The organism is Planomonospora corallina (genome assembly GCF_042650625.1).
GTDB lineage: Bacteria > Actinomycetota > Actinomycetes > Streptosporangiales > Streptosporangiaceae > Planomonospora_B > Planomonospora_B corallina.
The window spans coordinates 245,817-302,716 of the sequence record NZ_JBHSBM010000040.1; the positions used below are offsets into that span (position 1 = coordinate 245,817).

49 protein-coding genes (1 of these 49 only partly in view) are annotated in these 56,900 nt (G+C 74.0%); 33 read left to right on the top strand and 16 right to left on the bottom strand.

All coding sequences use genetic code 11. From position 1 onward, the window contains the following. Positions 1-114 precede the first annotated feature (114 nt). Positions 115-1,251, top strand: coding sequence for an acyltransferase family protein (locus ACFOWE_RS27940; protein WP_377292979.1), 1,137 nt, complete (start codon positions 115-117; stop codon positions 1,249-1,251). An 85-nt stretch (positions 1,252-1,336) separates the two neighbouring features. Then, entirely contained in the window at positions 1,337-2,854 is a 1,518-nt protein-coding gene (gene dop, locus ACFOWE_RS27945) for a depupylase/deamidase Dop (RefSeq protein ID WP_377292981.1), read from the top strand. A gap of 134 nt (positions 2,855-2,988) precedes the next feature. Here dop and ACFOWE_RS27950 read toward each other — a convergent pair whose 3' ends face one another. The 3 genes from ACFOWE_RS27950 to ACFOWE_RS27960 form a co-directional block, all read right to left on the bottom strand. Beyond that, positions 2,989-3,888 (bottom strand): serine/threonine-protein kinase, encoded by a 900-nt coding sequence (locus ACFOWE_RS27950; protein WP_377292983.1) that lies wholly within the window; start codon positions 3,886-3,888, stop codon positions 2,989-2,991. A 192-nt stretch (positions 3,889-4,080) separates the two neighbouring features. After that, a complete protein-coding gene (locus tag ACFOWE_RS27955; RefSeq protein ID WP_377292985.1) occupies positions 4,081-4,875 on the bottom strand; it encodes a serine/threonine-protein kinase in 795 nt (264 codons plus the stop codon). Between the two features lie 153 nt (positions 4,876-5,028). After that, positions 5,029-5,433, bottom strand: a complete 405-nt coding sequence (locus ACFOWE_RS27960; RefSeq protein WP_377292987.1) for a hypothetical protein — start codon at positions 5,431-5,433, stop codon at positions 5,029-5,031. A gap of 215 nt (positions 5,434-5,648) precedes the next feature. Here ACFOWE_RS27960 and ACFOWE_RS27965 point away from each other — a divergent pair, with 215 nt between their 5' ends. After that, complete coding sequence (locus tag ACFOWE_RS27965; RefSeq protein WP_377292989.1) at positions 5,649-5,858, top strand: ubiquitin-like protein Pup; 210 nt, start codon at positions 5,649-5,651, stop codon at positions 5,856-5,858. 108 nt (positions 5,859-5,966) lie between these two features. Here ACFOWE_RS27965 and ACFOWE_RS27970 read toward each other — a convergent pair whose 3' ends face one another. Beyond that, a complete protein-coding gene (locus tag ACFOWE_RS27970) occupies positions 5,967-8,912 on the bottom strand; it encodes a glycoside hydrolase family 38 N-terminal domain-containing protein (RefSeq protein ID WP_377292991.1) in 2,946 nt (981 codons plus the stop codon). Between the two features lie 280 nt (positions 8,913-9,192). Here ACFOWE_RS27970 and prcB point away from each other — a divergent pair, with 280 nt between their 5' ends. The 8 genes from prcB to ACFOWE_RS28010 all read left to right on the top strand — a co-directional run bounded on the left by prcB (position 9,193) and on the right by ACFOWE_RS28010 (position 16,829). After that, positions 9,193-10,041, top strand: a complete 849-nt coding sequence (gene prcB / locus ACFOWE_RS27975) for a proteasome subunit beta (RefSeq protein WP_377292996.1) — start codon at positions 9,193-9,195, stop codon at positions 10,039-10,041. 41 nt (positions 10,042-10,082) lie between these two features. Next, positions 10,083-10,919: a proteasome subunit alpha gene (gene prcA, locus ACFOWE_RS27980; protein WP_377292998.1), complete on the top strand. Its 837-nt coding sequence runs from the start codon at positions 10,083-10,085 to the stop codon at positions 10,917-10,919. Positions 10,920-11,029: 110 nt separating this feature from the next. Next, positions 11,030-11,566 (top strand): hypothetical protein, encoded by a 537-nt coding sequence (locus ACFOWE_RS27985; RefSeq protein ID WP_377293000.1) that lies wholly within the window; start codon positions 11,030-11,032, stop codon positions 11,564-11,566. 249 nt (positions 11,567-11,815) lie between these two features. Further along, positions 11,816-13,174: a Pup--protein ligase gene (gene pafA, locus ACFOWE_RS27990; RefSeq protein ID WP_377293002.1), complete on the top strand. Its 1,359-nt coding sequence runs from the start codon at positions 11,816-11,818 to the stop codon at positions 13,172-13,174. A 99-nt stretch (positions 13,175-13,273) separates the two neighbouring features. Then, complete coding sequence (locus ACFOWE_RS27995) at positions 13,274-14,239, top strand: FKBP-type peptidyl-prolyl cis-trans isomerase (protein ID WP_377293004.1); 966 nt, start codon at positions 13,274-13,276, stop codon at positions 14,237-14,239. Between the two features lie 180 nt (positions 14,240-14,419). Next, positions 14,420-15,322, top strand: coding sequence for an FKBP-type peptidyl-prolyl cis-trans isomerase (locus ACFOWE_RS28000; RefSeq protein ID WP_377293006.1), 903 nt, complete (start codon positions 14,420-14,422; stop codon positions 15,320-15,322). 200 nt (positions 15,323-15,522) lie between these two features. After that, positions 15,523-16,263 carry a helix-turn-helix transcriptional regulator gene (locus ACFOWE_RS28005; RefSeq protein WP_377293008.1) on the top strand — a complete coding sequence of 247 codons (741 nt, stop codon included), beginning with the start codon at positions 15,523-15,525 and terminating at the stop codon, positions 16,261-16,263. A 32-nt stretch (positions 16,264-16,295) separates the two neighbouring features. After that, a complete protein-coding gene (locus ACFOWE_RS28010; RefSeq protein ID WP_377293010.1) occupies positions 16,296-16,829 on the top strand; it encodes a DUF3291 domain-containing protein in 534 nt (177 codons plus the stop codon). Here the strand turns inward: ACFOWE_RS28010 and ACFOWE_RS28015 are convergent. Further along, positions 16,721-17,842 (bottom strand): DUF3866 family protein, encoded by a 1,122-nt coding sequence (locus ACFOWE_RS28015; RefSeq protein ID WP_377293012.1) that lies wholly within the window; start codon positions 17,840-17,842, stop codon positions 16,721-16,723. The genes ACFOWE_RS28010 and ACFOWE_RS28015 overlap by 109 nt on opposite strands. A gap of 40 nt (positions 17,843-17,882) precedes the next feature. Between ACFOWE_RS28015 and ACFOWE_RS28020 the strand changes: the two genes are divergently transcribed. The 6 genes from ACFOWE_RS28020 to ACFOWE_RS28045 all read left to right on the top strand — a co-directional run bounded on the left by ACFOWE_RS28020 (position 17,883) and on the right by ACFOWE_RS28045 (position 22,580). Continuing rightward, positions 17,883-18,842, top strand: coding sequence for a helix-turn-helix transcriptional regulator (locus tag ACFOWE_RS28020; protein ID WP_377293014.1), 960 nt, complete (start codon positions 17,883-17,885; stop codon positions 18,840-18,842). 130 nt (positions 18,843-18,972) lie between these two features. Next, positions 18,973-19,935, top strand: coding sequence for a helix-turn-helix transcriptional regulator (locus tag ACFOWE_RS28025; protein WP_377293016.1), 963 nt, complete (start codon positions 18,973-18,975; stop codon positions 19,933-19,935). A 172-nt stretch (positions 19,936-20,107) separates the two neighbouring features. Next, positions 20,108-20,296 (top strand): hypothetical protein, encoded by a 189-nt coding sequence (locus ACFOWE_RS28030; RefSeq protein ID WP_377293018.1) that lies wholly within the window; start codon positions 20,108-20,110, stop codon positions 20,294-20,296. Positions 20,297-20,361: 65 nt separating this feature from the next. After that, positions 20,362-20,679 carry a Sec-independent protein translocase subunit TatA gene (gene tatA / locus ACFOWE_RS28035; protein ID WP_377293020.1) on the top strand — a complete coding sequence of 106 codons (318 nt, stop codon included), beginning with the start codon at positions 20,362-20,364 and terminating at the stop codon, positions 20,677-20,679. A gap of 90 nt (positions 20,680-20,769) precedes the next feature. After that, on the top strand, positions 20,770-21,681 hold the full coding sequence (gene tatC, locus ACFOWE_RS28040) for a twin-arginine translocase subunit TatC (protein ID WP_377293022.1): 912 nt from the start codon (positions 20,770-20,772) through the stop codon (positions 21,679-21,681). Between the two features lie 17 nt (positions 21,682-21,698). Next, on the top strand, positions 21,699-22,580 hold the full coding sequence (locus tag ACFOWE_RS28045) for a diacylglycerol kinase (protein WP_377293024.1): 882 nt from the start codon (positions 21,699-21,701) through the stop codon (positions 22,578-22,580). Here ACFOWE_RS28045 and ACFOWE_RS28050 read toward each other — a convergent pair. After that, positions 22,496-23,491, bottom strand: coding sequence for a PaaX family transcriptional regulator C-terminal domain-containing protein (locus ACFOWE_RS28050; RefSeq protein ID WP_377293026.1), 996 nt, complete (start codon positions 23,489-23,491; stop codon positions 22,496-22,498). The two genes, ACFOWE_RS28045 and ACFOWE_RS28050, sit on opposite strands and share 85 nt — an antisense overlap. Positions 23,492-23,569: 78 nt before the next feature. Here ACFOWE_RS28050 and ACFOWE_RS28055 point away from each other — a divergent pair, with 78 nt between their 5' ends. From ACFOWE_RS28055 to ACFOWE_RS28075, 5 genes are all read left to right on the top strand, one after another. Beyond that, a complete protein-coding gene (locus ACFOWE_RS28055) occupies positions 23,570-24,643 on the top strand; it encodes an alpha/beta hydrolase family protein (RefSeq protein WP_377293028.1) in 1,074 nt (357 codons plus the stop codon). Between the two features lie 128 nt (positions 24,644-24,771). After that, positions 24,772-25,431, top strand: a complete 660-nt coding sequence (locus ACFOWE_RS28060) for a GNAT family N-acetyltransferase (RefSeq protein ID WP_377293030.1) — start codon at positions 24,772-24,774, stop codon at positions 25,429-25,431. 10 nt (positions 25,432-25,441) lie between these two features. Beyond that, positions 25,442-28,168 (top strand): DEAD/DEAH box helicase, encoded by a 2,727-nt coding sequence (locus tag ACFOWE_RS28065; protein ID WP_377293032.1) that lies wholly within the window; start codon positions 25,442-25,444, stop codon positions 28,166-28,168. Between the two features lie 165 nt (positions 28,169-28,333). Beyond that, positions 28,334-28,501 (top strand): hypothetical protein, encoded by a 168-nt coding sequence (locus ACFOWE_RS28070; RefSeq protein ID WP_377293034.1) that lies wholly within the window; start codon positions 28,334-28,336, stop codon positions 28,499-28,501. Between the two features lie 259 nt (positions 28,502-28,760). After that, complete coding sequence (locus ACFOWE_RS28075; protein WP_377293036.1) at positions 28,761-29,414, top strand: O-methyltransferase; 654 nt, start codon at positions 28,761-28,763, stop codon at positions 29,412-29,414. Positions 29,415-29,438: 24 nt separating this feature from the next. On the opposite strand, the gene ACFOWE_RS28080 is transcribed toward ACFOWE_RS28075, so the two are convergent. After that, on the bottom strand, positions 29,439-30,869 hold the full coding sequence (locus tag ACFOWE_RS28080; protein ID WP_377293038.1) for an RNB domain-containing ribonuclease: 1,431 nt from the start codon (positions 30,867-30,869) through the stop codon (positions 29,439-29,441). 458 nt (positions 30,870-31,327) lie between these two features. Further along, the gene (locus tag ACFOWE_RS28085; RefSeq protein ID WP_377293040.1) at positions 31,328-31,687 is read right to left on the bottom strand and encodes an STAS domain-containing protein; all 360 of its coding nucleotides are present in this window, start codon (positions 31,685-31,687) and stop codon (positions 31,328-31,330) included. A 338-nt stretch (positions 31,688-32,025) separates the two neighbouring features. On the opposite strand from ACFOWE_RS28085, the gene ACFOWE_RS28090 reads away from it, so the two are divergent. Next, positions 32,026-36,192, top strand: coding sequence for a SpoIIE family protein phosphatase (locus ACFOWE_RS28090; RefSeq protein ID WP_377293042.1), 4,167 nt, complete (start codon positions 32,026-32,028; stop codon positions 36,190-36,192). Then, positions 36,189-36,518, top strand: a complete 330-nt coding sequence (locus ACFOWE_RS28095; RefSeq protein WP_377293044.1) for an STAS domain-containing protein — start codon at positions 36,189-36,191, stop codon at positions 36,516-36,518. Before ACFOWE_RS28090 ends, ACFOWE_RS28095 begins: the two co-directional genes overlap by 4 nt. 31 nt (positions 36,519-36,549) lie before the next feature. Here ACFOWE_RS28095 and ACFOWE_RS28100 read toward each other — a convergent pair whose 3' ends face one another. Next, positions 36,550-37,503 carry a 5'-3' exonuclease gene (locus tag ACFOWE_RS28100; RefSeq protein ID WP_377293046.1) on the bottom strand — a complete coding sequence of 318 codons (954 nt, stop codon included), beginning with the start codon at positions 37,501-37,503 and terminating at the stop codon, positions 36,550-36,552. Positions 37,504-37,706: 203 nt separating this feature from the next. Here ACFOWE_RS28100 and ACFOWE_RS28105 point away from each other — a divergent pair, with 203 nt between their 5' ends. Then, positions 37,707-38,831, top strand: coding sequence for a M24 family metallopeptidase (locus ACFOWE_RS28105; protein ID WP_377293048.1), 1,125 nt, complete (start codon positions 37,707-37,709; stop codon positions 38,829-38,831). A gap of 110 nt (positions 38,832-38,941) precedes the next feature. Continuing rightward, positions 38,942-40,087, top strand: a complete 1,146-nt coding sequence (locus ACFOWE_RS28110; protein WP_377293050.1) for an acyl-CoA dehydrogenase family protein — start codon at positions 38,942-38,944, stop codon at positions 40,085-40,087. 134 nt (positions 40,088-40,221) lie between these two features. Here the strand turns inward: ACFOWE_RS28110 and ACFOWE_RS28115 are convergent, their stop codons facing one another. Continuing rightward, on the bottom strand, positions 40,222-40,701 hold the full coding sequence (locus ACFOWE_RS28115) for a hypothetical protein (RefSeq protein WP_377293052.1): 480 nt from the start codon (positions 40,699-40,701) through the stop codon (positions 40,222-40,224). Positions 40,702-40,952: 251 nt separating this feature from the next. On the opposite strand from ACFOWE_RS28115, the gene ACFOWE_RS28120 reads away from it, so the two are divergent. Further along, a complete protein-coding gene (locus ACFOWE_RS28120) occupies positions 40,953-41,420 on the top strand; it encodes an Lrp/AsnC family transcriptional regulator (protein ID WP_377293054.1) in 468 nt (155 codons plus the stop codon). An 84-nt stretch (positions 41,421-41,504) separates the two neighbouring features. On the opposite strand, the gene ACFOWE_RS28125 is transcribed toward ACFOWE_RS28120, so the two are convergent. The 5 genes from ACFOWE_RS28125 to ACFOWE_RS28145 form a co-directional block, all read right to left on the bottom strand. Next, positions 41,505-43,859: a putative bifunctional diguanylate cyclase/phosphodiesterase gene (locus ACFOWE_RS28125; protein ID WP_377293056.1), complete on the bottom strand. Its 2,355-nt coding sequence runs from the start codon at positions 43,857-43,859 to the stop codon at positions 41,505-41,507. Between the two features lie 166 nt (positions 43,860-44,025). Beyond that, positions 44,026-45,198, bottom strand: coding sequence for an alpha-hydroxy-acid oxidizing protein (locus ACFOWE_RS28130; RefSeq protein ID WP_377293058.1), 1,173 nt, complete (start codon positions 45,196-45,198; stop codon positions 44,026-44,028). An 80-nt stretch (positions 45,199-45,278) separates the two neighbouring features. Continuing rightward, the gene (locus ACFOWE_RS28135; protein ID WP_377293060.1) at positions 45,279-48,101 is read right to left on the bottom strand and encodes a putative bifunctional diguanylate cyclase/phosphodiesterase; all 2,823 of its coding nucleotides are present in this window, start codon (positions 48,099-48,101) and stop codon (positions 45,279-45,281) included. Positions 48,102-48,230: 129 nt separating this feature from the next. Beyond that, entirely contained in the window at positions 48,231-48,806 is a 576-nt protein-coding gene (locus ACFOWE_RS28140) for a hypothetical protein (protein WP_377293062.1), read from the bottom strand. Positions 48,807-48,908: 102 nt separating this feature from the next. Beyond that, positions 48,909-50,171 carry a 6-phospho-beta-glucosidase gene (locus ACFOWE_RS28145; RefSeq protein WP_377293064.1) on the bottom strand — a complete coding sequence of 421 codons (1,263 nt, stop codon included), beginning with the start codon at positions 50,169-50,171 and terminating at the stop codon, positions 48,909-48,911. 454 nt (positions 50,172-50,625) lie between these two features. Here ACFOWE_RS28145 and ACFOWE_RS28150 point away from each other — a divergent pair, with 454 nt between their 5' ends. The 4 genes from ACFOWE_RS28150 to ACFOWE_RS28165 all read left to right on the top strand — a co-directional run bounded on the left by ACFOWE_RS28150 (position 50,626) and on the right by ACFOWE_RS28165 (position 53,855). Further along, positions 50,626-52,800: a HelD family protein gene (locus ACFOWE_RS28150; protein WP_377293066.1), complete on the top strand. Its 2,175-nt coding sequence runs from the start codon at positions 50,626-50,628 to the stop codon at positions 52,798-52,800. Between the two features lie 332 nt (positions 52,801-53,132). After that, a complete protein-coding gene (locus ACFOWE_RS28155) occupies positions 53,133-53,288 on the top strand; it encodes a YciI family protein (protein ID WP_377293068.1) in 156 nt (51 codons plus the stop codon). Further along, complete coding sequence (locus ACFOWE_RS28160) at positions 53,285-53,584, top strand: sigma factor (RefSeq protein ID WP_377293070.1); 300 nt, start codon at positions 53,285-53,287, stop codon at positions 53,582-53,584. The genes ACFOWE_RS28155 and ACFOWE_RS28160 overlap by 4 nt, the downstream gene beginning before the upstream one ends. Before the next feature lie 70 nt (positions 53,585-53,654). Then, on the top strand, positions 53,655-53,855 hold the full coding sequence (locus ACFOWE_RS28165; protein WP_377293179.1) for a hypothetical protein: 201 nt from the start codon (positions 53,655-53,657) through the stop codon (positions 53,853-53,855). On the opposite strand, the gene ACFOWE_RS28170 is transcribed toward ACFOWE_RS28165, so the two are convergent. Continuing rightward, positions 53,837-54,223, bottom strand: a complete 387-nt coding sequence (locus ACFOWE_RS28170) for a tautomerase family protein (protein WP_377293072.1) — start codon at positions 54,221-54,223, stop codon at positions 53,837-53,839. The genes ACFOWE_RS28165 and ACFOWE_RS28170 overlap by 19 nt on opposite strands. Positions 54,224-54,819: 596 nt before the next feature. Here ACFOWE_RS28170 and lnt point away from each other — a divergent pair. Both lnt and ACFOWE_RS28180 read left to right on the top strand, forming a co-directional pair. Then, positions 54,820-56,481, top strand: coding sequence for an apolipoprotein N-acyltransferase (gene lnt / locus ACFOWE_RS28175; RefSeq protein WP_377293074.1), 1,662 nt, complete (start codon positions 54,820-54,822; stop codon positions 56,479-56,481). Then, positions 56,481-56,900, top strand: the 5' portion of a protein-coding gene (locus tag ACFOWE_RS28180; RefSeq protein ID WP_377293076.1) for a polyprenol monophosphomannose synthase. 327 nt of this gene lie beyond the right edge of the window; only the first 420 of its 747 coding nucleotides appear in the window; the start codon lies at positions 56,481-56,483; the stop codon falls past the right edge of the window. Before lnt ends, ACFOWE_RS28180 begins: the two co-directional genes overlap by 1 nt.

A 56,900-nucleotide genomic window follows, 5' to 3' on the forward strand; every position in this document is an offset into this window, starting at 1 on the left:
GTCCGGAGGCTCACGTTTCCCAATCGTCACACAAGTGAACGGCCGTCCCTGGGAACCCAGCTGATCGATTCACCGTCAAAGTGGCGTGCATGAACATTCCGGGCAGGTCGCCCCTTGACCGGCGCGGAGTCCCGGGGAGCGGCACGGGGAAGCGGCCGCCTCGCCGAACTGGACCTCCTGCGTTTCGTGGCCGCCCTGGCGGTGCTCGCCTTCCACTACTTCATCGCCTTCCGCTCGGTCTGGGGCGAGGCGCCCGCCGAGCTCTTCCCGGCGATCTCCACCGTCTCCGGGCTCGGCATCCTCGGCGTCGAGCTGTTCTTCATGATCAGCGGATTCGTCATCCTGATGAGCGTCTGGGGACGCGGCCTGGGCGCGTTCGCCCTGTCCCGCGTCGTGCGGCTCTACCCGGCCTACTGGGTCAGCGTCGGCGTCACCGCCGCCCTGTACGGCCTGACGGAGGCCGAGGCGCTGGACCCCAAGCTGGACGCGGCGGGGTACGTGGCGAACCTGACCATGCTCCAGCGCCTGTTCGAGGTCACCGACGCCACCGGCGTCTACTGGTCGCTCTGGGTCGAGCTCCGCTTCTACCTGCTGATCTCGGTGCTGGTGATCTTCGGCGCGACGCTCGGCCGCTGCCTGGCCTTCATGGGCGTCTGGCTGGCCGCCGCGGCCTTCTTCGCCGGGAGCGACGACCACTGGGTGGAGCTGATCGTGATGCCCAAGTACGCCGCCTACTTCATCGGCGGCATGTCCTTCTACCTGATGACCCGGTACGGGCCCCGCTTCGTCCTGTGGTGCGTGGCAGGCCTCAGCGCGGGGCTCGCCGTCAGCGCCGCCCTGGACCGGGTGCACGGCCGCATCGACCTGGTCGGCTACCAGGCGATGCCGGTGCCCGACTGGGCCGTGATCGCCACCGTGGTGGCCTTCTACGTGCTGATGGCCCTGGTCGCCCTCGGCTGGCTCGGCTGGCTGCGCTGGCGCGGCCTGGTCGTCCTGGGCGCCCTCACCTACCCGCTCTACCTGTTCCACACCGCCGGGGCCGTCCTGATCGTCCCCGCGCTCCGGGACTCGCTGCCGCCCTGGCTGACCGCCGCCGTCACGGTCCTGGCCGTCGCGGCCCTGTCGTACGCGGTCCACCGGATCGTCGAGCGGCCGGTCCAGGAGTTCGTCAGGGCCCGCCGGCGCCGCCCCGTCGCCGTCCCCGTGCCCGTGACGCCCGCCGTCCGGGGCGAAAAGGCCTCGGTGCCATAACTGTCTGGCCCCTGGGCATAGTGAAGGGTCTAGGCTCGGGGATATATACGGCGGACGAACAGCCCCGGACGAACAGAGGGTGCGCATGACGGTACGGCGGGTGATGGGCATCGAGACCGAGTACGGCATCTCCGTGCCCGGACAGCCGGGGGCCAACGCGATGGTGACCTCGTCCCAGGTCGTCAACGCCTATCTGGCCGCCTCGGCGGCCCGGGCACGGCGGGCGCGGTGGGACTTCGAGGAGGAGAACCCCCTGCGCGACGCGCGAGGCTTCGACCTCGCCCGGGAGGTGGCCGACGCGAGCCAGCTCACCGACGAGGACCTCGGCCTGGCGAACGTGATCCTCACCAACGGCGCGCGGCTGTACGTCGACCACGCCCATCCCGAGTACTCCACGCCCGAGTGCACCAACCCCCGGGCCGCGGTGATCTGGGACAAGGCCGGCGAGCGGGTCATGCACGACGCCGCGCTCCGGGCGTCGGCGATCCCGGGGAACGCGCCGATCCAGCTCTACAAGAACAACACCGACAACAAGGGCGCCTCCTACGGCTGCCACGAGAACTACCTGATGCGGCGGGCCACCCCGTTCGCCGACATCGTCCGCCACCTGACCCCCTTCTTCGTCTCCCGGCAGGTCGTCACCGGCGCCGGGCGCGTGGGCATCGGGCAGGACTCCCGGGGCGAGGGCTTCCAGATCAGCCAGCGTGCCGACTTCTTCGAGGTCGAGGTCGGCCTGGAGACCACGCTCAAGCGGCCGATCATCAACACCCGCGACGAGCCGCACGCCGACCCGGAGAAGTACCGCCGGCTGCACGTCATCATCGGCGACGCCAACATGTCGGAGATCTCCACCTACCTGAAGCTGGGTTCCACCGCGCTGGTCCTCGCGATGATCGAGGACGGTTACTTCACCCGCGACCTCGTCGTGGAGAACCCCGTCCAGGCGCTGCGGGCGGTCTCCCACGACCCCACGCTGAAGTACGAGATCCAGATGCGCGACGGGCGGAGGCTCACCGCGGTCCAGCTCCAGATGGAGTACCTCGAGCTGGCCCGCAAATACGCCGAGACGCGCAGCGGCACCGGCATGGACGACAGCACCAAGGAGGTCCTGGACCGTTGGGAGTCGGTCCTGACCAGGCTCGCCGAGGACCCCATGCAACTGGCCGGGGAGCTCGACTGGGTCGCCAAGCTGGAGATCCTCGAGGGCTACCGGAGCCGTGACGGACTGCCCTGGTCGCACCCGCGCCTCCAGCTGGTCGACCTGCAGTACTCCGACATCCGCCCGGACCGGGGCCTGTACAACCGCCTGGTCGCCCGCGGCCGGATGCAGCGCCTGGTCACCGAGGAGGAGGTGCAGCGCGCCGTCGAGGTCCCGCCCAGCGACACCCGCGCCTACTTCCGCGGCCGCTGCCTTAGCCAGTACAGCGAGGCGGTCGCCGCCGCCTCCTGGGACTCGGTCATCTTCGACATCCCCGGCAGGGAGTCCCTGCAGCGCGTCCCCACGCTGGAGCCGTTGCGCGGGACCAAGGCGCACGTGGGCGAGCTGTTCGACCGCTGCCACACCGCCGCCGAGCTGGTCACCGCCCTCACCGGCGACAAGTGAGTGCCCGCCGGCCGGGCCCGGCTCCCCGGGAGCCCGGCACGGCCGGCGCGGTCGCGGCTCCCGGGACGAGGGGAGCCGTCGGCCTGCGCGGTGGCGGAGGACGCAGCGGGGCGGCGCGGTGACGCTACACGGCGCTACACGGCGCTACAGGGCGAGCGCGTCGGGAGGGATCCGCGCGGCCGGGAGCCGGGGGGATCCACCGAGACCCCCTCCATCCGCAGGATCTTCGAGAGCAGGCGCGCCGCGTGGTCGGCGGTGATCCGCTCCTCCGGAGCCCGCCGCAGCAGCCCCCGCAGGACCCTGCCGAGCGGGCCCGCCTTCACCGGCGGGTCCGGATCCCGCGTCATCGCCTGTCCCAGCACCTCCAGGGCGTGCGCGCCCGGGTACGGCGGGCGTCCCTCCACCGCGAAGTACAGGCTCGCCCCGAACGACCACAGGTCCGCCGCGGGGTTCGCCGGTCTGCCGCGGAGCCGCTCGGGCGCGACGTAGGCCGGAGCGCAGTGCACCGGCACCGTGCTGGACGTGCTGGGGTCCCCGTTCAGCGCCGCGATGCCGAAGTCCGACAGCACCACCCGCTCACCCGTCAGCAGGATGTTGCCGGGGTTGATGTCGCGGTGCAGGACCCCCGCGCCGTGCGCGTGCCGCAGCCCTCCCAGCAGCCGGAAGCCGATCCAGGCCGTCCAGTGGACCGGCAGGTGGCCCAGATGGCCGACCGTCTCCTCCAGCGTCAGAGCCTCCACCAGCTCCATCACGATCCAGAGCCGCCCGCCCTCCTCCAGCAGGTCGTGCACCGCGACCACGGCCGGATGGCTCAACCGCCCCGCGGAGCGCGCCTCACGCATCGCCCGCCGCCGGGCGTCGTCCAGCCCGGCGCCGTCCGCGTGGAACCGCGGCCGGATCTCCTTGATCGCGACATCGCGCCGGAGCCTGAGATCATGCGCCCGCCAGATGACACCCCGGCCGTCCCGTTCCTTCACCGAGACCAGGCGGTAACGATCCCCGAGCAGTCTCGGCCTTCCCGTTCCCGTTTCCATGAACCATCCGTCACATGTACGTAGAAACCGGGCCCCTCCGGGATTCATGTTTTCAGCTGGAACGGTTCACGGCACAGCGACCGTCTATATTGCGCATAACGATTCAGTCGCGCCGGTGCCGCGGAATGTTATTTCGTTTTCTTTTCGTCCGTCATGGCCGGGGAAAATGCGCTCCTGCGCCGTTTCCGGCTGTCACGCGGCGCTGTGCCTGCGCAGGTTCACGAGCATCGCGTACGTCTGCTCGGAGGTCAGCCGGGCCGCCGGATCCTTGCGCAGCAGACCGCGCAGGACCGGCTCCAGAGCCCCCGCCCGCTTCGGCGCCCGCGGCGGCCCCTGCAGGACCGCCGCCAGCTCGGCCATCGAGTCCACCGTGCGGAACGGGGTCCTGCCCTCCACGGCCATGTACAGCGTCGCCCCGAAGGACCACATGTCGGCCTCGCGTGTGCCGCCCCGGCCCTGCAGGGTCTCCGGCGCGATGAACGCGGGGGTGCCGCGCAGCGAGGTCGTCGCCGTGCTCTCGAACCCGGCGAAGCCGAAGTCGGCCAGCACCACCCGGTCGCCGGTCAGCATGATGTTGGCGGGCTTGATGTCCCGGTGGACCACGCCGCCGTCATGGGCGTGCCGCAGCGCCTCCAGCAGCCGGCGCCCCATCTTCGCCACCAGGTCCGCGGGGAGGGGGCCGGCCTGCGCCACGGTCTGGTGCAGGGTCAGCGCCTCGAGGTACTCCATGACGATCCAGAGCCGCTCGGCCTCCTCGGCCAGGTTGTGCACCGTCACGATGCCCCGGTGGCTCAGGCGGGCGGCCATCCGCGCCTCCTTCACCACCCGTCGCCGCCGCTCCTCGGCTCCGGGGCCCGGGGGCAGGGCGATCTCCTTGAGCGCCACGTCTCTCTCGAGTAGCAGGTCGTAGGCCCGCCACACGACGCCTGTCGCGCCCTGTCCCACGGGAGCGACGAGCTGGTACCGGTCGGCGACGATGGTGCTCACGGGGCAATGATCCCAGGAATCCGGGCCGAAGGCCTACTTGGAACGGTCCGAAGGTGGGCGATCGCGTCGAAAAAGTATGAATCTATGGCGTGAACACCTGCTGAACTGCGGGAACACGGGTTCGGGCGGGACTCGCAGGGGACTCACATGGGCTCACAGGAGGCCGATCCCGAGCAGAAGGGTGCCCGCTCCCAGCGAGACCCCGCCGAGCGGCACCAGCCAGATCAGCTTGTTCGGCCTGGTGTCCGAGGGGCGCGCCACCGACAGGAAGAAGCCGAGCGGCATCAGGATCGGCGCCGCCGCGATCAGCGTCCGGGCCAGGGCCTTGAGGTCCCCGGACAGGTCCGCGTGGTCGAGGTAGAGCACTGCGACGAGCGTGAAGAGCACCAGGACGCCCGCGTGGGCGTGGCCGGCCCGCCACAGCCCGCGCCGGACCGGGTTGTCCAGATAGCCGGGCAGGTCGCGCATGATGTGCGCGAGCAGTGAGACCCCGCCGAAGGCGACGGCGGGCACGGTGATCAGCAGCACCCCGGCGGTGCTGAGGGACGACGGCGACATGGGTCTGCTCCTTGTTGGATAGCTAAGCTCTCCAATTATTGGATAGTAGTGGTATCTGGTCAAGTGGCGGGATTTGCCCTCCGGAGGGTGGGGGAGGTTGTCTGGCGGGTACGACCTGGGCGGCCGGCAGAAGATCGCGGGGTGATCCGCGCGCAATGTCGGCCGGTTCGGGGAAGATATGAACCACAGACGTCCCCCATGCGGAGGTGCCACAGATGGTCAGCAAGGACACCGGCGGCCAGAAGCAGACCGGCCGGACCGACCGTGAGGTGGAGGAGGTCGAGACCGCTCCGGCCTCCGACGTTCAGGAGCGTCACGAGAAGCTCTCGGACGATGTCGACTCGATCCTGGACGAAATCGATGAAGTCCTCGAAGAGAATGCGGAGGAGTTTGTCCGGTCCTACGTCCAGAAGGGTGGAGAGTAACGTAAACCGGACAGGTTGAAGAGTGTTGGGATTGTCGGAGGCGGACGGTTCCAGACCACCGCCGGAAGGCGGGACCCGGCCGAGCGCCCCGGCAGGGCCGGGGACGGGTCAGCCGGTCAGGTGGAGGGTCGCGATCTCGTAGGGACGCAGCGGGAGCCGTACGGTTCCGGTGGTGACCTCCAGCGGCTCGCCCGCCGTGCCGAGCAGGTCGGCACGGCGGGCGGCGCGGAAGGAGCCGCGGAGCACGGCCTCGGTGGCGACGGGGTGCTCGGCGACCAGGCGGACCTCCAGCGCGCCGTCGCGTTCGCGCAGCGCGGTCAGCAGCACGCCCGCGCCCTCGACGGAGAGAGGGGAGAGCGGTCCGTGCCCGGCGAGTCGCTCCCCCAGGACGGAGAGCGATCCGGGCCCGGGGAGCCCGTCCCCCGCGGCGGGGAGCGGTCCGGTTCCGCGGGGTCCGCCGGGAACCGGTGCGGGTTCTGAGACGCCGGGGGCGGGGAGGTCCCGGGCGGAGGCGTCGCCCGAGCCCGGTACGGCCAGCAGCTCGTGGCGGTACTCCTCGGCCAGGCGCGGCAGGCCTGCCTCGTCCCAGGAGCCCGCGTGCGCGAGGACGGCGAAGCGCATCGCGACCGGTCCCAGGCACTGGGCGTCCGGGGTGGGCAACCGGGGGCCGGCGGGCTCGCGGCGGTGGGCGTTGCCGTCCCGGGACAGGTGGCCGACGGAGCGGAGCAGGGTCAGGGCGAGCTCACCGCCGGTCAGTTCGTACTCGGTGACCTGGTCGAGCAGGACGGCCAGGCCGCCCGCGGAGACGAAGCCCTCGGCGGGGAAGGTGGGCAGCGGGTGCTCGCCGCAGCCGCCCTCGACGGTGAGGCCGCGCCGTACGACGGCCAGCTGCCCCTCGGCGAACGACTCCGCGGCGGGCCGGGGGAGCGGGGCGTGCCAGCGGACGCGGTGGTCGAGGGCGCGGTTGTCGAAGGAGACCTCCAGCCGCAGGTACGGCTCGCCGGCGCGGAGCTCGGCGCGGGTGGTGACGGTGACGGCCTCGGTCCGCTCGGCGCGGTGCCCGTCGGAGGAGGAGGCGGGCCAGCGGTAGGTGCGGCGGATCTCCAGCACGGACACGAGCGGCCCGGCGCAGACGGTCTCGACCTCGACGGAGACGGGGGTGTCGACGAGGAGGTCGTGGCGGGGCGGCGCGTGGTCGTAGGTGTCCCCGGCGTCGCCGCCGTCGACGATGCGGCCGACGCCGCGGGCCTCGGCGCCGCCGCCGGCCAGGGAGAGGGTGCCGTCGGGCGCGACGGTGACGCGGAGCAGGCCGTTGTCGAGGCCGTCCCCGGCGGGGCCGACCCGGACCGGGGCGGTGACCGGGGCGGTGATCGGGGGGACGGCCGCGGGGGCGGCGCCGGTGGGGAGGGCGGCCGGGCCGGCGGCGGAGGCCCCGGTGGGCGCCGAGGCGGATCCGGCGGGCGCGGTGAGAGGGACGGCGGACAGGACGGCGCGGCCGAGCGGCGGGACGGTGACGTGGGCGGCGACGGTGACCACGGGCTCGGCGAGGGTCCGTACCCGCCACGGCCCGGGACGGGCGGCCGCGCAGCCGAGGACGGTCCGGCGCAGGGCGGCGTAGTCGTAGCCGGTGGTGGCGTGGCGGCCGACCACGAGGGTGAACAGCCCTTCGGCGGGGTCCGCGTCCCAGGAGACGATCCGCTGGCCGGACAGCTCGCGGTCGTGGAGGCGGCCGAGGAGCCGGGCGAGGTCGTCCACGACGGTCTCGCCGAGCAGGGTGGGCGCGAGCTCGAGCCGCTGGAGCGGGACCGGGCCGCCGTCCGGGGTGAGCAGCCGGGCGTGGGACTCGGGCAGGTCGGCGAGGACCAGGGCGGTCCGGGTGAAGGGGGAGGGGTTGACGACCACGAGCCGGTCGCGGGGGACCCGCTCGGCGAGTGAGGCGCTGACCAGGTCGACGACGGCCTGGCCGGTCTGCTCGGCCTCGGCGATGCGGGCGGCGACCTGCCGGGCGGTCTCGTCGGCTCCGCAGCCGGTGATGGAGTCGTGGCCGGCGCAGGTGAGGAGGCGGCGCCAGGCGGCGTCCAGGAGGCGGGCGGCGGCCTCGTCGCCGGGCAGCCAGAGCGCGGCCAGGGGCTCGGCGTACCGGATGAGGACGCGTTCGGCCCGTGCCATGGCCCGTTTGGCGGGGACGCGGGCGGAGACGACGCCGGGCAGGAGGTTGGCGCGGGCGGCCGAGCGCAGCTCGCCGGTCACGGTGGGCAGGCCCGCGGTGGAGGAGCCGTGCGCGGTGAGGTACTCGCCGAGGGTGGCCAGGCGCAGCCCGGAGGAGGTGACGCCCGGGTCGGGGGTGCTGTGGTCGGCGCCGTACATGGCGAGCAGGGGTCCCGACGGTCTCCACGGGCGCATCGTCTCGGCGAAGGCGGCCAGCCGGTCGGACGCGGCCTCGGCCGGACCGCTGAAGAGGGCGACGGCATTGCCGTAGCCGCCGGGCAGGTACTGGGCCCGGACGGTGGTGCCGTCCGCGCCGGTCCAGGCGAAGGCGTCGCGGTCGACGGCGGCGGGCACGCCGCGCCAGAGGCAGGCGTGCTCGAACCCGGCCAGGCGGAGGATCTGCGGCAGCTGGGCGCAGTGGCCGAACTGGTCGGGCAGATAGCCGACGCGCATGGCGCCGCCGAGCGCGTCGGCGCCGCGCACGCCGTACTCGAGGTTGCGGATGAGGGTCTCGCCGGAGCAGAGGAAGGAGTCGGCGAGGACGAACCACGGTCCCGCGGCGAGGCGGCCCTCGGCGACGAGGGCCCGCACCAGCGGGAGGCGCTCGGGCCGGACCTCCAGATAGTCCTCGAGGGCGGCGAGCTGGCCGTCCAGGGTGAAGCGGTAGGCGGGGTCGGCGGCCATGGTGTCGAGGACCCCGTCGAGCATGCGGACCAGCCCGGCGCGGAAGCGCTGGAAGGGCAGGTACCACTCGCGGTCCCAGTGGGTGTGCGGGACCACGATGATCTCGGCGGTCCCGGCGGTCCCGGCGGTCCCGGCGGTCCCGTTGGCGGTCTCGGACGCCATGCGCTCTCCCCCCGGTGGAGTCTGGTGCGGTGCTCTCCGGCGCGGTCACGATATAGGCGTGAGGGCGCGTGGCGGGTGTGACGGACGGTGTTTCGGGGAGGCAGGCGGCAAGTGGTTCGCGTTGAGCTGATCGAGAGGAGTGCGTGCGGAGGGGCGGGGTGAGTAGGGTCAGCCTAGGTGAGCCCGTGTCGCTGCGGCGCGCAGCGTCGCAACGATCACTGTGCGGCGCCTCGACGGAGCAGTGGACGCGGACGTGTACGGAAGTTTTGGAGGGAGTCGCGTGGCATCGCACAGGGACCTGCCCGCCGGCATGGTGAACCACCTTTTCACGAACACCGGAAGCTCTTCGTTCACCGAGTTCGTCGGGTCCTACGCGCCGGAGCTGCTGCCCGGCCGTGACGACCGTCTGGCGGCGCCGGTCGGCGACCAGATCCCGCACGCGACCACGATCGTGGCGGCGACGTGCGCGGGGGGCGTGGTCATGGCCGGTGACCGCCGGGCGACCTCCGGCAACATCATCGCCCAACGGGAGATCGAGAAGGTCTTCCGCACCGACGACCACTCGTGCATGGGCATCGCCGGGGCGGCGAGCACCGGCATCGAGATGGCCCGCCTGTACCGGGTGGAGCTGGAGCACTACGAGAAGATGGAGGGCCGCACGCTCTCGGTGGCGGGCAAGGCCAACCGGCTGGCCACGATGATCCGCGGCAACCTCGCGATGGCGATGCAGGGCCTGGTGGTGGTGCCGCTGTTCGCGGCCTACGACCCCGAGCGCGACGGTGGCCGGATCTTCAGCTACGACGTGGGCGGCGGCCCGTACGAGCAGTTCCACCACCACGCGATCGGCTCCGGCTCGATCTTCGCCCGGGGGGCCCTGAAGAAGCTCTACCGGGAGGGAGCCTCTCCCGAGGACACCGTGCTGACGCTCATCCAGGCGCTCTACGACGCGGCCGACGACGACTCGGCGACCGGCGGGCCCGACGTGACCCGCCGGATCTGGCCGGTGGTCGCCACGGTCACCGCCGACGGCTTCCGCCGCCTGAGCGACGACGAGGTCGCCGGGTACGTCCAGGCGGTCGTGGACGCCCGCATGACCAACCCCGACGGCCCCGTCGCCCCGCTGCGCTGACCCGGCCCCGCTGACACGAGAGGAAGACCACCACGGTGTCCATGCCTTTTGGATATGCGTCCCCTGAGCAGATCATGCGGGACAAGGCGGACTACGCGCGCAAGGGCATCGCGCGGGGCCGCAGCGTGGTCGTGCTCCAGTACGAGCACGGCATCCTGTTCGTCGCGCCCAACCCCTCCCGGGCGCTGCACAAGATCAGTGAGATCTACGACCGGATCGGCTTCGCCGCGGTCGGCCGCTACAACGAGTTCGAGGCGCTGCGGCTGGGCGGCATCCGCTACGCCGACATCAACGGCTACACCTACGACCGCTCGGACGTGACCGCGCGGGGCCTGGCCAACCTGTACGCGCAGAACCTCGGGCAGATCTTCACCGAGTCGATCAAGTCGTTCGAGGTGGAGGTGGTCGTCGCGGAGGTCGGTGAGACCCCGGAGACCGACGCGATCTACCGGCTGACGTTCGACGGCTCGGTCTTCGACGAGCACGGCATGACCGTGATGGGCGGCCAGGCGGAGGCCGTCGCGGGCCGGCTCAAGGAGCGCTACCGGGAGGGCATGACGCTTCAGGCGGCGCTGGAGGCGGCGCTGGCGGCGCTGACCGAACCGGGCGGCGAGCGCCCGCCGGTGGCGCAGCTGGAGGTCGCGGTGCTCGATCGCAACCGTCCGCACCGCAAGTTCCAGCGGCTCGCCGGCCCCCGGCTGGAGCGCCTGCTGGCCGAGGGCGCGGCGCAGGCCGCACCGCCTGCCGCGCCACCCGCCGCGCCACCCGGCACGGAGCCCGGGAACGCGGCCGGGACGCCTCCGGAGGCCCCCGGCGCGTCCTCCGGCGGCCCGGCGACCGGTCCCGAGGGGGACATCGACACCGGCTCCGGGGCCTGAGCGGTCCCGCGGGGGTGCGGCGGGCGGCCGCCGCACCCCCGCGGGGCGGTGTGACGGGGATCACGTGATCTTGGACAAACCGATCTTCATGGGGCGGCGTCGTACCCGGTATGAAGCGCTCCCTCATGGCGGCGGCCGCCGCGTTCTCCGTGACCCTGTCCGCCGCGGCGGCCATCGCGACCCCGGCCCCGGCCTCCGCACAGGCCGCGGCGATCCCCGACTTCCCCGCCCCGAAGGTCTTCGGCACGTCCTTCCAGCGTGACCCCGGCCACGACTTCACCAAGCGCATCCGCTCCCGCAAGGACGGCATCCTGCGCGGCTGGATCACCCACGTGAGCGGGAGCACGGCGGAGTACGAGCCGATCAGGTGGAAGAGGGCCGAGCACACCGGGGGCCACTTCGTCGGGCCCCCGGAGGGCGACGTCACCGCCTACGCCTCGCCGGTCGCGGCGAACGTCGTCTACCTCAGCGCCCACGGCTGCGGCAGGGCCGGGGCGGAGCCGACGGTCAGCCCGAGGACCGGCCTGGGCGTCGAGCGCTGCTCCCGGGCGGCGCTGCTGCGCAACGCCAAGAAGCACCGGACGCCCGCCCTGATCACCGTCCACAAGGGCAAGATCGTCAAGTTCCAGGAAATCTACACGCCCTGAATCCGCTTACGCCGCCGGGCCGGGGGGCATAAGCCCCCCGACCGGAAACCCCCGACGGAGCCTTCCCGCTCGAGGTGCCCGGCGAATAGTGTGAGGCGGTGACGCCTCCGCTCCTCGCCGGAGCGGCTTCCCGCCCTCCTCGGCCGAGGTGGGCGAGGGCCGAACCCTGACCGTTTCGACCACAAGGACCACGACAGGGAAGTGACCCCTCTGCCGGGTGAATCCGACAGTCCCCTCGCTAGGAGAACGATGGACCGCCGCATCTTCGGGCTCGAGAACGAATACGGTGTCACCTGCACGTTCCGGGGGCAGCGGCGGCTGTCGCCGGACGAGGTCGCCCGTTACCTGTTCCGCAGGGTCGTCTCGTGGGGCCGCTCGAGCAACGTCTTCCTCCGCAACGGCGCGCGCCTCTACCTCGACGTCGGCAGCCACCCGGAGTACGCCACCCCCGAGTGCGACAACGTCATCGAGCTGGTGACGCACGACAAGGCGGGCGAGCGCATCCTCGAGGGCCTGCTCCTGGACGCCGAGAAGCGGCTGCGCGAGGAGGGCATCGCCGGGGACATCTACCTGTTCAAGAACAACACCGACTCGGCCGGCAACTCCTACGGCTGCCACGAGAACTACCTGGTCGGCCGGCACGGCGAGTTCGGCCGCCTGGCGGACGTGCTGATCCCCTTCCTGGTGACCCGGCAGATCATCTGCGGCGCCGGCAAGGTGCTGCAGACGCCGCGCGGCGCGGTCTACTGCGTCTCCCAGCGGGCCGAGCACATCTGGGAGGGCGTGTCGTCGGCGACGACCCGGTCGCGGCCGATCATCAACACCCGGGACGAGCCGCACGCCGACGCCGAGCGCTTCCGCCGCCTGCACGTCATCGTCGGCGACTCCAACATGAGCGAGACGACCATGCTGCTCAAGGTCGGCGCGACCGACCTGGTGCTGCGCATGATCGAGGCGGGCACCGTGATGCGGGACCTGTCGCTGGAGAACCCCATCCGGGCGATCCGGGAGGTCTCCCACGACATGACGGGGCGCCGGCGGGTGCGGCTGGCCAACGGCAGGGAGGCGTCCTCGCTGGAGATCCAGCAGGAGTACCTCGCCAAGGCCCGCGACTTCGTGGACCGGCGAGGCGGCGACGAGATCAGCAACCGGGTGCTGGAGCTGTGGGAGCGCACGCTGACCGCCGTCGACACCGGCAACCTGGACCTGGTCGCCAGGGAGATCGACTGGGTGACGAAGTACCAGCTGATCGAGCGCTACCGGACCAAGTACGACCTGCCGCTCTCCAGCCCCCGGGTGGCCCAGCTCGACCTGGCCTACCACGACGTGCACCGCAGGCGCGGCCTGTTCTACCTGCTGCAGAAGCGCGGGGCGGTGGAGCGGGTCGCCTCCGACCTGAAGATCTTCGAGGCGAAGTCGGTGCCGCCGCAGACCACCCGGGCGAAGCTGCGCGGCGAGTTCATCCGCCGGGCGCAGGAGAAGCGGCGGGACTTCACCGTCGACTGGGTGCACCTGAAGCTCAACGACCAGGCGCAGCGCACCGTGCTGTGCAAGGACCCGTTCCGCAGTGTGGACGAGAGGGTGGACAAGCTGATCGCGGGCATGTGACGGCGGCCGGGCGGCGGTGAACGTTTCATCGCTTATCCCGGCCGTACGCCGGGTTCGGATAGTGTGGCGCGAACTGACGTCTGCTCTGAGGGATATCGAATGCGTCGCCGCCGCTTGGCCGTACTGGCCGCTGTGCCCCTGTTGTTCGCCGCCGCCTGCGGCACCGACCAGGGCGGTACCTCCGCCACCGGGGGGACCGGGAGCAGTGCGAGCAGCGGCTTGAAGGTCGCCGGTGAGGTCGGCGCCAAGCCGACGGTGACGTTCCCGCAGGGCACGCCCCCGGCGAAGTCGTCCGAGGAGACGGTCAAGGAGGGCGCCGGCACGGAGTTCAAGGTCGGCGACGAGGTCCTGGTCAACTACACGGTCTACACCTGGGACGGCAAGAGCAACCCCGCGGTCGGGTCGACCTACGACACGGGCTCGGCGGAGGCCATCCAGGTCAGCGAGCAGCTGCCGAAGGTGCTGAAGGACGCGCTCGTCGGGGCCAGGCCCGGTGGCCGGCACGTGGCCGTCGTCGCGCCCGACAGCCTGACGAAGGAGCAGGTGGAGCAGGCCAAGCAGCAGGGCCAGGAGACCCCCACCCAGGTGCTCGTGATGGACATGGTGGGCCTGAAGCCGAAGCCGGTCACCGTGAGCGGCACGGCCGCCGAGCACGGCGTCAAGGGCGTCGAGGTGACGAACCCGGAGCCGGGCAAGGCGCCCACGCTGACCACGAAGACCAAGGAGAAGGCTCCCAAGGAGCTGGTCACCAAGGTCGTCATCAAGGGCACCGGCCCGGAGGTGAAGTCGGGCCAGAACCTCATGGCCCACTACATCGGCAAGATCTGGGGCACGGACAAGAAGTTCGACAGCAGCTGGGACCGGGGCGAGCCGGCCACCTTCCAGATCGGCGTCGGCCAGGTCGTCAAGGGCTGGGACCAGTCGCTGGTCGGCCAGACCGTCGGCAGCCGCGTGCTGGTCACCATCCCGCCGGACCTCGGGTACGGCAAGGAGGGCAACGCGCAGGCGGGCATCAAGGGCACCGACACCCTGGTCTTCCTGGTGGACATCGTCGGCGCCTACTGAGCCGTCCGGAGAGCGCCCGGGAGCGCTCCCGGGAAGTCCTTCCACCGTTCGGGCCCGCCCGGCCCCGAACGGTGACGGGCCCGGTCGCGCATGCGCGCGGCCGGGCCCGCCGCATGCTACTGACATTTCGCCCAATAGGGCGTTATGGTGGGCGCATCCATCGATCACCAGGGGAGCCGGATGCGCACTCGGGCCCTGCTCGTCGTGTTCTCGCTCGTGCTGGCCTGCGGCTGCACCGCAGACGGCGGCGCGGGCCCGGACGTCACGGTCGGCGGTGACTTCGGCGCCCGGCCGCAGATCTCCTTCCCCGAGGGCGAACCGCCCGGGGAACCGCGCTCCAGCGAGCGGATGGCCGGATCCGGCGAGGTGGTCGACCCGAGCGACCTGGTCGTCGCCCACTACACCGCGCACGTGTGGGACGGCGGGGACAACCGCCTGGTCGCCTCCAGCTTCGAGCGGGGGGCGCCCGCGGCCTTCCCGCTGAACCAGTCGGTCACCGGCGTGAGCAGGGCGCTGCAGGGGCACCGGGTCGGCAGCCGCGTCGTCGCGGCCCTCCCCCCGCAGGAGGGGTACGGGCCGAACCCGCCGGGCGGGCTGACCGCCGACGAGACCCTGCTCTACGTGATCGACGTGCTCGGCGCCTTCCCGCCCGGCGCGGCGGCCCAGGGCACCGGAGGGCCGGGGGCGGTCGCCGGGGTCGAGGTCGCCGGCGGCCCCGGCGAGCGGCCGGCCCTCGCCGCGCCGGACGGCGCCCCGCCCGCCGATCTGCGGACGAAGGTCCTCGTCCACGGCCGGGGCGCCGCGGTCCGCCAGGGGCAGCTCCTCGTCGTCCAGTACGAGAGCAGGATCTGGGGGTCGGGCGCCGCCCTGGAGTCCACCTGGCAGACCGGCCGGCCCAAGGCGTTCCAGGTCGGCAAGGGCGCCGTCATCAAGGCCTGGGACCGGGCGCTGACCGGGGTCCGGGTCGGCAGCAGGGTGGCCATGGTGGTCCCGCCCGAGCTCGGCTACCCCGGCGGCCTGCCGCCGCTGGTGAAGCCGAGCGACACGCTCGTCTTCGTCGTCGACGTCCTCGCCGCCTACTGAGTTCCGGCCGCCGCGCTCCGGTCCGCCGGGTCGCGGGCTTCCCGGGTCCGCGCGCCGGAGCCCGGTTCGGCCCGTCCGCTGCACGGCCCGTCCGCTGCACGGCCCGTCCGCTGCACGGCCCGTCCGCTGCACGGCCCGTCCGCCGTACGGCCTGCCGGCGGGCGGCGTGCACCGCCGCGGGCGGGCCTAGACTCCGGGCTGTGAGCAGTGACGACCTTCCCGCGGTGGCGGTCCTGAACGATCCCGTACGGCGGGCGGTCTACGAGTACGTGGTCGCCCAGGGACGCCAGGTGGGGCGGAACGAGGCCGCCGAGGCGGTGGGGGTGCAGCGCACGCTCGCCGCCTTCCATCTCGACAAGCTGGTCGAGGCCGGCCTGCTGGAGACCGGGTTCAAACGGCTGGGGGACCGGACCGGGCCGGGCAGCGGCCGGCCCGCGAAGGTCTACAGCCGGGCGCCGGGGGAGTGGCAGGTGAGCGTCCCGCCCCGGGACTACCGGACGCTCGCCCTGGTGCTGGCCGAGGTGGTGGACGTGCTCGGCGGCGACGAGCGGGCGGAGGAGGCCGCCCGGCGGGCCGGGCGCAGGCTGGCGGGCGGGCCGGACGCGGGACGCGGGCCGGGCCGCCGCGACCGCGGGGATGCGCCGGAGGGGGCCGGAGGGGGCGACGGGCCGGAAGAAGGCGCGGAAGAGGGCGGGCCGGACGACCTCGCCGGGACGCTGCGGCGGCGCGGGTACGAGCCCTACGAGGAGGAGGGCCGCCTGCGGCTGCGCAACTGCCCGTTCCACGTGCTGGCCGAGGAGCACCCGGTGCTGGTCTGCTCGATGAACCTGGCGCTCTGCCGGGGCCTGCTGGAGGGGCTCGGCGAAGATCCGGCGCGGGTGCGGTCGGACCCCCGGCCGGGGGAGTGCTGCGTGAGCTTCTCTATAAACAATAATAATTGACATAGAAGACGCGGAGATGGTCTGCTGAGGTCATGCATCTGGCACAGCTGAACGTCGCCCGCCTCCGGGCGCCCCTGGACTCACCCGAGATCGCCGGCTTCGTCGCGCTCCTCGAGCCCGTCAACGCCGTCTCCGACGCGGCGCCCGGCTTCGTCTGGCGGCTCAAGGAGAGCGAGGACGACCCCGAGGCCACCGTCAAGCACGACTACGGCGACGACCTGGTGATCAACTTCTCGGTCTGGGAGTCACGCGAGAGCCTGTGGAACTTCGTCTACCGCAGCGCCCACCTGCCCGCGCTGCAGCGGCGCAGGGAGTGGTTCCACCACATCGCCGAGCCGTACTCGGTGATGTGGTGGATCCCCGAGGGGTACACCCCCTCGCTCGCGGAGGGCATGGAGCGCCTGGAACTGCTCCGCCGCGAGGGCCCCACCCCGCGGGCCTTCACCTTCCGCGACTTCTACGACGCCCCGTCCGACGGTGGCTCATCCGCGGACGGCCCGTCCGAGGCCCCGTCCGCCAGCAGCGAGGCCGCGAGCCTGCCCGCGGCGGCCGAGGCCAGGAAGTAGGCCAGGTCCTCCTCGAGTCCCCGACCCATGGTGGACAGCCGCACCGGCGACTCCCGCAGCGCGTCGTGCAGCCCGTCCACGGGCACGGGGACCAGCTCGTGCCGCTCGGCCAGGGGGCGCGCCTGCTCGGCCACCCGGGCGCCGAAGGCCCCCGGCAGCTCGGGCAGCGCGATCCGGGCGGGGGCCAGCGCGACCCGCCCGTAGGCGGTCAGGGAGTGGTGGGACAGGCCCAGGTGGCGCTCGCGCCGGTCGCCCTCGCTGATCCGCAGCGCCGCGACCGGACGGCCCGACAGGACCGCGGCGGCGTTGACCGCCTCCCCGGCCGAGACGCCGGAGAACCCCCAGCGCGTGCCGGTGCCCAGGTTGCCGGGTCCCTGGGTGACGATCGCGACGTCGGCCGCCAGGACGTGCCGGGCGGCCAGCAGGCCGGTGTGCGTCGTCACCGCCTCCACGTCGCCGCCGAAGGACTGGCCCGTGGTCACGACCCCGCACAGCCGGCCGATCCGGCGCAGCTCGGCGCAGGACATGGAGAACCAGGCGGGCAGCGCGCCGCCGTCGAGCATCACGTAGGCGACGCGGGCGTGCGGGCGCGAGGCGTGCAGGCCGCACAGGATCGCGGGGAGCGCCGAGTGCAGGTCGGCGACGACCACCGGCATGCCGTCCAGGGAGTCGGCCTCGCGCAGGACCTCGTGGTGCGGCGAGTCCTGCTCGTCCGCGCCGAGCACGGTGGCCTGCAGGGGGGTGTAGCGTGCCTTCACCAGATGTCCGGGTCCGTGTGGATCTTCCGGCAAACGGTCGGGAAGCGCCACCACCATGGCGTAACCTCCCGTACCGAGACCCATCGCGAGCGCGGTCGTGTTGAGCAGGACCGCGTCGCCGGGCTCGGGGCGTCCCACGAGGGCGGGATAGGCGAGCGCGCGAGCCTGGCCCTCCTCGGTGGTGACGTCCAGCTCCACCGCCCCCGGCCACTCGCGCCGGATCCGTACGACCTCGCCCCTGCGCCATCTGATCACGCGGGGAAGGGTAGCGTCATTTGAGAGGGAGGGAGGCCGGATGTCGCGCCGGAAGACCGAGCGGCTGCTGAACCTCGTGATCTGCCTGCTCGCCACCCGCCGGCCGTTGAGCGCCGAGCAGATCCGCCAGGCCGTGCCCGGCTACGACTCGGCCAACGACGAGGCCTTCCAGCGGATGTTCGAGCGGGACAAGAACGAGCTGCGCGAGATCGGCATCCCCATCGAGGTCCAGAAGGACCCGTGGGAGGAGGACCCGGGCTACCGGATCGTCCGCCAGGCCTACGAGCTGCCCGAGATCACCCTGGAGCCCGACGAGGCCGCCGTGGTGGGCCTGGCCGCGCGGGTGTGGCAGCGGGCCAGCCTGGCGGAGGCGGCCAGCGGGGCGCTGCTGAAGCTGCGCGCCGGAGGGGTGGAGACCGACGAGACCGGCGGGCTGCTCGGCGGCGCGCTGGAGCTGCGGGTCGACACCCAGGACCCGGCCTTCCCGGCCCTGTGGGAGGCCGTGCGCGACCGGCGCCCGGTCCGCTTCCCCTACCGCGTCGCGGCCGGCGAGAGCGTGCTGACCCGCACGGTCGAGCCGTGGGGCGTCGTCAGCCGGCGCGGCCGCTGGTACGTCGTCGGCCATGACCGCGACCGCGACGCGCCCCGGGTGTTCCGGCTCAGCCGGATCACCGGCCCGGTCGTGGCGGCGGGCCGCCCCGGCACCGTGACGGTGCCCGAGGGCGTCGACATCCGGGCGATGGTGGCCCCCCGTGAGGACGGGCCGCTGATCGAGCGCACCGCCGTGATCCGGGTCCGCGAGGGCGCCTGCCAGGGCCTGCGCCAGGCGGCGACGGCCGTACGGCCCGCCGGCGACGGCTGGGACGAGCTGGAGATCGGCTTCACCGACCCCGAGTGGCTGGCCGGCTGGGTCGCCGGGTTCGCGGCCGACGCCGAGGTGCTCGGGCCGCCCGACGCCCGGGAGGCCGTCATCTGCCGGCTGAAGGGAGCGCTCACGTGAGGCGCGGCTGCGGGACGCGGCAGGACCGCGGCGGGGCAGGGCGCGAGGCCGGGCGGAGCGGCCCGGGGCGCGGCGCGGGAGCGGGCCGCGGGACGGCCCCGCGGGACGGACGAGGAGCGGTGAACGACCGATGAGCAGTACGGCCGACCGGCTGCCGAGGCTGCTGGCCCTGGTGCCCTACCTGATGTCCCATCCCGGGGCGGAGGTGTCCGAGGTCGCGCAGGTCTTCGGGCTGAGCGAGAAGCAGCTCATCGACGACCTGCAGCTGGTGTGGATGTGCGGGCTGCCCGGGCACACCCCCGGCGACCTGATCGACGTCTCCTGGGACGGCGGCGAGATCGTCATCGACAACGCCGACACGATCGCCCGCCCGCTCCGGCTGGGCGTCGACGAGGCCAGTGCGCTCCTGGTGGCGCTGCGCATGCTCGCCGAGATGCCGGAGTTCGGCGGGCGCGACGCGCTGACCCGGGTCATCGCCAAGTTCGAGCGGGCCGCGGGGGAGGGGGCCGCGGCGGTCAGCAGCCAGGTCGCGGTCGAGGTGGACGCCACCCCCGACGCGCTGCCCGCGGTCAACGAGGCGCTGCGCGGCCGCAGGCGGCTCTCGCTCCGCTACTACGTGCCGGGCCGCGACGAGATCACCCCCCGCGAGGTGGACCCGATGCGGCTGGTCGTGGTGGACGGCCGCAGCTACCTGTCGGGCTGGTGCTACCGGGCCGAGGCGGTGCGCCTGTTCCGGCTGGACCGCATGCTCGACGTGGACGTGCTGGACGTGCCCGCCGACCCGCCGGCCGACGCGGTGCCCGACGAGGTGACGCCCGGCGTGTTCCGCCCCTCGCCCACCGACGAGCTGGCGGAGCTGGAGCTGACCCCCGCGGGCCGCTGGGTGGCCGAGTACTACCCGTGCGAGCGGGTCGAGGAGCTCGGCGAGGGGCGGCTGAGGGTGGCCCTGCGCGCCCGCGACGAGAGCTGGCTGCTCCGGCTGGCGCTGCGCCTGGGCGGAGCGGGGCGGATCGTCTCCCCGGCCTCGCTGGCCGAGCGCGTCCGCCAGGCCGCCCGGGAGGCGCTGGACCGCTACGAGTCGGTGGCCTCCTGACCTCGGCGCACCGGCCGCCCTCTGGCTCCCGCCTCCCGGTCTCGGCGCACCGGCCGCCCTCTGGCTTCCGGCCCCCGGCCTCGGAGGCCAGGGGCCGGGGACGCGGCGCCCGTCCCGAGGGCCGGGGCGGGCCTGTGAACCACCGGCGGACGGCGGGTTAGGATCCGGTGACATGAGCTGGATCCTCGCCGCCGTCGCCCTGGCTTTCGCGGGCGTGGCGGTCCTCGGCCTGATGGGCGCCCGGTTGCTGCTGGCAACCCGTGACCTGGGAAGACAGGTCGAGCGGACGCGGCGCAGGCTGGAGGCCGTCCGGGGCCCCTCCGGGGGGCGGGCGGAAAAGGACCGGGGCCCGCAGGGATGAGACTGCGCTCCGGGCAGCGTACGATCGGCACAGAGACTGCACGTCGCTCGGCATAAGGATGTGTCATGCCCAATCTGGGAACCACTGAGCTGATCATCATCGGGCTGATCCTGGTGCTGCTGTTCGGCGCCAAGAAGCTGCCCGAGGCCGCGCGCGGGCTCGGCCGGTCGCTCCGCATCTTCAAGGCGGAGACCTCCAAGCTCCGCGACGACGACGAGTCGGCCACGGCGACCGCCACGGTCGTGCCGGCGCAGCAGGCCCCCGTCACCCCGGCCCCGCAGCAGCTCCCCGCCGCCGAGCCGTCCGCCGAGGAGCAGGCCCGCGTCCTGGAGGAGCAGGCCGCCCGGCTGCGCGCCCAGGCGGGCACTCCCAAGCAGCAGTAGCAGCGGCAGCAGCGGGCCCCGCGGCGCCCCTGGCCCGCCGGCCCGCCCCTTTTCGATCACCTCACTCCTCGGACCGGGATTCTCACGAATATGGCACTGCTGAAGTGGCCCAGGCCGGGCCGTAAGGGGTCCGTGTCGTCCGAGGACGCGGAGGGGCGCATGCCGCTCATGGAGCACCTCCGTGAGCTGCGCAACCGGCTGGTCGTCGCGCTGCTGGGCGTGCTCGGCGGCATCATCCTCGGGTTCGTCTTCTTCGACCCGGTCTGGGACTTCGTCTCGGGTCCCTACTGCAGCCTGCAGCAGTCGCAGCAGCTCCGCGGCGAGTGCACGTTCCTCGTGCTCGGCGTCTTCGAGTCGTTCTTCGTCAACCTCAAGGTCGCCGCGCTCTTCGGCGTGGTCGTCACCTCCCCGATCTGGCTCTACCAGGTCTGGGCGTTCGTGACGCCGGGCCTGTACCGCAACGAGAAGCGCTACTCGCTGACGTTCATGGGGCTGGCGATCCCGCTCTTCCTGGGCGGCGCCGCGCTGGCCTACTTCGTGATGGACACCGGCCTGGCCATCATGCTCGGCTTCGCGCCGGAGAACTCCATCACGACCATCACGCTCGACGAGTACCTCGGCTACGTGCTGGTGCTGCTCATCGTCTTCGGCGTCTCCTTCGAGCTGCCGCTGCTGATGGTCTTCCTCAACCTCATCGGGGTGCTGCCGCGGGCCACGGTGGCCAAGCACCGCCGCATGATCATCTTCCTGATGTTCGTCTTCGGGGCGATCGCCACCCCGGGCGGCGACCCGTTCACGATGATCGCGCTGGCCCTGCCGATGGTGATCCTGTTCGCCCTCGCCGAGGGGGTCATGTACCTGCGGGAGAAGCGGGCCGCGGACTCCGGCGAATTCTCCGGCCTGTCCGACGACGAGGCGTCCCCGCTGCCCGCCGACGACTCCCCGCTCCCGGACGTCGATTCTCTCGATCCGGATACGAAGGGTACAGATCCCGTCAAATAGGCGGTACGTTCCGGTCCGTGCCCGGAGAGATCGCCGTACTCGTCAATCCCGCGGCCCGGGGCGGCCGCTCCCGCGCCCTGCTCGCGCCCGTCCTGGAGCGGCTCCGCAGCCGCGGCGCCGAGGTCTCGGTGATCGTCGGCGAGTCCGCCGAGGACTCCCTGGAACGCGCCTGCACGGCCGTCGCCGAGGGCCCGGACGCGCTGGTGGCCTTCGGCGGGGACGGGCTGGTCCACCTCGCCGTCCAGGCGGTCGCCGGGAGCGACGTGCCGCTCGGCATCGTCCCGGCCGGCACCGGCAACGACATCGCCGACGCCCTCGGCCTGCCGAAGAAAGACCCGCTGGCCGCCGCCGACGTCGTGCTGGCGGGCCGTACCCGCACGATCGACGCCGCCCGGATCGGCGAGGACGCGTGGTTCGCCAGCGTGCTCTGCTGCGGGTTCGACTCCCGGGTCAACGAGCGGGCCAACCGGCTGGCCTGGCCGCCCGGCATGGCCAAGTACCTCGTCGCGCTGGTGGAGGAGCTGCGGCACTTCACACCCCTGCCCGTCCGCCTCGACCTGGACGGCGAGGTCGTCGAGGAGGAGGCGATGCTCGTCGCGGTCGCCAACACCCGCTCCTACGGGGCCGGGATGCGCGTCTGCCCGGACGCGCGCCCCGACGACGGCCTGCTGGACGTGATGGTCCTCGGCGCCGTGCCCAAGGGCCGCTTCCTGCGGGCCTTCCCGCACGTCTACAAGGGCACCCACGTCACCCACCCCGCCGTGACGATCAGGCGGGCCCGCCGGGTGGCGCTGGAGGTCCCCGGGGTGGTCGCCTACGCCGACGGCGAGCGGATCGGCCCCACCCCGCTGGTCTGCGAGGCCGTACCCGGCGCGCTGCGGGTGCTGGCGCCCCGGTAGGAATCTCCGGCCCGCACGATCTCGCGTACGACGTCGTCGTAGAGGCGGAACAGGCGGGGCGCCCGGGCGGAGTCGGCCCGCCGCGGCAGCTCGGCCCAGCACCGGGCGACCAGATCCCGGGCCCGCACGCCCGGCCAGGGCTGGGGGAGCAGTTCGGGGGGGAGGAGCGGGTCGGGCTCGACGGCGCGGCCGAACTCCGCGGCGAGCTCGATCGCGATGGTCAGCACCTCCTCGCGCGGCAGGGGCGCCGGGTCGCGCAGCCGGGCCAGGCGGGGCTCGGCGACGGCGCTGAGCCGCTCGTGGGCCCGGGCGATCCGGTCCAGGCGCCAGAGGCGGGAGGCCAGCGCGCGCGGATCGCGCTCACCGCCGACACGTAGGTCGGAGCTGGTGAGGAAGGTGACGGAGCCGGCGACGCCGACACGGCCGGCCTCGGCTTCGACGAGCTCCTCCCAGGCGTTCGCCGACACGTACAGGCCGCCGTGCACGGGTGCGCCGCCGAGGCCGACGATGGCCTCGCGCAGCGCGTCACGAGCGGACCTGGCCGATTCCGGCACCGCGAACGCCACCAGGTGCCACACCCCGTCCCAGGGGGCCTGCCCGCGATCCTGGCGGTACATGTGCCGCATGAACGCGGCGTTGGGGGCGATCGACCGGTGGGCGTCGCCGGTCACCCGCAGCAGCGCCCTGCGGCCCCGGCCCTCCTGTATGAGCTGTCCCTCGGCGGCGAGCCGCTTGACGCACAGGCGCACCTGCTGGTCGGTCATGCCGAGGGTCTCGGCGACGGCGTAGAGCTCGGCGGCGTCGACGGTCCCGTCCTCGCGGACCATCCCCTCCACCAGGGTCCGGGTCGGTACCTCCACGCGGCCGTCGCCGCGGTCGCCCTCGCGCCCCTCCTCGTGCCCGCCGGCCATCCCCGCCTCCATATCTATCCAATAGATTACGATCGTTCTTGTAATGATAGTTTCTGATCCGTGCCTATGGAGACAGTAGTGAACCCTGGACCCTCCCCGTCCGCCCCGGCCGTCACCGGGCGGAGCCGCCGACGGCCGCGCCGCCTGCTGCAGTCCCTGGCGCTCGTCGTGGCGCTGCTCCTGGCCTGCGGAGGCTGGGTGGCCTACCAGCACACCTATGACATCCGGGAGGAGCAGGTGACCATCACCGGCGGCGCGCAGCCGCTGAAGGGAGTGCTCGCCTGGCCGACGGGGGGCAGGGGACCGTACGGGCTGGTGGTCTTCGTCCACGGGGACGGTCCCGTCGACGCCACGCACGACACCTTCTACCGCCCGGCCTGGGAGGCCCTTGCCCGCGCCGGTTACGCCTCCCTGTCGTGGAACAAGCCGGGGGTGGGCGGCGCTCCGGGCGACTGGCTGCGCCAGAGCATGGAGGACCGGGCGCGGGAGACCGCGGCCGCCATCGCCTGGGCCAGGACCCGGCCCGGCATCGACCCGGAGCGGGTCGGGTTGTGGGGCGCCAGCCAGGCCGGCTGGGTGCTGCCCAAGGTCGCCGCGCGCACGCCCGGGCTGCGGTTCGTCATCGCCGTCTCCCCGGCGGTCAACTGGCTCCGGCAGGGGCGCTACAACCTGCTCGCCGAGCTGAGGGAGCGCGACGCCTCACCGGAGGAGACCGAGGCCGCGGTGGCCCGCAGCGAGGCGACGCGGGAACACCTGCGCAGGGGCTCCACCTTCGAGCGGTACCGGGCCGCGGTCGGCGAGGTGGACGGCATGACGCCCGACCGCTGGCGGTTCGTCCTGGCCAACTACACCTCCGACGCCTCCGAGGACCTGGCCGGGGTGCGGGTCCCGGTCCTGCTGATGCTGGGCGGGCACGACCTCAACGTCGACGTCGCCGAGACGGAGGAGGCCTACCGCAGGCTGCTGCCCCGGCCCGACCGGCTCCAGGTGCGGCGCTATCCGGACGCCACCCACTCCATGGTGCCCAAGGACGTCGAGGACTCCGGGCTCAGGGCGTTCGTCCTCGCCGTGGCCGCCCCCCGTTCCCTGTTCGCCGAGGGATACCTGGACGATCTTCGCGACTACGTGGAACGCCTGGACGAGGAACGGTGAACACCGCAGGGCCGCGGGCGGGCGGCTGCGGGACCGGTCCCGCCGTCACCGTCCCCCGCCCATCCGCCATCGAATGATCGTCTCTGGAACGAACGTGACGACCGGGACAGGAAGCAGAGGAGGGACGCGTGGAAGCGGTGGACGAAGCGGCGGGCGCCGGGCCGGTGATCCGCAGGGGGGTGCCGGCCGGCGCCGAGGACCGGGTGGCGCAGCTGTACTGGGAGGCGTTCGGCCGCAAACTGGGGCCGGCCCTGGGCCCGCCCGACCGGGGGAGGGCCTTCCTCGCCGCACACCTGCACCGCGACCGGGCGGTCGTGGCGCTCGACGCCGGCAGGGTGGTCGGAGTCGCCGGCTACCACCTGGCCGGGCGCGCCCTGACCGGCGGCGACGCGGCCGCCGTGCTGGCCGCCTACGGCGTGCTGCGCGGGCTGCCCCGCCTGGCCCTGCTCTCCCTGCTCGAACGCCGGCCCGCCGACGGGCAGCTGCTGATGGACGGCATCGCCGTCGACCCCGACTGGCGCGGGCGGGGCGTCGGCGGCCGTCTCCTGACCGAGATCGCCCGCGTGGCGGCGGCTCACGACTGCCGGGAGATCCGGCTCGACGTCGTCGACACCAACCCCCGCGCCCGCCGGCTCTACGAACGGCACGGCTTCGTGGCGCTGTCCACCGAACACACCCCGTACCTGCGGCGGCTGCTGGGCTTCGGCGCGGTCACCACCATGCGCCGCGGCGTGGGCCGCTCCCCGGGCGGCCGGAGCGGGGACCGACCGGAATGCCGTTATCGGTAGGCTGAAGATTATGACGACGCCAGCGGAACGCTACGCCGCCTTTCGTCAGCGCCAGGTCGAGAGCGGGCCTGCCCTGACCTCGTTCCGCGGTCTGTACGACTTCGAGCTGGACGAGTTCCAGCTCGACGCCTGCCGCGCGCTGGAGGCCGGCGACGGGGTCCTTGTGGCCGCCCCCACCGGATCGGGCAAGACGGTCGTGGGCGAGTTCGCGGTCCACCTCGCCCTGGCCCAGGGCCGCAAGTGCTTCTACACCACCCCGATCAAGGCGCTGTCCAACCAGAAGTACAACGACCTCGTCAAGCGGTACGGCGCCGCCAAGGTCGGCCTGCTCACCGGCGACAACAGCGTCAACGGCGAGGCCCCGATCGTCATCATGACGACCGAGGTGCTGCGCAACATGCTCTACGCCGGCTCCGGCACCCTGGCGGGGCTGGGCTTCGTCGTCATGGACGAGGTGCACTACCTCGCCGACCGCTTCCGCGGCGCCGTCTGGGAAGAGGTGATCATCCACCTGCCCGAGTCGGTCCGGCTGGTCGCCCTGTCGGCCACGGTCAGCAACGCCGAGGAGTTCGGCGAGTGGATGGGCACGGTGCGCGGCGACACCTCCGTCATCGTCGACGAGCACCGGCCGGTCCCGCTCTGGCAGCACATGCTCGTCGGCCACCGCATCTACGACCTGTTCGTCACCGACGAGAACGGCGAGCGGCCGCTGGTCAACCCCGACCTGATCCGCCTGTCCCGCGACGAGGAGCGCCAGGCGTTCCGGGGCCGCCGGGGCTACTCGCGCCCGCGCCGGCCGGGACCGCCCAACCGGGCCGAGGCCATCGAGCGGCTCGACGCCGAGGGCCTGCTCCCCGCGATCACCTTCATCTTCTCCCGGGCCGGCTGCGACGCCGCCGTCCAGCAGTGCGTGTTCGCCGGGCTCCGGCTCACCACCGACGCCGAGAGGCACGAGATCCGGCAGATCGTCGACGAGCGCACCGCGCACCTGCCCGACGAGGACCTGGCGGTGCTCGGCTACCTGGAGTGGCGCGACAGCCTGGAGCGCGGCCTGGCCGCCCACCACGCGGGCATGCTCCCCACCTTCAAGGAGGTGGTGGAGGAGCTGTTCACCAAGGGCCTGGTCAAGGCGGTGTTCGCCACCGAGACCCTCGCCCTGGGCATCAACATGCCCGCCCGGTCCGTGGTGATCGAGAAGCTCGACAAGTGGAACGGCGAGACCCACGCCGACCTCACCCCCGGCGAGTACACCCAGCTCACCGGGCGGGCCGGGCGGCGCGGCATCGACGTGGAGGGCCACGCGGTGGTCCACTGGCAGCCGGGCACGGACCCGATCCACGTCGCGGGCCTGGCCAGCACCCGCACCTACCCGCTGCGCTCCAGCTTCCGCCCCTCCTACAACATGGCCGTCAACCTCGTCGGCCAGGTCGGCAGGGAGCGGGCCCGGTCGCTGCTGGAGTCGTCGTTCGCCCAGTTCCAGGCCGACCGGGCGGTGGTCGGCCTGGCCAAGCAGCTGCGCCGCCACGAGGAGGCGCTGGCCGGTTACAAGAAGGCGATGACCTGCCACCTGGGCGACTTCACCGAGTACGCCGCGATGCGCCGCGCCCTGTCGGACCGCGAGGCCGAGCTGTCGCGCCGGCGCGGCGCGGCCCGCAGGCTGCAGGCGCTCCGCTCGCTGGAGGCGCTGCGTCCCGGCGACATCATCCGCGTGCCCGGCGGGCGCCGCGCCGGCCTGGCCGTCGTCCTGGACCCGGGGCTGAACTCCCGGGGCGAGGGCCCGTCCCCGCTGGTGCTGACCATCGGCAAGCAGGTCAAGAAGCTCTCCGCGGCGGACTTCCCGGTCCCGGTGGAGCCGGTCGACCGCCTGCGCATCCCGAAGAACTTCAACGCCCGCTCCCCGAAGGAGCGCGCCAACCTCGTCTCCTCCATGCACGCGAAGATCGGCGACCGCGACCTCGGCAAGCCCGACCGGGCCCGCGACCACGCCGTCGAGGACGAGGAGGTGCTGCGCCTGCGCCGGGAGCTGCGCCGGCACCCCTGTCACGGCTGCGACGAGCGGGAGGACCACGCCCGCTGGGCCGAGCGCTACCACAAGCTGCTGCGCGAGACCGAGGGCCTGCGCCGCCGGGTCGAGGGCCGCTCGCACGTCATCGCCCGCACCTTCGACCGGGTCTGCGGGGTGCTCGACCGGCTCGGCTACCTCGACGGCGACGACGTCACCGCCACCGGGCGCCGCCTGGCGCAGCTCTACACCGAGCTGGACCTGCTCACCGCCGAGTGCCTGCGCGCCGGACTCTGGGACGGCCTCGACCCGGCGGAGCTGGCCGCCTGCGTCTCGTCGCTGGTGTTCGAGTCCCGGCAGGGCGAGGAGGCCCGCCAGCCGCGCATCCCCGCGGGCGCCGCGCAGCAGGCGATGGCGGAGATGGTCCGGCTCTGGGGGGACCTGGAGGCGATCGAGAGCGACCACGGGCTCTCGTTCATCCGGGAGCCCGACTTCGGCTTCGCGTGGGCGGCCTTCCGCTGGGCCAAGGGGCACACCCTGGACGCCGTGCTGGGTGACGGGATCAACGGCTCGGAGCTGGCCGCCGGCGACTTCGTACGCTGGACCAAGCAGCTGCTCGACCTGCTCGGCCAGATCGCCGACGCGGCGCCCCGGGACGGCACGCTCAGGAAGACCGCGGGCAAGGCGATGGACGCGCTCCGGCGCGGGGTGGTGGCCTACTCCTCGGTCGGCTGACCCCCGGCCCCGGGGTCCGCCCGCTCCACGCCGGCTGGCTGACCGCCCGGTCAATACCTTGTGACGGCGGGTACGCGGAACGTAACTCCTGCGCTTGTTTCCGGGATGTTCCGGATGGAAATCCCCATTTCACAACCTGTCGGCCCGCCCCCCAGGGAGGTAGGGATGTTCGCCCTCGCCGCCGCACTGCTGTTCGTGCTCGCCCTGATCTTCGAGATCGCCGGCGTGGCCGTCGGCAGTGTCGTCACCGTCACCACGCTCGCCCTCGCCGGGCTCCTCTGCGTCGCGCTCCACCTGATGGGCGTCGGTGCGGGCTGGAGCCTGAAGAGGTGACCGCCCGGCGCGTTCCCCGGGGAACGCGCTCCGGGCCGGCCCTCGACGACGAGAAACCGGGAAGAAACCCCTGAGGGACCGGCGTGCGGGAGCCCGCGTGCGGGATCCCTTCCGCCGGAGGAGCCCGGGTGCCGGACGCCTCCGGCGGCCGCAGCGCCGCTCCCGCGGCCCGAGGCCGCGCCCCCGCCCCAGGGCGCGGCCTCACCGTTCGGGGGAGGGGCGGCGGAGCGGCCCGTGCCCGGGGCACGACAATGAACTCATGAGCGTGCCCTACCTCGACCCGGCCGTCGGCCAGTACATGCGGGCGCACAGCAGCGAGCCGGACGACCTGCTCGAGGCCCTGGCCGCGCGGGCCCGCGAGACGCCCGGGATCCCGGCGGGCCTGCAGATCTCCGCCGACCAGGGCCGGTTCCTCACGATGATCACCCAGGCGGCCCGGGCGCGCACCGCCGTCGAGGTGAGCCCGCTCACCGGCTACTCCACCCTCTGCCTGGCCCGGGGCCTGTCGGCGCGGGGCAGGCTGACCTGCTTCGCCGACAGCCGGGAGCCGGCCACGCTCGCCCAGCCGTACTGGGAGCAGGCGGGTGTCGCGGGCCGCATCGTGCTGCGGATCGGCCCGATCGCCGAGCGGCTGCCCGACCTGCCGTTCGTGCCGGCCGTCGACGTCGCCTTCGTCAACGCCGACGCCGCCGACTGCGACCTGTTCTACACGATCCTCCTGCCGCACCTGGCCTCGGGCGGGCTGATGCTGGTCGCCGGCACGCTTCGGGACGGCAGGATCGCCCGGCCGGCCGGGCGTGACGAGGCCACTCGGGCGATGGACGAGTTCAACGAGTCGGTCGCCGCCGACGACCGGGTGGGCGTCATCATGCTCGCCGTGGGCGGCGGCCTGACCATGATCCGGAAGCACTGACCGGCGCCGCGCTCCGGACGGCCGTCAGGCCAGGGCGAAGCGGACCTCCCGGGTGACGGGGTCGGCGCGGGTCAGCCGTACGCGCACCGCCTCGCCCAGCGGGAGGTGGTCGCCGTCGCAGCGGGCGACCACCGGGGGGTCGGTGAGCTGCACCTCGCCCCCCGAGCCGTCCTCGTCCGCGTCGACCACCACGGCGTCGAAGGTCCGCCCCACCCGCTCGCGCAGCACGAACGCCTCCACCAGGTCCACGCACGCCCTGCGGGCCGCGCCGGCGCGCCGCCCGGAGGCCCGCATGAGGTCCGGCAGCTCGTCCAGGGCCCGCAGGACCTCCTCGGGCACGGGCTCGCCCGCCGCCACCGCCAGGCAGACCTCGGTGGCGTAGCGGTCGGCGAGACGGCGCAGGGGAGCGGTCACGTGGGCGTACGGCGCCGCCACCGCGGCGTGGTCGGCCTGGAGCGGGGGCGCGCCGTTGAACGCCACGTAGCCGGCCCCGCGCAGCAGCACGGTCGACTCCGCCAGGAACGCGGCGTGCGCGGGGACCTTCGGGTCGAGGGAGTGCACGACGTCGCCGTAGGAGGCGTCGTCGGGCCACGGCACGCCCAGGGCGGCGGCCGTCCGCCGCACCCGGTCGGTCACCCGGTCGGGGGCGGGCGGCAGCACCCGCAGCAGGCCGATCTCGGCGTCCAGCATCATCGTGGCGGCGGCCATGCCGACCAGCAGCGAGATCTGCGCGTTCCACTCCTCGGCCGGCAGCGGGGCGCGCAGTTCCACCCGGTAACCGCCGTCCCCGTCGCCGACCACCTCCTGGTCGGGGACGGGCAGCGTGACACCGCCCCGGGCCCGCTCCAGCGCCGTGCGGAGGGCGCCGATCTCGGCCAGCAGCCGGAGCGGGCCCTCGGCGGTGCCGGTCTCCACCGCGGCCTGCACGTAGTCGTAGTCGAGCCGCTCGCGGCTGCGCACCCGTGCCCGCACCACGTCGGCGCCCACGATCAGGCCGTCGGAGTCCAGGTCCACGCACCAGAGCGCGGCCGGGCGGACCACGCCGGGCAGCAGGCTCGCCGCGCCCTCCGACAGCACCGGCGGGTGGAGCGGGATCCGCCCGTCGGGCAGGTAGACGGTCTCCCCCCGGAGCCTGGCCTCGGCGTCGATCTTCCCGCCGGGCCGTACGAAGGCGCCCACGTCGGCGATGGCGTACCAGACGCGGTAGCCGCCGGGCCGTTCCTGAAGGTGCAGCGCCTGGTCCAGGTCCATGGAGCCGGGAGGGTCGACGGTGACGAGCGGCAGGTCCGTGCGGTCGAGCACGGGCAGCCGGGGCACCTGGGCGACCCACTCGGCCTCGTCGGCCACGGCGCGGGGGAACTCCTCCGGCAGGCCCAGCTCCCGCCGGATCCGTGCGAACCCGTCCTCGACGCGTGGATGGCACCCGCCGGGCACCCGGATGCTCCTGTACGGCACGGCGCTCAACCTACTGCCCCGCGCCGCCGCCGCCGGGCCGGACACCCCGTACTGCCGGTGTCCGGCTGGTCGCCGGCGCCGGGGACGGCACAAGGCCGCATGCCATGATCAATGTTGATCGACCCCCTCAGGTCGAGACACTCCGCGCCCAGCCACTGGAGTACTACGTCTTCCCCGAGACGGCCGGGGAAATCGCGGAGATCCTCCGCGACCGCCCGGCGGAGGGACGCCACGACGGGCTGGACGACGAGGACTTCGCCGAGACGGTGACCGAGGACCCGCGGTCGGCCGACGGCGACGAGCACCTGAACGTGCGCCACACGCCCGACGCGATCGCCGGGCAGGAGGAGGCCCGCCGCTCCGACGCGGACCGCCACCGCGCCGAGTCCGGGCTCGGCGGGTACGGCTTCGCGCGGGCCGGGCGGCCGGCCCCGGCGCACGCGCGGCACGCGCGGGGCTCACTCCAGAGCGGCCGCGGCCTTCTCCGTGCTCTCGTACGAGGAGAACAACCGGTCCAGGCCCATGATCTTGAAGACGTGGGCGATGTCGGGGTCGAGACCGGCCAGGGCCAGCGCGGCGCCGGCGTCCTGCGCGCGCCGGTGCGCGGCGACCAGGAGGGAGATGCCGGTGGAGTCGCAGAACGTCAGCCCCGACAGGTCGACCACCAGCCCGTCGCGGGGGGCGAGCGTGAGCTCGTCCAGAGCCGCACGCAGGCGGGGGCCGGTGTGGTGGTCCAGATCGCCGGCCACGACCAGGACGTGGACGCGCGCCGAATGCGACCGGAGGGTGACGGTCAGACCGTGGTCATGCTGCACCATGGCTCCTGAGAGGGGGGCGGCCGTCGAGCGGGCAGGGACGGACAGGGACGGATGACGTCGGTCTCCTCCCCGTCCGGCTCCTCATGGCGTACGGGGCGGATGAAGGGCCCCGCAACGGATTGCCCTATCCTACGTAATCGCTGAACTGATCCTTACGCACCCGCCGGACCGGGCCGGTGGAGCCGCCGCCCGGGCTCATGCGGGGAGCCGTCACGGAGGCGGGCGGGGCGACGAGCGGTACGGGCGGGGACGGCGCCGCCGAGGTCTCGCGGGGACGGCCGATCGGTGGGCCCGCCGTCCCCTGGCGACAGCGGGTCGGCGCAACGGAAGGATGCCGGATGACGCACCGCGGCGGCGCTGAGCACGGGCCGGCGACGGCGGCCGGGGACGGGGTCTTCACCGCCGACGACGACGAGGTCGGCCGGGACCTGGCCATGGTGGACTGGTCGGCGACCCCGCTCGGGCCGCCGGACGGATGGCCGCAGAGCCTGCGGACGGCGGTGAGCATCCTGCTGTCGTCCCGGTTCTCCATGTGGATGGCGTGGGGGCCGCAGCTGACGTTCTTCTGCAACGCCGCCTACCGCCGCGACACCCTGGGGCGGAAGTACCCGTGGGCCCTGGGCCGGCCGGCCGGCGAGGTGTGGGCGGAGATCTGGGACGACATCGGCCCGCGCATCGAGGCGGTGCTGGCCACGGGGAAGGCCACCTGGGACGAGGCGCTGCTGCTCTTCCTGGAGCGGGCCGGGTACCCGGAGGAGACCTACCACACGTTCTCCTACAGCCCCCTCCGGGACGACGCCGGCGCGGTGGTCGGCATGCTGTGCGTCGTCAGCGAGGAGACCGAGCGGGTCATCGGCGAGCGGCGGATGGCGACGCTGCGGGACCTCGGCTCCGACCCCAGCGTGGTCCGCACCGAGCAGGAGACGCTGGCCTTCGCCTGCCGGCAGCTCGGCCGCAACCGGCACGACCTCCCGTTCACGCTGACCTACCTGTTCGACGACGGCCGCGCGCGGCTGGCCGGGACGAGCGGGATCTCCGCCGGGCATCCGGCCGCCCCCGCCGAACTGCCGCTCGGCGATCCGGACGGGGTGTGGCCCGCGGCGACGCCGGCCCGGGGGGAGCCGGCGCTCGTGGCACTCGACGGCGCCCCGTTCACCGGCCTGCCGTCCGGACACCGGCCGGAGCCGCCCGCGCAGGCGCTGGTGGTGCCGCTGCTGCAGCAGGGCGGCGCGCCGTACGGGTTCCTGGTGGCCGCGCTCAACCGGTACCGGCCCCTGGACGACGATTACCGGGGCTTCGTCGAGCTGGCCGCGGGACACGTCGCGGCGGGGATCGCGAGCGCCCGCAGCTACCAGGCCCAGCAGCGGCGGGCCGAGGAACTGGCGGAGCTGGACCGGGCCAAGACCGTCTTCTTCTCCAACATCAGCCACGAGTTCCGCACCCCCCTGACACTGATCATGGGACCGGTGCGGGAACTGCGCGGCCGCCTGCGGGAAGCCGACGCGCAGGTGCGCGAGGACCTGGAGGTGATCCACCGCAACGGCCTGCGCCTGGGCAAGCTGGTCAACACCCTGCTCGACTTCTCCCGCATCGAGGCCGGCCGCATGCAGGCCCGCTACGAGCCGGTGGACCTGGCGGCCGTGACCGCCGAGCTGGCCAGCGTCTTCCGCTCCGCGGTCGACAAGGCCGGGCTCGCCTTCGAGGTGGACTGCCCGCCGCTGGCCGAACCGGTGCACATCGACCGGGGCATGTGGGAGAAGGTGGTGCTCAACCTGCTGAGCAACGCCCTGAAGTTCACCTTCGACGGCTCCATCGGCGTCCGGCTGCGCGGTGAGGACGGACACGCCGTCTTCACGGTCGCCGACACCGGTGTCGGCGTCCCCTCCGGCGAGCTGCCGCGCCTGTTCGAGCGCTTCCACCGCATCGAGAGCGCCCGGTCGCGCTCGAACGAGGGCAGCGGCATCGGGCTGGCGCTGGTGCGGGAGCTGGTCGGCCTGCACGGCGGCACCATCACCGCCGACAGCACCGAGGGCGAGGGCACGACCTTCACCATCCGGCTGCCCTTCGGCTCCGCGCACCTGCCGGCCGACAGCCTGGTCCCGGCCGGAGCGGCGGAGGCGGTCCCGGCCACCGCCGACCCGTTCGTCGAGGAAGCCCTGCGCTGGCTTCCCGGGAACGGCACGGCCGCCCCCGGCCTCTCCGCCGGCACGCATTCGCCGGCGCCGGGCGACGGCGCGCCGGCCCGGGTGCTGGTCGCCGACGACAACGCCGACATGCGCGACTACCTGGCGCGCCTGCTGCGGCAGTCCTACCGGGTCACCGTGGTGAACGACGGCCGGGCCGCGCTGGAGGCGGTGCGCGCCGACCCGCCGGACCTCCTCGTCAGCGACGTGATGATGCCGCACCTGGACGGCCTGCGGCTGGTGGCCGCGCTGCGCGCCGACCCGCGCACCGCGAGCGTCCCGGTGCTGCTGCTGTCGGCCCGTGCGGGCCAGGAGGCGTCCATCGAAGGACTGGAGGCGGGCGCCGACGACTACCTGGTCAAGCCGTTCTCCGCCGCCGAGCTGCTGGCGAGGGTGCGGGCCAACGTCGAGCTGGCGCGGATGCGCAACCACCACACCCGGTGGCGGACGGCGATGATCGAGTCGTTGCAGGAGGCGTTCTTCGTCACCGACGACAGCGGCGCCGTCGTGGAGATCAATTCGGCGTTCACCGACACCCTCGGCTACGGCCCCGAGGGCCTGCCGTACACCCCGATGCACCCCTGGTGGCCGGACGAGGCCGACGACCCGCAGGCCCACGCGATGGTCGCCGCGGCCTTCTCCCAGCTGGTCAGCGAGGGCAGGGGCAGCTGCGTGATCCCCGTCACCCACCGCGACGGGCACCAGGTCTGGGTGGCGGTCACCTTCAACGACGTCCCCGACCCCGGCACCGGCCGGCGCCGGGTCGTGGGCACCCTGCGCGACGTCACCGCCGAGCACTACCTCGTGCAGCGCGAGAGCGCGCTGGCCGCGCTGAGCATGCGCATCTCCCGGGCGGACGACCTGACCGACGCCCTGCGCGGAGCGCTGGAGGCGCTGCGGGAGGTCTGGCACGCCCGGCAGGTCCTGGCCGCCGTCTGGAACGGCGAGGATCCGTCGGGCCCGCCCGTGCTCGTCCGCACGCCCTCCGGGAGCGGCCGGCAGGACCTGCCGGACGGGTTGCGCGAGAAGCTCACGGCGCTCCGGGACCACCCGCCGCTCCGCCCGGTCGCGGACCGGGCGGACGGAGCCGGCATCACCCTGGAGCATCCCGAAGGGCCGCTGGCCGTCTGGGTCGACCTGGGCCAGAACCGGCCCTTCACCGCCGAGGACCAGACCCTGCTGGCGCTGCTGGCAGGTCACCTCGGCCAGGGACTGCACCGGGTCCACCAGCTCGACCAGCAGCGCGAGGCCGCCGTGGCCCTCCAGCGCGCCATCCTCGGCCCCTCCCGGCTGCCCGACGGGTTCGCCGTCCGCTACGAGCCGGCCACCCGCCCCCTGGAGGTCGGCGGCGACTGGTACGACATCGTGCCGCTGACGGACGAGCGCGTCGGGATCGTGGTCGGCGACTGCGTGGGACGGGGACTGGAGGCCGCGGCCGTCATGGGGCAGCTGCGCAGCGCCTGCCGCGCCCTGCTGCTGCAGGAGGCCGGCCCCTCCCGGGTGCTGGCCGCTCTCGACCGGTTCGCCGCCCTCGTCCCGGGCGCCAAGTGCACGACGGTCTTCTGCGGCGTCCTGGACACCGCCACCGGTCACCTGGTCTACTCCAGCGCCGGCCACCCGCCCGGGATCCTGGCCCATGCGGACGGCACCACCCGGCTGCTGGAAGGCGGCCGCTCCACCCCGCTGGCGGTACGTCCCGGCCACCCCCGGCCCGAGGCCGCCTGCACCATGCCGGCCCGCTCCACCCTGCTGCTGTACACCGACGGGCTGGTCGAGCGGCGCCGTCGCCCGCTGACCGCGGGCATCGACCAGGCCAGCGCCGCCGTCCAGGACGGCGGCGCCGCGCCCATCGAGGACCTGGCCACCCACGTCATGACCCGGCTGGCTCCGGACGGCGGCTTCAGCGACGACGTCGCCCTGCTGCTGTACCGCCAGCCCGCGCCGCTGGAGGTGGCCTTCCCCGCCGAGTCGGCCCAGCTGGCCCCGGTGCGCACGGCGCTGCGCGACTGGCTGAGCCGCTGCGGGCTCACCCCCCGGATGATCCAGAACGTCCTGGTCGCGGCCGGGGAGGCCTGCGCCAACGCGATCGAGCACGGCCACCGGCACGCCCCCGGCCACCCGATCCGCCTGCGGGCGGTCGCCACCGCCGACGAGCTGCACCTGACCGTCGCCGACACCGGCAGGTGGAAGCCGCCGCGGCCCGAGGCCAACCCGCACCGCGGCCGGGGCGTGGCGCTGATGCGCGCCCTGATGCACCAGGTCACCATCGAACCCGGAGCCGCCGGGACCACCGTCGACATGCATGCGAGGATCAACCGATGACCACCCCTCTGACCCTGGTCGCCTCGGAGCGGCCCGACGGCACTCCGGTCCTCGCGGTCACCGGTGAGATCGACATGAGCAACGCGGGCACCCTGGACGCCGCCCTGACGCGGTCGGCCGGCGGCGGTCCGCTGGTCGTCGACCTGAGCGCGGTGGACTATCTCGACAGCGCCGGGCTGACCGTCCTGTTCGCCCACGCGTCCCGCATCCGGCTGGTCGCCAGCCCGCTGCTCGCTCCCGTCCTGGAGATCTCCGGGCTCGGCGAGGTCACCGCCGTCGAGGGGGTCGCAGCCGACGGGGGGAGCGGAGGGAAGGACGAGCCGTGACCGGACGGCGCCGCGGGCCCGGCCGCGGAGGTCAGGCGGGCCAGTCCAGGGCGGCGGCCAGGCGCTTGAGCGGGCCGGTCAGGCCGTACCGGGCGCCGAGGTCCGCCAGGGCCTGCGGGTCGCGGGGCCTGGCGGGCAGGCGCAGGTCCGCCTCGGGGACCGGCGCGTCGGAGGCCACCCGGACCACCGCCGGGGCGACGTCCAGGTAGGCGCGGGCGGCGGTCAGACGGGCGCGCTGGGCCTTGGTCAAGGACGCGGCCGGGGGAGCGGCCGGGCCGTCACCGGCCCCCGTATCGGCTCCGGGACCGCCGTCGAGGGCGTCGAGCAGCGCGGTGAGCGAGCCGAAGCGGGTGACCAGCGCCGCCGCGGTCTTGTCACCGACCCCGGGCACGCCCGGCAGCCCGTCGCTGGGGTCGCCGCGCAGCACGGCGAAGTCGGCGTAGGCACGGCCGGGGATGCCGTACCGGGCGGTGACGGCGGCCTCGTCGACCGGCTCGATGTTCTTGATTCCCCTTACTGTGTAAAGGACGCGGACCGGGTGATCGTCGTCCACGAGCTGGAACAGGTCGCGGTCGCCGGTGACGACGTCCACCGGGCCCGCGGCGCGGGCGGTCAGCGTGCCGATGACGTCGTCGGCCTCGTAGCCCGGCGCGCCGAACCGGGCGATGCCGGCCGCGTCGAGCACCCGGTCGATCACGGGGAGCTGCGGGACGAGCGTCTCGGGGGTCTCCTCGCCGCCGCCGGGGGCCAGGCGGTGGGTCTTGTAGGACGGGATGGCCGCCACCCGGAAGGCGGGCCGCCAGTCGGCGTCCATGCAGGCGGCCAGGGCGGTGGGGGAGTGCTCCCGGACCAGTGTGGCGATCATGTCGAGGAGGCCGCGGACCGCGTTGACGGGCATGCCGTCCGGGGCGGTCACCGACTCCGGCACCCCGTAGAAGGCGCGGTAGTAGAGGGACGGCGTGTCGAGAAGCATGAGGCCGGGCATGGGCCCCATCCAACCAGCCGGGAGCGCCGGGCGGTATCCGGTCGGAGGACCGGGCCCGGGGACGCCGGCGGTGCGCGGCGGCGCCGCCCGCGAGGAGGGCCGGGGGCGCCGGGGCGTCCGGGTCCCGGAGGGCGGGACGCGGGCCGCGGCCGCCGGGAAGGGCCGTGGAACCCCGGGGGGAGAGGACCCGTAGATTGGGCGGTGTGACAAAGGAGTCCTACGACCTTTCCGACCTGTACCCCGTCTCCCGCCTGGCCGCCGCCCAGGGAGCGACCGCCTCCGCCGGGCTCGACGCCCTGCTGCTCACGCCGGGCCCGGACCTGCGGTACGTGACCGGCTACCAGGCGCTCCCGCTGGAGCGGCTCACCTGCCTGGTGCTGCCCGCCGAGGGCGACGCCTTCCTGGTGGTGCCGCGCCTGGAGCTGCCCGCGGCCGAGCACTCCCCGGCCTCGCGGCTCGGCATCGAGTTCGTGCCCTGGGACGAGACCGACGACCCCTACGCGGTCGTCGCCGCCCGCCTGGGCAGGGTCTCCCGGGTGGGCCTGGCCGACCGCATGTGGGCGATGCAGTCGCTGCGCTTCCGTGAGGCGCTCGGCGCGGCCGAGCAGGTGCTCGCCGGGAGCGTGCTGCGGGGCCTGCGCATGCGCAAGAGCCCGGCCGAGGTCGCGGCGTTGCGCGAGGCCGGGGCCGCGATCGACGCGGTCCACGCGCAGGTGCCCGGCTTCCTCAAGCCGGGGCGGACCGAGCGCGAGGTGGGCCGGGACATCGCCGACGCGATCATCGCCGCCGGGCACGAGACCGTCGACTTCGTCATCGTCGGCTCCGGGCCCAACGGCGCCAGCCCGCACCACGAGCTGTCCGACCGGGTCATCCAGGCCGGCGAGCCCGTCGTGGTCGACATCGGCGGGCAGATGCCCAGCGGCTACTGCTCCGACTCCACCCGGGTCTACTCGGTGGGCCGGCCCCCGGCCGACTTCCTGCGCTACTACGACGTGCTCCAGCGCGCCCAGGAGGCGGCCTGCGCCGCCGTACGGCCCGGCGTGCGCTGCGAGGAGGTGGACGCGGCCGCCCGCGAGGTGATCACCGCGGAGGGCTACGGCGAGTACTTCATCCACCGCACCGGCCACGGCATCGGCCTGGAGACCCACGAGGAGCCCTACATCGTCGCGGGCAACGCCGAGCCGCTCGCGCCGGGCTTCGCCTTCTCCGTCGAGCCGGGCGTCTACCTGCCCGGCGCACACGGCGCCCGGATCGAGGACATCGTGATCTGCACCGAGGACGGCGGCGCGCGGGTCAACCACAGCCCCCGCGAACTGGCGATCGTGTAGGCGGGGAGCGCGGGCCGGGGTGCGCCGCGCCGGATGCCACAATCGGGGTGGCCGGTCACCCCGGCCCCTTTCCGTTCCTGTTTCACGCCCACGATCTGGAGTGTGCAGAGATGCCCGTCGAGCGCGTCCTTCCCAGCCCTGACGCCCACGACCTGCTGGACCTCGTCCGCGACCTGGCCGGCAAGGAGGTCGCGCCCCGGGCCGCGGCCGACGAGTCCGCCGGGCGGTTCCCCCGCGAGGTGTTCACCACGCTCGGCCGCGCCGGGCTGCTGGGCCTGCCGTACCCCGAGGAGCACGGCGGGGCCGCGCAGCCGTACGAGGTGTACCTCCAGGTGATCGAGGAGCTGGCCGCGGGCTGGCTGGCGGTCGGGCTGGGCCTGTCGGTGCACACGCTCTCGTGCTTCCCGGTCGCCGCCTACGGCACCGCCGAGCAGCGCGAGCGGCTGCTGCCGGACATGCTCGGCGGCGAGCTGCTGGGCGCCTACTGCCTGTCGGAGCCGCACTCCGGCTCGGACGCGGCGGCCCTGACGACCAAGGCGGTGGCCGACGGCGACGGCTACACCGTGGACGGGGTGAAGGCCTGGATCACCCACGGCGGGGCCGCGGACTTCTACACCCTGATGGCCCGCACGTCCGCCGACGGGGCCCGGGGCATCTCGTGCTTCCACGTGCCGGCCTCCACCCCCGGCGTCTCGTTCGGCGCGCCGGAGAAGAAGATGGGCATGCGCTCCTCGCCCACCGCCCAGGTCCGCTTCGACCGGGCCCGGCTCGCGCCGGAGGCGCTGGTCGGCGCCGAGGGGGAGGGCTTCCGCATCGCCATGGCCGCGCTGGACGGCGGCCGCCTCGGCATCGCCGCCTGCGCCGTCGGCGTGGCCCAGGCGGCCTTCGACGCCGCGAGCGCCTACGCCCGGGAGCGCCGCCAGTTCGGCGCGCGCGTCATCGACTTCCAGGGCCTGTCCTTCATGCTGGCCGACATGGCCACCCATATCGCCGCCGCCCGCGCCCTCTACCTCGACGCGGCCCGGGCGCGCGACGCGGGCCGGCCGTACGGCACGCAGGCGGCGATGGCCAAGCTGTTCGCGACCGACGTGTGCATGAAGGTCACCACCGACGCCGTGCAGGTCCTGGGCGGCTACGGCTACGTGGAGGACTTCCCCGTCGAGCGGTACATGCGCGAGGCCAAGGTCCTGCAGATCGTCGAGGGCACCAACCAGGTCCAGCGCCTGGTGATCGGCCGCGCCGTCGCCAGGGGGTAGGGCGGCCGTCCGTGTCCTCCCCGACCGGACCGGGCGGGGAGGACACGGGCCCGGGAACGGCCGCCGGGCGGGCGCCGCGTCCACCGGTCATCCGCGGCGCGGGGCGCTCCGGACGGAGGCCGGTCCCGGCCGGCTCACTGGTCGATGGCCCACTTGCCGCACTTGGACACGCCCTCGATGCGGGCGCACGCGCGGACGGCGTAGTGCCAGCTGTAGACCGACTGGGTCCTGAAGACGTCGAAGGGGCCGCACTGCTTCCAGCCCCCGCCGTAGGAGCGCACGTGGTTGTCGTCGGTGAAGTACTTGGGCGAGAGCTTGCTCATCTTCTTGCTGCTGCGGTCGATCCAGACCAGGTCTCCGGAGCGGAAACCCGTCTTGATCTCGGCGCGGCTGAAGCGGTCCAGCAGACTCTCGTTCTGCAGCTCGATCCGGCGGCCCTTGTAGTCGAACGACGCCCCACTCTCCACCGCGCGGAACCGCCCGACTATCCCGTCGCCGTCGCACTGGGCGGGGGTCGCCTGGGCCGTCCCGGGCGCGAGCACCGCGAGCGTGGTGGCGCCGAGCAGAACGGCGGCGAACACTCCACCGCGGCGCGTGGTCCTGTGGCTCCTCATGGTCATCCTCCTGCGGTCGTCCCTCCACGGGCACGGCGGACCCCGGACGGAGTCACCGTGTGATCAGTCCGCAAGTGTGGCGTATCGCGCAACTTGGGACAAGGAAGACGAACCGGAAGAATCTCGCACATCCGGCACCTCCCGCCGGGGCTCGACCCCGGCCGCCTGGTCGTCTCGCACAATGGACGGTGCGTCCGGATCGTGACCGGAGGTTGGTCACGGTCCGGGTGGGATCGCGCTACCTTGGGCGGGTGGAGGAGATCGACCGCCGGATCGTGACGTTGCTGGCCAAGGACGGCCGGATGAGCTTCACCGACCTTGCCCGCGAGACAGGGTTGTCGGTGTCGGCGGTGCACCAGCGGGTGCGGCGGCTGGAGAAGCGCGGGGTGCTGCGCGGCTACGCGGCGCTGCTGGACTACGACGCGGCGGGCCTGCCGCTCACCGCGTTCGTCTCCATCAAGCCGATCGACCCGGCCGCCGCCGACGACGCCCCCGACCGGCTGGCCCACCTGAGCGCCATCGAGGCCTGCCACAGCGTCGCGGGCGACGAGAGCTACATCCTCAAGGTGCGGGTGGCCTCCCCCCTCGCGCTGGAGGAGCTGCTCAACCAGATCCGCACCGCCGCCAACGTCTCGACCCGGACCACGGTCGTGCTCAGCACGCCGTACGAGCACCGCGCCCCCGAGCTGGCCGACAAGCCCTCCGAGGAGCCGGCCTAGGGCCGCCGGGGCCCGGGTCCGCCCGGTGTCCCCGCACGAAGAGCCGGGAGGACGCCGCGGACCGGGGCGCGGCAGGCACGCGGGTCAGGCCGCCTGCCGCCAGGGGATGCTGTGCAGCAGGCCGTCGATCTGCGGGGCGCCGACCGGCGGTGAGAACAGGTACCCCTGAGCCTGGGGGCAGCCCATCTGCTGCAGCAGCGCGGCCTGCTCGGGGCTCTCGACGCCCTCGGCGATGGTGGTCAGGCCCAGCACGGCGGACAGCTCCACGATCGCCCTGGTGAAGGCGTGCATCCGGTCGTGGTCGGCGTTCCCGGAGACGGGCGTGAACGATTTGTCGATCTTGAGGATGTCGACCGGGAGGGTGCGCAGGTACGACAGCGACGAGTAGCCGGTGCCGAAGTCGTCCAGGGCGATGCGCACGCCGTGCTCGCGCAGCCGGGTCAGGGTCCCGACGATGCGGGCCGTCTCGGCGGGGGTGGTGGCCAGCAGCATGCTCTCGGTGACCTCCAGGACCAGGGCGCGGGCCGGCAGGCCGTACCGGGCCAGGACGTCCAGCACGACGTCGCCGAAGTCCTCCTCGCGCAGCTGGCGGCCGGAGACGTTGACGGTGACGGAGACGCCGTGGCGCTCGTGCCAGTGCCGCACGTCCGCGCAGGCCTGCTCCAGCACCCACCGGCCGATGGGGACGATCAGCCCGCTCTCCTCGGCGACGGGGATGAAGACGTCGGGGGGCACCGGCCTCCGGCCGGCCGGGTTCCAGCGCAGCAGCGCCTCCACCTTGCGGATGTCGCCGGAGGCCAGGTCGACGACCGGCTGGTAGACCAGGGTCAGCTCGCCGCGCTCCCGGGCCCGGCGCAGGTCGGTGGTCAGCCGGGTGCGCTCCAGCCGGGCCTCGCGCAGTTCGGGGGTGAAGAGCGCGACCTGGTTCTTGCCGGCGTTCTTGGCCGCGTACAGGGCCAGGTCCGCGTCGCGCAGCGCCTCCGCGGGGCTGGCGACGGACAGCCCGGCCAGCACGCCGATGCTGGTGGTCAGGTGCAGCTCGCGGCCGTCGAGCCGGTACGGCTCCCGCAGCGCGACCAGGATCCGGCGAGCCATGGCGAGCGCGTCGTCGACGGTGCCCTCCGGCAGCACCAGCGCGAACTCGTCGCCCCCGAGCCGGGCCAGCAGCAGGCCCTCCGGAAGGAGCGCCCGCACCCGCGCGGCCACGGCGGTGAGCAGGTCGTCCCCGACGGGGTGGCCGAAGGTGTCGTTGACGTCCTTGAAGGCGTCCAGGTCCAGCATGAGCAGCGCGGGCGGCGCCGACCGGGAGGCGATGGCCTGCTGCAGGATCTGGCCCAGCAGGGTGCGGTTGGCCAGTCCCGTCAGCGGGTCGTGCAGGGCACTGTGGGACAGGCTGCGCTGGAGCGCCTCCTGGCGGCGCAGGGAGGCCGACAGCTCGCAGGCCCGCTCCTCGGCCAGCCGCGCCACGATGCCCAGCCGCGCCGCCAGCAGCACGGCCAGCAGCACGGTCAGCGCGATGAGGATGATCTCGTCATGGGGGCTGCGGGCCGTGCCGAGGTCCAGGAAGGTCTGGCCCAGGACGGAGACCAGCGGGCTCAGCAGCGCCACCCCGAGGAAGAGCGCGGCCCGCGCCCGGCCGGCCTCGGGGGCCCGCAGCCGCGGCGCGGTGGCCACGGACGGGTGCAGCACGGCGCCGCCGACCAGCACCGCCCACCCCAGCCAGCCGACCACGGAGAGCGGGCCGTACGCCCGGTCGGCCGTCTGGTCCAGCAGGTAGAGGGTGTCGGCGACGAACAGGGCGAGGTAGGAGGCGCACAGCAGCGCCAGCCAGGGCGCGCGGCCGTTGTCGAGGGCCAGCCGTACCACGAGCCCGACGATGAACAGGTCGATGACCGGCCGCGCGAGGAAGAGGAGGACGCCGGCGCCGGTGCGCACGCCGCCGTCGACGGCGGGCTCGATGGCGAACACCCACATCGGCATGGCCACGCCGAGGGTGATGACGGCGGCGTCCAGCAGCGCGGTCCCCCGCGCTCCGGAGCCGCGCAGGCTCAGCGCGGTCAGCGCGACCAGCGACAGGACGTAGGCCACCAGCGTGCCGAGGTCGTACAGGCTCGGCAGGAAGGGGACGTGCAGCCAGACCTGGCCGACGCCCCAGCCCAGCGTGGTCGCCAGCCAGGCGAGCAGGGCGCCGGCGCCGAGCAGCCGCCACGGCCACAGCCGGTGCAGGCCGCGGCGGTGGACGGTGACCAGGACGGTGAGCGCGGCGGCCCCCTGCAGGAGGACCCACGGCAGCACCTCCAGGGCCGGCGACCGGCCCGTCAGGAACGCGGCGGCGGCGACCAGCGGAGCCCCCGCCAGCAGATAGAGCAGCCAGCCGCGCCGCTCGAGGGGGCGCCGGGAGCGGGCGGAGACGATCACTGCGGGCGAGACTCGGCTCATCTCCTCCTCGTTCCACGCGTGGCGCACCGGTGTCGCAGCCACCATCGGCTCGGACCGGCCGGTCATGAGCCTTTCCACCGCCGGGGCCGCCGAATCTCGGCGGCCCCGGCGACCTGGTCACGGGGATGCGCGCGGCGTCCGCGGGGAACCGGCGGACGCGGTGGCGTCAGCGGGGGAGACCGCAGGACTTCAGAGCGCCGGGGGTGAGATCCGCGAGGGTGGGATAGCCGTTGACGGCCATGAGCAGGTCGGCCTCGGCCAGCAGGGAGCGCAGGACGTGCACGACGCCGTCGGCTCCGCCCAGGGCGAGGCCGTAGGCGTAGGGGCGGCCGACGGCCACGGCCGTCGCCCCCAGGGCGAGGGCCTTGACGACGTCGGCGCCCGAGCGCACGCCCGAGTCGAAGATGACCGGCAGGTCGGTGGCCGCCGCGACGTCCGGGAGGCAGTCGAGGGCGGGCAGGCCGCCGTTGGCCTGGCGGCCGCCGTGGTTGGAGCAGTAGATCGCGTCGACGCCGCCGTCGGCGGCGCGGCGGGCGTCGTCGGGGTGGCAGATGCCCTTGACGATCAGCGGCAGGTCGGTGAGGGAGCGCAGCCAGGGAAGGTCGTCCCAGGTCAGCGGGTTGCCGAAGAGCTGCGCCCAGAGCATGACGGCGGCGGCGGGGTCCTGCGCGGGGTCCTTGCCGAGCCGGGCGCGGAAGACCGGGTCGCTGGTGTAGTTGGCCAGGCAGTGACCGCGCAGTTGCGGGAAGTTGCCGGTGGACAGGTCGCGGGAGCGCCAGCTGGTGATCCAGGTGTCGAGCGTGACGACGATGCCCCTGTATCCGGCGGCCTCGGCCCGGTGGACGAGGCTGGCGGCGAGTTCGCGGTCGGTCGGGGTGTAGAGCTGGAACAGGCCCGGAGTGCCGCCGAACTCGGCCGCGACGTCCTCCATCGGGTCGACCGAGAGGGTGGAGGCGATCATCGGGACGCCGGTGGCGGCGGCCGCGCGGGCGGTGGCCAGGTCGCCGTGGCCGTCCTGGGCGCACAGGCCGATCACCCCGACGGGGGCCATGAGCAGCGGCGAGGGCAGCCTCAGCCCGCACAGGTCGACCGAGAGGTCGCGCTCGGTGGCGCCTGCGAACATGCGCGGGTACAGCCCCCACCGCCGGAACGCCGCGGCGTTGGCGTCCTGGGTGTGCTCGTCGCCCGCGCCGCCGGCCACGTACGACCAGATCGACGGCGGCAGCGCCTGCTCGGCCCGCCTCTCCAGTTCGGCGAAGGTCATCGGCAGGGTGGGCAGGACACCGCCGAGGCCGTTGAGGTAGATCTCGAGCTGGTAGTCGCCGTAACGAGGGCTCATGGGGGTTCCTTACCGGTCTGTGCGAAGGGGCGGTGCGGAGGGGGACGCCCGGGGCGCCGCCGGGCGGCCCCGCTCCCGGTTCAGCTCGCCAGGGCGGGCGGCTCCAGCGCCTCGGGACCGTGGCCCGCCCGGGCGGCCAGCATGCCGTCGATCCGCTCGGCCGGCAACGGCCGGGCGAAGTGGAAGCCCTGCGCCAGGCGGTAGCCCAGCTGGTACAGCCTCCGGGCCTGCGCGGAGGTCTCCACGCCCTCGGCCACGATCCGCAGCCGCAGCGCCCGGGCGATCTGCGCCAGCGAGGCGGCGATCGCCGACTGCTCCGCCGTGCCGGTCACCCCGTCGACGAAGAGCTTGTCCACCTTGAGCGCGTCGACCGGACAGGTGCGCAGCAGGCCCAGCGAGGAGTGGCCGGTGCCGAAGTCGTCGAGGGCGACGCCGACGCCCAGCTCACGGACCGCTCTGACCGTCTCCAGCGCGAGCCCGCCGTCGAACACCGCCGTCTCGGTGATCTCCAGCAGCAGGTCCTCCGGGGCCAGCCCGGTCTCCTCCAGCACGTCGGCCACGGCCTGGGCGAACTCCGGCTCCCGCAGCTGCCGCGCCGAGACGTTCACGGCCATCCGGGACAGCGGGGCCGCGCCGTACCGGCGCCGCCAGTCGGCCATCTGGCGGCAGGCCTCCCGCAGCACCCAGGCGCCGATCTCGACGATCATCCCGTTGCGCTCGGCGACCGGGATGAACTGCGCCGGGGACACCATGCCGCGCTCCGGGTGGCGCCAGCGCACCAGCGCCTCCACCCCGCGGAGCTCGCCGTCGGGCAGCGCGACCACGGGCTGGTACAGCAGGAACAGCTCACCCGCGGCCAGGGCCCGCCGCAGCTCGGCCCCGAGCCGGGCGTGCTCGACGGCGCAGGTGTCCATGGCCTCGGTGTAGCGGGCGTAGCGGCTCTTGCCCTGCTCCTTGGCGGCGTACATGGCCAGGTCGGCGCGGCGCAGCAGTTCGCTGGCGTCCGCGACCGGGCCGTCGGCGGGGGCGCCGCCCCGGCCGCCGACCAGGCCGACGCTGGCCCGCACGAGCAGGTGGTGACCGGCGGCGTCGACGGGCGTGCCGAGCGCCGCGACGACGCGCCCGGCGAGCCCGTCGGCCTCGTCCGCGGAGATGCCGGTCAGCAGGAGGGCGAACTCGTCCCCGCCCAGCCGGGCGACCGTGTCACCCGGCCGCACGCACGCGCGCAGCCGCTCGGCGGTGGCCGTCAGCAGGGCGTCGCCCACCGCGTGCCCGAGCCGGTCGTTGACGGACTTGAAGTCGTCGAGGTCGATCAGGGCCAGCGCGACGGCGTCGCCGCCGTCGGCGAGCGCCTGCGCGGTCCGCTCGGCGAACAGGGTCCGGTTGGCGAGCCCGGTCAGCGCGTCGTGGGAGGCCTGGTGCGTGAGCCGCTCCTGGTAGCGCCTGGTCTCGGTGATGTCCCGGGTGTTGCTCACGATCCCGCGGACGCTGGGGTCGTCCATCCGGTTGGTGGCGATCACCTCCAGCCAGCGCCAGGTGCCGTCGGCGTGGAGCATGCGGACCTGGCAGGCGGCCGTGGCACCGGGGGCGGCCATGAGCTCGGCGGCCAGCGCGTCGGCGACCGGCAGGTCGTCGGGGTGCACACGGCCCGTCACGGGACGCCCCACCCCCTCCTCGGCGGGTACGCCGAGCACGCGCTCGGAGCTCGGGCTGACGTAGACGAGGGTCATGTCCCCGCCGGTGATGGCGATCATGTCGGAGGAGTTCTGCACGAGCGAGCGGAAGCGCTGCTCGTGCCGGCGCAGCTCCAGCATGCTGGCGTCGAGCCGGGCGAGGAGGGCGGCGTTGTCGCGGAAGGCCATGACCTGGCGGACCGCCACCAGGACGGTGAGCACGAGCGTGCCCGCCGCGATCACGAGGGTCTCCCCGTTCGGCTCCCACGCGGAGACCAGCAGCAGGGCGCCGGTCGCCGTGATCGCGCCGTACGGCAGCAGGTTGAACGGCCGCCGCCGCGGCGGGGGCGCGGGCAGCTCCGCGGCCTGCCGCTGCCGTTCGGCGGCCAGGGCCAGCAGGAAGGAGGCGAGGGGGACCGTCACCTGGGTGCTGTAGAGATGGGGCGTGGAGTGCAGCAGCGGCATGAGCGCGCCGCCCGTCGCGCCTCCGAGCACCCCCAGCCCCAGGAGTGAGAGCGCGTGGCGGTCCAGCAGGCCGGCGCTGGTCAGGGCCAGTTTGACTGCGGCGAGCACCGCGCCGAAGGCCAGCGTGATGATGGCCAGCCCCGGCAGGGACGAGCCCGTGAGCGCGGCCAGCTCCGGTGAGCCGTGGATCACGAAGTACCAGGCGAACAGCCCCGCCGAGAGCATGATGATGCCCGCGTCGAGCCCCAGGGCCAGCCACTCCGTGCGGGAGCGCCGCCCCACGGGCAGGCGCAGCAGCGCCCACAGGGCGATCAGGACGGCGCCCAGGTACATCACCAGGGCCACCGGCCCCGGCTGCTGCGACGGCGCGCCGGAGGCACCGAGCGTGCCGTGGGCGCTGAGCGCGCCGTGGGCGTCGCCGGCCGCGCCCACGGCGAGGACGCCCGCCGCCCAGCCGAGGGCCTGCCAGAACGACCGGACCGGCGCGGGCAGCGACGCCGCCCGCGCCACGCGGACGCACGCGAGGGCGGTCAGCGCCGCGGACAGGACCGTCAGCGCCCAGGCGGGCAGCGGCGACATCGACGGGAACACGGCGCCGAGGGCGAACCATCCCGCGGCGATGGCCACCAGCACGCCGAGGACGGACGGCAGGGGCCGCTTCAGCGCGCGGTTCAGGACGGTGTGGAAGAGCGCGAGGCGCTGTCCGTGCTCCACCGGCGTCGTCCGGTCCTGCGGCAGGTACGGGCTGTTCACGTGGGTTCCCATCGGCAGGAGCGGCCCGGCGCTGAGCGTTTCACCGCGGGTGATCCCCGCGGTCCCTGCGGCCTGCTCGGTCCGCGCCGCCCGGCCGCTTCCGGTGGAGGGCCTCCCCCGCTGCCGCCGGGACGGCGCGGGTCATGCCGGGGCGCGGAAGTGCTCGCGGAGCCGGGCCTCGGCCCGCCCTCCGGCGCCGAGGGCGTCCAGGCCGAGCAGGGCGGCGCCCGCGACGGGCGGGACGGAGGCGACGACCGGCACGGCGCCGGGGGCCCGCTCGGCGAGGAGCCGCCGGACCATGCCGTCCAGCACCGGGTCGCGGGCGGTCAGCACGCCGCCGCCCCAGTCGCCGCTGAGCCGGCCGAGCGCGGGGAAGCGGGAGACCCGGCCGTCGGGGGAGGCGCCGACGGCGTTGACGCCCGCCCCGCACACCACGGCCACCCCCGACGGGCCGCGGGCCCCGGCGCGCAGCAACGCGAAGGCGTCGTTGCCGACCGCGGCCCGCCCGCCGTACCCGCGGGAGAGGATCGCCTCACGGAGGGCCTCCTCCTCTTCCGGGAAGTCCGCGCCCGCGACGTAGGCGGCGACGTGGTCGGCGAACGGCGGCGCCGCGCCGGGGCCGAGCGCGCGCCGTACCGCGTCGCCGAGCACGTCGAGCGCGGCGGCCACACCGTCGCGCTGCGGCCGGAAGCCCGCGCCGCGGCCGGTGGCCAGCACGGTGCCGTTCCTCGGCGACCAGCGCGACGTCGGTCTTGCTGTTGCCGCCGTCGACGGCCAGGACGGTCCTCACGCGCCCGTCGCCGGGGGCCGGGGCGGCCCTCACGCGCCGGCCGCCCAGGGCAGGTGCCGGCGGTTGGCCTCGACCAGCCGGCGGGCCAGGTCGCCGGCGAGGGAGGCCTGGCCGACGAGCGGGTGGGCGAGCAGGGCGTCGGCGACGCGCTCTGTGCCGCCGTGCAGCGCGGCCTCCAGCGCGAGCGTCTCGTAGGCGGCGACGTGGGCGATGAGGCCGGCGTGGAGCGGTTCCACCGGCTCGACCGGCAGGGCCCGCGGCCCGGCGGAGGTGATCGCCGCGGGCACCTCGACGACCGCCTCGCCGGGCAGGAACGGCAGGGCGCCGTCGTTGCGGAGGTTGACCACCTGCGTGTCCCCGCGGTCGCCGAGCAGCGAGGCGATCAGCGCCACGGCGGCCTCGGAGTAGTACGCGCCGCCGCGCCTGCCCAGCAGCTCGGGCTTGGTGTCCACCGCCGGATCGGCGTACGTCTCCAGCAGCCGGGTCTCCATCTCCGCGACCTCGGCCGCGCGCGACCGCCCGGTCCGCTGCTCGGCCACGACGCGGTCGTGCTCGTAGTAGTAGCGCAGGTAGTAGGAGGGGACCGCGCCGAGGCGGCGGAGCAGCGCGGCGTCCAGGCCGACGGCGGCGGCGATCTCCTCCCCGTGCTCCTCCAGCAGCGCGGGCAGCACGTCCGTCCCGTCGAGGCGGACCGAGCGCTCCCAGGTCAGGTGGTTCAGCCCGACGTGGCCCAGCGAGACGCGCTCCGGGGCGGCGCCGAGCAGCGCGGCGAAGCGGCGCTGCAGGCCGATCGCCACGTTGCACAGGCCGATGGCGCGGTGCCCGGCGTCCAGCAGCGCCCGGGTGACGATGCCGACCGGGTTGGTGAAATCGACGATCCAGGCGCCGGGGGCGTGCCGGCGGACCTGCTCGGCGATGTCCAGCACCACCGGGACCGTGCGCAGAGCCTTGGCGAGGCCGCCCGCGCCGGTCGTCTCCTGGCCCACGCAGCCGCACTCCAGCGGGAGGGTCTCGTCGACGTTCCGCGCGGCCTGGCCGCCGACGCGCAGCTGCAGCAGCACGGCCCGCGCCCCGGCCACCCCCTCGGCGACCGAGGCGGTCGCGGTGACCTCCGCCGGGTGGCCGGCGCGCTTCAGCATCCGGCGGGCCATGCCCGCCACCAGGGCGAGCCTCCCGGCGTCCGGGTCGACGAGGGCGAGTTCGGTGAGGGAGAGCTCGTCGCGCAGCCGCGCGAACCCGTCGACCAGCTCCGGCGTGTACGTCGAACCGCCCCCGACAACGGCCAGCTTCAACCTTCGACTCCCGTCAGAGCGCCGCGCAGGCCTCGCCCGGAGAGATCTGTCGAGGAATGCCTTTCTGAGTGAGTAAGACCACGATTACCACAAATGTCGCGCCAGGTGGCGCGGTCGTGGCGGTGGCCTCCCCGGCGGCACGGTGGTCTTCCGGGCGGCGCGGTCCGGGGTTCGAGGGGCCCGTGTCGGTGAAACGGGCCGGTGGAAACGGGCCGGTGCCCGGGGAAGACGGGGTCCGCAGGCATGGGAACGGCTCGACGGACCTGGTATGGTGATGGTTTGTCATAACAACCAGCACAATGTGTTATAAGGCCCGGAGCATCCTATTAGCGCCAAAGATAATGGAGTAACGGCAACCCGTCAAATCGAGCTCGCCAAGGAGCAGGAGTACGTCTCCGCGCTCTACGGGCGGCTCGACCTGCTGCGCGAGCGCACCCAGCGGCAACTCGACGGGGTGCTCGCCCAGGGCGGCGGCGGCACCCACCAGAACCGCTCGGAGCGCGACAGCTTCGCCGGGATGTACGCCGAACGGCTGGCCCGCCTCTGGGCGGTGGAGAACGGCCTATGCTTCGGGCGGCTCGACAACTCCGACGACACCTCCCTCTACATCGGCCGCATCGGGCTGGCCGACGACGACCAGCACCGCCTGCTGATCGACTGGCGCGCCCCGGTGGCGCAGCCCTTCTACCGGGCCACCCCCGCCTCCCCGATGGGCGTCACCCGCCGCCGCCACCTGCAGACCAGGGGGCGCAAGGTGATCGGCGTCGACGACGACCTGCTCGACCTCGACGCCCTCACCGACGAGGCCGCGGCCACGCTCAACGGCGAGGCCGCGCTGCTGGCCTCGCTCGGCGCCCGCCGCACCGGCCGCATGCGCGACATCGTGGCCACGATCCAGGCCGAGCAGGACCGCATCATCCGCTCCGACCTGTCCGGCGTGCTCGTCGTGCAGGGCGGTCCCGGCACCGGCAAGACCGTGGTGGCCCTGCACCGCGCGGCCTACCTGCTCTACACCCACCGGGAGAAGCTCGCCCGCAAGGGCGTGCTCATCCTCGGCCCCAACCCCACCTTCCTGCGCTACATCGAGCAGGTCCTGCCCTCCCTGGGCGAGACCGACGTGCTGCTGTCCACGGTCGCCGAGCTGTACCCCGGGGTCACCGCGACCGCCGGGGAACGCCCCGAGACGGCCGCGGTCAAGGGCGACGAGCGCATGGCCCAGGTGCTGGCGCGCGCCGTACGGGACCGGCAGCGGGTGCCCCGCAAGCCGATCGAGATCAAGCTGGACCGCTACACCCTCCGCCTCGACGGCCGTACCCTGGAGGCCGCCCGCAACCGGGCCGGCCGCTCGCGCCGCCCGCACAACGAGGCCCGCGCCGTCTTCGTGCGCCACCTGCTCAACGCCCTGGCCCGGCAGGCCGCCAGGGAGCTCGGCAAGGGCGTCATCGACGACGACGAGCTGGCCGACCTGCGCGAGGAGCTCCGCACCGAGCAGCCGGTGAAGGCCGCGCTGAACCGGCTGTGGCCCTACACCACCCCGCAGCAGCTCCTGCTCGGCCTGTTCACCTCCCGTGAGCGGCTCGAGTACGCCGCGACCGGGCTGAGCCCGGCCGAGCGCGAGCTGCTGCTGCGCGAGCCGCCCCGCAAGGGGGAGGCCTGGTGGACCCCCGCCGACGTGGCCCTGCTGGACGAGGCCGCCGAGCTGCTCGGCGAGATCGACCCCGCCGTGCTGCGGGCGGGGGCGTGGATGGCTGAGGAGGAGCAGGCCGCCGCCCGCGCAGCCGAGCGTGAGGAGACCAGCATGCAGCTCGCCTACGCCAAGGAGGTGCTGGAGCTGACCGGCCTGTCCGAGATCATGGACGCGGAGAAGTTCGCCGCCCGGCACCTGGGCGACGAGTTCTACCTCACCACCGCCGAACGGGCCGCGGGCGACCGCACCTGGGCCTTCGGGCACGTCATCGTGGACGAGGCGCAGGAGTTGTCGCCGATGGACTGGCGGATGGTCATGCGCCGGTGCCCCGGCCGGTCGATGACGATCGTCGGCGACCTGGCGCAGACCGCCTCGGCGGCCGGGGCCCGCTCCTGGGAGCAGGTGCTCGACCCGTACGCGGCCGGGCGATGGCGGGTGGAGACCCTCAGCGTCAACTACCGCACCCCCTCCGAGCTGATGGCCGTGGCCGCCGCGGTGCTCCCGCTGGTCGGCCCCGGCCTGACCGCGCCCGCCTCGGTCCGCGAGACCGGTGAGCCTCCCTGGGCGGCCTCCCCGCTGGAGTCCCTGCCCGAGGCGGTCGAGGCCGAGCTCGTCGAGGGCGGGCGCCTGGCGGTGCTCGTCCCCGACTCCCTCGCCGCGGAGCTGGGCGAGACCGTGACCCGCGCGGTCGGCGGGGCGGTCGCCGGGCCGGGCACGGCGGCCCTGGACGCCCCCGCGGCGGTCCTGAGCGTGGCCGACGCCAAGGGACTGGAGTTCGACGCCGTCATCGTGGTGGAGCCGGCCCTGATCCTGGCGGAGTCCCCCCGGGGCGCGAGCGACCTGTACGTCGCCCTGACCCGGGCGACCCGGCGGCTCGGCGTGGTCCACTCCCGGCCGCTGCCCGAGCCGCTCGCCGGCCTCGGACGGCGCCCCGGCCCCTGAGCCCCGGGTCCCGTCCCGGGCCCCGGGGAACCCCGGGGCCCGGCCGGAGAACTCCCTTCCGAGGGCTGTCGATTCCGGCGCCTGCCGCGCGTCATAGGAGCGCGTACGGCACACGCCTGACGACATCGAAGGGAGAGACGCCATGAGATACATGCTGCTGGCCGTCGGGGACGAGAGGCCCTGGGCCCAGGCCGGTCCCGCGGAGAGGGAGGAGATCTACGCCCGCTGGGGCCGCTTCGAGGAGAAGCCGGCGGCCGGGAACGCGGGGCGGGGCGGCAACGAGCTGGCCGGCTCCGGCGCCGCCACCACGGTCAGGAAGACCGGGGGGGAGGGTGGTCGTCACCGACGGCCCCTACGCCGAGACGGCCGAGCAGATCGGCGGATACGTCATGATCGAGGTCGCGGGCGCGGAGGAGGCGATCGAGTTCGCCGCGGCCTGCCCCGAGGAGATCGTGGAGATCCGCCCCGTGGTCGAATACGGGGGATGAGCATGACAGCGGTCGAGCAGGCGTACCGGCGGCACTGGGCACGCCTGCTCGCCCTGCTCACCGCCGAGCTGCGCGATCTGGACCTGGCGGAGGAGTCGCTGCAGGACGCCTTCGCCGCGGCCCTCGCCGCCTGGCCGCCGGAGCCCGCCAACCCGCCCGCCTGGCTGCTCACCACGGCGCGCAGACGCGCGCTGAGCCGGCTCCGGCGCGAGGCCGTCGCGGCGCGGAAACTACCGCTGCTGGTCGTCGACGACCCGCCGCGCCCTCGTCCATCCCCGACGAGCGGCTCCAGCTGATCTTCACCTGCTGCCATCCCGCGCTGTCCACGGACGCCCGGGTGGCCCTGACGCTGCGCTGCGCCGGGGCCTGACCACCCGGGAGATCGCCCGGCTGTTCCTCGTCTCCGAGGCCACGATGGCCGCCAGGATCACCCGGGCGAAGAAGAAGATCGCCCAGGCCGGCATCCCGTACCGGGTCCCGGACGGGCCGGAGCTGGGCGAGCGGCGCGACGGGGTGCCGGACGTCCGGGAGCGCCGGGCGGCGGCGTATCAGACGGTGACGGGGTAGGTCAGCGCGAGCTCGTCGCCGGGCACGCCGCGGATGCCCCAGTTGGCCCGGGGCGACTCGATGATCACGATCTCCAGGTCGTCGGCGGCGAGGCCGAGCGCCTCCCCGGTCCGGGCGAACAGGGCGCGGATCAGCTCGCGCTTGGCCTCCTCCGAGCGACCCGTGAAGCAGACGATCTCCACGATCAGATAACGCTCGCCCCGCTCCGGGCAGACGAGGTCGTCGGCGTCCAGCAGCAGGAACCGGTGGAAGCGCTTGCCGGGGGGGAGCTTCCACGTCTCGACCAGGCAGCCGTGCACGACGTCGGAGAGCTCCCGGCGGAGCGGGGCCCACACGTCGCGGCGGCCGTAGAACTTGATCTGCGCCATGACGCCGAGTCTCCCAGATCCCCTCCGGCGGCGGGCGGACGGGTACGGCCGGCCGCCGCCGGAGGGGCGGCCGGGAGGCCGGGCGCCCGCTCGCCCGGCGGCCGAATCCGCCGTCATCACCGGTCGGTCCTCCGGCTTGCTCCCTAGCTGCGAAAACGGTATGTTTCCGCAGCTGGGGACGAGGTTGACATCTGCGCTGAGGTCGGTAGTTTTGCTCCCCAGTCCAGCACGGGACTGGCCGGTTGGCCGTGCCTGACATCACCGGTTCCTCGCCCGTGGCGGAGCACGACTCCGCCCGCTCAGCCAGGCGCAGGACCGGTGCTCCGTCGGGTCGGGGCACCCCAGCCGGGTGGGGGAATGGACCCGGGAGATGCCTGGGCACCCAGTAGACAACGGCAATCCGCGCCCGCCGCCGACGGGACGGAACCGGTCCGAAGGGTTCGTCCGGGCACTCTTCCCGCTCCCGTGCCGGTACCGCGAGTGTCGGGGTGATCCCCAGAGCATCCGTCCGCTCTGGAGGTCACCCCGCTGTCGTGGTGCCGGTAGCGTTCGGCTGACGCGTCCTGTCACGCCCGAACGTCCCCGAGGAGAGTCCCGTGGTGCAGGAGAAGACGGCCCCTCCGGCGGAGGAGTCCCCGGCCGCCCCCGGGGCGGGGGTCCCGGGCGCCTCCCCGCGCCGGGAGCCGGCCGTCCGCGCGGCCGCGGCGGCCGTGGGCGGGCTCCTGCTCTACCTGTCCTTCCCGCCGCTCGGGCTCTGGTTCCTGGCCCCCCTCGGCGCCGCCCTCATGATCCGCGCGGTGCACGGGACCCGTCCCCGCCGGGCCGCCTGGCTGGGCCTCGCCGGCGGGCTCGCCTTCCTCGCCCCCGGGCTCCACTGGGTCAGCCCCATCGGTGTCGACGCCTGGCTGGGCCTGACGGCCATCGAGAGCCTCTTCTACGCCGCCTGGGCCGCCGGCACCGCGCTGGTCGTCCGGCTGCCCCTGTGGCCGCTGTGGAGCTCCGCGCTCTGGGTGGCCATGGAGTGGGCGCGCGGCGCCGTCCCCTTCGGCGGCTTCCCCTGGATGCGGCTGGCCTTCAGCCAGGGAGAGTCGGCCCTCACCCCGTACGCGGCCCTGGGCGGGGCGCCGCTGGTGAGCTTCGCCGTGGTGCTCTGCGGGGCGCTGCTGGCCCTCGCCTCGCTGCGGATCCCGGCCCTTTCCGGCGCCCCGCGGCCGGGGCCGGAGGGCCGGCGGCTCGCCCGGGCCGTCGCGCCGCCGGTCGCCCTGGCCCTGGCGGTCCCGGCCGCGGCCTTCGCCGTACCCCGGCCCGGCGACGAGGGCCGGACCGTGACGGTCGGCGTCGTCCAGGGCAACGTGCCCGGCCGGGGCATGGGCTTCCTGGGCGACGAGCCGGCCGTGGTCCTGCGCAACCACACCCGCAAGCTCCACGAGATGGCGCAGGCCGTACGCGAGGGCCGGATGCCGCGCCCGGACATCGTGGTGCTGCCGGAGAACTCCACCGACATCGACCCCTACCGCAGCGCGCTCGCCCACGCCGAGATCGACGCGGCGGTGAAGGACATCGGCGTGCCCGTCCTGGTCGGCGCCGTGGTCGGGATCGGGGAGGGCAACCGGGCCACCCGCAGCCTGGTCTGGGACCCGGTGACCGGGCCCGGCGCCTACTACGACAAGCAGAAGCTCGTGCCCTTCGGCGAGTTCACCCCGATGAAGGACCTCGTGCTCGCGCTGTTCGAGCGGGCCGCGCTGGTCGGCAAGCAGTCGGTGGCCGGCACCCGCGACGGCGACCTGAAGCTCGGCCCGGTGACCGTCGGAGCGATCAACTGCTACGAGGTCGCCTTCGACGACGTCGTCCTCGGCACCGCCCGGACCGGCGCCAGCCCGCTGGTGGTGCAGACCAACAACGCGACCTACGCGCGCACCGGCCTGCCGCCCCAGCAGCTGGCCATGTCGCAGCTGCGCGCCGTGGAGCACAACCGCGCCGTGGTCACCTCCGCGACCACCGGGATCTCCGCCTCGGTGACCCCGGACGGCGAGGTGGTCTGGCGGACCGGTGAGCTGGTCGCCGACACGGCCGTGCTGACCGTCTCGGTCCGCACGGAGCGGACCGTGGCCACCCGGGTTGGCGCGGTGCCCCAGTGGGCCCTGATACTGGTGGGTACGGTCGCGCTGGCCATGGTTCCGGTGGCCCCGGTGCTCCGGCGGCGCGGTGCGGCCGACCGCAGGGCAGAGCAGAACGAACAGGTGGAAGAGGGCGAGTGATGGAGCAGACGGTCGGCAGGGTGCTCGTCATCGTCCCGACGTACAACGAGCGGGAGAACCTGCCGATGATCGTCCGGCGGGTCCGCGCGGCGGTGCCCGAGGCGCACCTGCTGGTGGCCGACGACGCCAGCCCCGACGGCACCGGCGAGATCGCCGACGAGCTGGCCGCCGCCGACGACCACGTCCACGTGCTCCACCGCTCGGGAAAGCAGGGCCTGGGCGCCGCCTACATCGCGGGGTTCCGCTGGGGCATGGCCGAGGGCTACGACGTGCTCGTGGAGATGGACGCCGACGGCTCCCACCAGCCCGAGGAGCTGCCCGCGCTGCTCCGGGCGCTGGCCGGCGGGGCCGACCTGGCCATCGGCTCGCGCTGGGTGCCCGGCGGCAAGGTGGTCAACTGGCCCGCCTCCCGGGAGTTC

What these genes read in the sequence shown, in the direction of transcription:
- ACFOWE_RS27965 (WP_377292989.1), top strand. Translation starts at nt 5,649, where the DNA reads ATGGTCAGCAAGGACACCGGCGGCCAGAAGCAGACCGGCCGGACCGAC.
- tatC (WP_377293022.1), top strand. Translation starts at nt 20,770, where the DNA reads ATGGCACTGCTGAAGTGGCCCAGGCCGGGCCGTAAGGGGTCCGTGTCG.
- pafA (WP_377293002.1), top strand. Translation starts at nt 11,816, where the DNA reads ATGGACCGCCGCATCTTCGGGCTCGAGAACGAATACGGTGTCACCTGC.
- ACFOWE_RS28065 (WP_377293032.1), top strand. Translation starts at nt 25,442, where the DNA reads ATGACGACGCCAGCGGAACGCTACGCCGCCTTTCGTCAGCGCCAGGTC.
- ACFOWE_RS27950 (WP_377292983.1), bottom strand. Translation starts at nt 3,888, where the DNA reads ATGGAAACGGGAACGGGAAGGCCGAGACTGCTCGGGGATCGTTACCGC.
- ACFOWE_RS28110 (WP_377293050.1), top strand. Translation starts at nt 38,942, where the DNA reads ATGCCCGTCGAGCGCGTCCTTCCCAGCCCTGACGCCCACGACCTGCTG.
- ACFOWE_RS28090 (WP_377293042.1), top strand. Translation starts at nt 32,026, where the DNA reads ATGACGCACCGCGGCGGCGCTGAGCACGGGCCGGCGACGGCGGCCGGG.
- ACFOWE_RS28000 (WP_377293006.1), top strand. Translation starts at nt 14,420, where the DNA reads ATGCGCACTCGGGCCCTGCTCGTCGTGTTCTCGCTCGTGCTGGCCTGC.
- ACFOWE_RS28030 (WP_377293018.1), top strand. Translation starts at nt 20,108, where the DNA reads ATGAGCTGGATCCTCGCCGCCGTCGCCCTGGCTTTCGCGGGCGTGGCG.
- ACFOWE_RS28070 (WP_377293034.1), top strand. Translation starts at nt 28,334, where the DNA reads ATGTTCGCCCTCGCCGCCGCACTGCTGTTCGTGCTCGCCCTGATCTTC.
- ACFOWE_RS28020 (WP_377293014.1), top strand. Translation starts at nt 17,883, where the DNA reads ATGTCGCGCCGGAAGACCGAGCGGCTGCTGAACCTCGTGATCTGCCTG.
- ACFOWE_RS28135 (WP_377293060.1), bottom strand. Translation starts at nt 48,101, where the DNA reads ATGGGAACCCACGTGAACAGCCCGTACCTGCCGCAGGACCGGACGACG.
- ACFOWE_RS28125 (WP_377293056.1), bottom strand. Translation starts at nt 43,859, where the DNA reads ATGAGCCGAGTCTCGCCCGCAGTGATCGTCTCCGCCCGCTCCCGGCGC.
- ACFOWE_RS28170 (WP_377293072.1), bottom strand. Translation starts at nt 54,223, where the DNA reads ATGGCGCAGATCAAGTTCTACGGCCGCCGCGACGTGTGGGCCCCGCTC.
- ACFOWE_RS28100 (WP_377293046.1), bottom strand. Translation starts at nt 37,503, where the DNA reads ATGCCCGGCCTCATGCTTCTCGACACGCCGTCCCTCTACTACCGCGCC.
- ACFOWE_RS28085 (WP_377293040.1), bottom strand. Translation starts at nt 31,687, where the DNA reads ATGGTGCAGCATGACCACGGTCTGACCGTCACCCTCCGGTCGCATTCG.
- ACFOWE_RS28010 (WP_377293010.1), top strand. Translation starts at nt 16,296, where the DNA reads ATGCATCTGGCACAGCTGAACGTCGCCCGCCTCCGGGCGCCCCTGGAC.
- dop (WP_377292981.1), top strand. Translation starts at nt 1,337, where the DNA reads ATGACGGTACGGCGGGTGATGGGCATCGAGACCGAGTACGGCATCTCC.
- ACFOWE_RS27960 (WP_377292987.1), bottom strand. Translation starts at nt 5,433, where the DNA reads ATGTCGCCGTCGTCCCTCAGCACCGCCGGGGTGCTGCTGATCACCGTG.
- tatA (WP_377293020.1), top strand. Translation starts at nt 20,362, where the DNA reads ATGCCCAATCTGGGAACCACTGAGCTGATCATCATCGGGCTGATCCTG.
- ACFOWE_RS28050 (WP_377293026.1), bottom strand. Translation starts at nt 23,491, where the DNA reads ATGGCCGGCGGGCACGAGGAGGGGCGCGAGGGCGACCGCGGCGACGGC.
- ACFOWE_RS28095 (WP_377293044.1), top strand. Translation starts at nt 36,189, where the DNA reads ATGACCACCCCTCTGACCCTGGTCGCCTCGGAGCGGCCCGACGGCACT.
- ACFOWE_RS28025 (WP_377293016.1), top strand. Translation starts at nt 18,973, where the DNA reads ATGAGCAGTACGGCCGACCGGCTGCCGAGGCTGCTGGCCCTGGTGCCC.
- prcA (WP_377292998.1), top strand. Translation starts at nt 10,083, where the DNA reads ATGCCTTTTGGATATGCGTCCCCTGAGCAGATCATGCGGGACAAGGCG.
- ACFOWE_RS28160 (WP_377293070.1), top strand. Translation starts at nt 53,285, where the DNA reads ATGAGCATGACAGCGGTCGAGCAGGCGTACCGGCGGCACTGGGCACGC.
- ACFOWE_RS28115 (WP_377293052.1), bottom strand. Translation starts at nt 40,701, where the DNA reads ATGAGGAGCCACAGGACCACGCGCCGCGGTGGAGTGTTCGCCGCCGTT.
- ACFOWE_RS28075 (WP_377293036.1), top strand. Translation starts at nt 28,761, where the DNA reads ATGAGCGTGCCCTACCTCGACCCGGCCGTCGGCCAGTACATGCGGGCG.
- ACFOWE_RS27985 (WP_377293000.1), top strand. Translation starts at nt 11,030, where the DNA reads ATGAAGCGCTCCCTCATGGCGGCGGCCGCCGCGTTCTCCGTGACCCTG.
- ACFOWE_RS27970 (WP_377292991.1), bottom strand. Translation starts at nt 8,912, where the DNA reads ATGGCGTCCGAGACCGCCAACGGGACCGCCGGGACCGCCGGGACCGCC.
- ACFOWE_RS28130 (WP_377293058.1), bottom strand. Translation starts at nt 45,198, where the DNA reads ATGAGCCCTCGTTACGGCGACTACCAGCTCGAGATCTACCTCAACGGC.
- ACFOWE_RS27995 (WP_377293004.1), top strand. Translation starts at nt 13,274, where the DNA reads ATGCGTCGCCGCCGCTTGGCCGTACTGGCCGCTGTGCCCCTGTTGTTC.